At 71.1% G+C, this 57,447-nt stretch carries 49 protein-coding genes (2 of these 49 only partly in view); 25 read left to right on the forward strand and 24 right to left on the reverse strand.

The genetic code is table 11. The annotated features are described in order from the left end of the window. A protein-coding gene (locus tag O7635_RS07955; RefSeq protein ID WP_278079766.1) for a GAF domain-containing sensor histidine kinase crosses the window boundary here: on the reverse strand, positions 1-528 show its start. 588 nt of this gene lie to the left of the window's left edge; only the first 528 of its 1,116 coding nucleotides appear in the window; it begins with the start codon at positions 526-528; its stop codon lies off the left edge, out of view. 124 nt (positions 529-652) lie between these two features. Between O7635_RS07955 and O7635_RS07960 the strand changes: the two genes are divergently transcribed. From O7635_RS07960 to O7635_RS07980, 5 genes are all read left to right on the forward strand, one after another. Continuing rightward, positions 653-1,321, forward strand: coding sequence for an SDR family oxidoreductase (locus O7635_RS07960; RefSeq protein ID WP_278079767.1), 669 nt, complete (start codon positions 653-655; stop codon positions 1,319-1,321). A 5-nt stretch (positions 1,322-1,326) separates the two neighbouring features. Beyond that, the gene (locus O7635_RS07965; protein WP_278079768.1) at positions 1,327-2,334 is read left to right on the forward strand and encodes an S-adenosylmethionine:tRNA ribosyltransferase-isomerase; all 1,008 of its coding nucleotides are present in this window, start codon (positions 1,327-1,329) and stop codon (positions 2,332-2,334) included. A 36-nt stretch (positions 2,335-2,370) separates the two neighbouring features. Next, entirely contained in the window at positions 2,371-3,531 is a 1,161-nt protein-coding gene (locus O7635_RS07970) for a hypothetical protein (RefSeq protein WP_278079769.1), read from the forward strand. A 607-nt stretch (positions 3,532-4,138) separates the two neighbouring features. Beyond that, positions 4,139-4,765 (forward strand): hypothetical protein, encoded by a 627-nt coding sequence (locus O7635_RS07975; protein WP_278079770.1) that lies wholly within the window; start codon positions 4,139-4,141, stop codon positions 4,763-4,765. A gap of 40 nt (positions 4,766-4,805) precedes the next feature. After that, positions 4,806-6,383 carry an FMN-binding glutamate synthase family protein gene (locus tag O7635_RS07980; RefSeq protein ID WP_278079771.1) on the forward strand — a complete coding sequence of 526 codons (1,578 nt, stop codon included), beginning with the start codon at positions 4,806-4,808 and terminating at the stop codon, positions 6,381-6,383. Positions 6,384-6,423: 40 nt separating this feature from the next. On the opposite strand, the gene O7635_RS07985 is transcribed toward O7635_RS07980, so the two are convergent. Beyond that, the gene (locus O7635_RS07985; protein ID WP_278079772.1) at positions 6,424-8,346 is read right to left on the reverse strand and encodes a DVUA0089 family protein; all 1,923 of its coding nucleotides are present in this window, start codon (positions 8,344-8,346) and stop codon (positions 6,424-6,426) included. Positions 8,347-8,858: 512 nt separating this feature from the next. Between O7635_RS07985 and O7635_RS07990 the strand changes: the two genes are divergently transcribed. The 3 genes from O7635_RS07990 to O7635_RS08000 are packed head-to-tail and all read left to right on the forward strand — an operon-like array spanning position 8,859 to position 12,574. Further along, the gene (locus O7635_RS07990) at positions 8,859-10,703 is read left to right on the forward strand and encodes an SCO2524 family protein (RefSeq protein ID WP_278079773.1); all 1,845 of its coding nucleotides are present in this window, start codon (positions 8,859-8,861) and stop codon (positions 10,701-10,703) included. 6 nt (positions 10,704-10,709) lie between these two features. After that, positions 10,710-11,627, forward strand: a complete 918-nt coding sequence (locus O7635_RS07995) for an SCO2523 family variant P-loop protein (RefSeq protein ID WP_278079774.1) — start codon at positions 10,710-10,712, stop codon at positions 11,625-11,627. Next, positions 11,624-12,574, forward strand: coding sequence for an SCO2522 family protein (locus O7635_RS08000; protein WP_278079775.1), 951 nt, complete (start codon positions 11,624-11,626; stop codon positions 12,572-12,574). Before O7635_RS07995 ends, O7635_RS08000 begins: the two co-directional genes overlap by 4 nt. 235 nt (positions 12,575-12,809) lie before the next feature. On the opposite strand, the gene O7635_RS08005 is transcribed toward O7635_RS08000, so the two are convergent. Beyond that, complete coding sequence (locus O7635_RS08005; protein ID WP_278079776.1) at positions 12,810-17,147, reverse strand: HEAT repeat domain-containing protein; 4,338 nt, start codon at positions 17,145-17,147, stop codon at positions 12,810-12,812. A gap of 180 nt (positions 17,148-17,327) precedes the next feature. Between O7635_RS08005 and O7635_RS08010 the strand changes: the two genes are divergently transcribed. Continuing rightward, positions 17,328-18,260 (forward strand): SCO2521 family protein, encoded by a 933-nt coding sequence (locus tag O7635_RS08010; RefSeq protein WP_278079777.1) that lies wholly within the window; start codon positions 17,328-17,330, stop codon positions 18,258-18,260. Here the strand turns inward: O7635_RS08010 and O7635_RS08015 are convergent, their stop codons facing one another. The 3 genes from O7635_RS08015 to O7635_RS08025 are packed head-to-tail and all read right to left on the reverse strand — an operon-like array spanning position 18,261 to position 19,655. Next, complete coding sequence (locus O7635_RS08015) at positions 18,261-18,491, reverse strand: hypothetical protein (RefSeq protein WP_278079778.1); 231 nt, start codon at positions 18,489-18,491, stop codon at positions 18,261-18,263. Between the two features lie 28 nt (positions 18,492-18,519). After that, positions 18,520-18,978, reverse strand: a complete 459-nt coding sequence (mscL, locus tag O7635_RS08020; RefSeq protein WP_278079779.1) for a large conductance mechanosensitive channel protein MscL — start codon at positions 18,976-18,978, stop codon at positions 18,520-18,522. Positions 18,979-18,986: 8 nt separating this feature from the next. Continuing rightward, the gene (locus O7635_RS08025; RefSeq protein WP_278079780.1) at positions 18,987-19,655 is read right to left on the reverse strand and encodes a FadR/GntR family transcriptional regulator; all 669 of its coding nucleotides are present in this window, start codon (positions 19,653-19,655) and stop codon (positions 18,987-18,989) included. A gap of 41 nt (positions 19,656-19,696) precedes the next feature. Between O7635_RS08025 and O7635_RS08030 the strand changes: the two genes are divergently transcribed. After that, positions 19,697-21,010, forward strand: coding sequence for an MFS transporter (locus O7635_RS08030; RefSeq protein ID WP_278079781.1), 1,314 nt, complete (start codon positions 19,697-19,699; stop codon positions 21,008-21,010). Here O7635_RS08030 and O7635_RS08035 read toward each other — a convergent pair. Beyond that, a complete protein-coding gene (locus O7635_RS08035) occupies positions 21,007-21,366 on the reverse strand; it encodes an STAS domain-containing protein (protein ID WP_278079782.1) in 360 nt (119 codons plus the stop codon). The genes O7635_RS08030 and O7635_RS08035 overlap by 4 nt on opposite strands. Positions 21,367-21,540: 174 nt before the next feature. Then, positions 21,541-22,107: an NAD(P)H-dependent oxidoreductase gene (locus O7635_RS08040; RefSeq protein ID WP_278079783.1), complete on the reverse strand. Its 567-nt coding sequence runs from the start codon at positions 22,105-22,107 to the stop codon at positions 21,541-21,543. Between the two features lie 101 nt (positions 22,108-22,208). Between O7635_RS08040 and O7635_RS08045 the strand changes: the two genes are divergently transcribed. From O7635_RS08045 to O7635_RS08065, 5 genes are all read left to right on the forward strand, one after another. Continuing rightward, positions 22,209-22,676, forward strand: a complete 468-nt coding sequence (locus tag O7635_RS08045) for a MarR family transcriptional regulator (RefSeq protein WP_278079784.1) — start codon at positions 22,209-22,211, stop codon at positions 22,674-22,676. A 15-nt stretch (positions 22,677-22,691) separates the two neighbouring features. Continuing rightward, positions 22,692-23,237: a dienelactone hydrolase family protein gene (locus O7635_RS08050; RefSeq protein ID WP_278079785.1), complete on the forward strand. Its 546-nt coding sequence runs from the start codon at positions 22,692-22,694 to the stop codon at positions 23,235-23,237. 28 nt (positions 23,238-23,265) lie between these two features. Next, positions 23,266-23,619, forward strand: coding sequence for a VOC family protein (locus O7635_RS08055; RefSeq protein ID WP_278079786.1), 354 nt, complete (start codon positions 23,266-23,268; stop codon positions 23,617-23,619). Positions 23,620-23,851: 232 nt separating this feature from the next. Further along, entirely contained in the window at positions 23,852-24,421 is a 570-nt protein-coding gene (locus O7635_RS08060; RefSeq protein ID WP_278079787.1) for a DUF4352 domain-containing protein, read from the forward strand. Then, entirely contained in the window at positions 24,409-24,855 is a 447-nt protein-coding gene (locus O7635_RS08065; RefSeq protein WP_278079788.1) for a hypothetical protein, read from the forward strand. Before O7635_RS08060 ends, O7635_RS08065 begins: the two co-directional genes overlap by 13 nt. Here O7635_RS08065 and O7635_RS08070 read toward each other — a convergent pair. The 3 genes from O7635_RS08070 to O7635_RS08080 are packed head-to-tail and all read right to left on the reverse strand — an operon-like array spanning position 24,836 to position 29,018. Continuing rightward, positions 24,836-25,423, reverse strand: a complete 588-nt coding sequence (locus O7635_RS08070) for a hypothetical protein (protein ID WP_278079789.1) — start codon at positions 25,421-25,423, stop codon at positions 24,836-24,838. The genes O7635_RS08065 and O7635_RS08070 overlap by 20 nt on opposite strands. 9 nt (positions 25,424-25,432) lie before the next feature. Next, complete coding sequence (locus tag O7635_RS08075) at positions 25,433-26,962, reverse strand: hypothetical protein (protein WP_278079790.1); 1,530 nt, start codon at positions 26,960-26,962, stop codon at positions 25,433-25,435. Position 26,963: 1 nt separating this feature from the next. After that, positions 26,964-29,018 carry a hypothetical protein gene (locus O7635_RS08080; protein WP_278079791.1) on the reverse strand — a complete coding sequence of 685 codons (2,055 nt, stop codon included), beginning with the start codon at positions 29,016-29,018 and terminating at the stop codon, positions 26,964-26,966. A 208-nt stretch (positions 29,019-29,226) separates the two neighbouring features. On the opposite strand from O7635_RS08080, the gene O7635_RS08085 reads away from it, so the two are divergent. Further along, entirely contained in the window at positions 29,227-32,922 is a 3,696-nt protein-coding gene (locus O7635_RS08085) for a S8 family serine peptidase (protein WP_278079792.1), read from the forward strand. 53 nt (positions 32,923-32,975) lie between these two features. Continuing rightward, positions 32,976-33,989: a helix-turn-helix domain-containing protein gene (locus O7635_RS08090; protein ID WP_278079793.1), complete on the forward strand. Its 1,014-nt coding sequence runs from the start codon at positions 32,976-32,978 to the stop codon at positions 33,987-33,989. A 32-nt stretch (positions 33,990-34,021) separates the two neighbouring features. On the opposite strand, the gene O7635_RS08095 is transcribed toward O7635_RS08090, so the two are convergent. Continuing rightward, entirely contained in the window at positions 34,022-34,765 is a 744-nt protein-coding gene (locus O7635_RS08095; RefSeq protein ID WP_278079794.1) for a class I SAM-dependent methyltransferase, read from the reverse strand. Between the two features lie 31 nt (positions 34,766-34,796). Then, positions 34,797-37,619: a BTAD domain-containing putative transcriptional regulator gene (locus O7635_RS08100; protein WP_278079795.1), complete on the reverse strand. Its 2,823-nt coding sequence runs from the start codon at positions 37,617-37,619 to the stop codon at positions 34,797-34,799. Between the two features lie 166 nt (positions 37,620-37,785). Here O7635_RS08100 and O7635_RS08105 point away from each other — a divergent pair, with 166 nt between their 5' ends. Genes O7635_RS08105 through O7635_RS08115 form a run of 3 tightly spaced genes read left to right on the forward strand, consistent with a single transcriptional unit; the run spans position 37,786 to position 40,273 of the window. Beyond that, the gene (locus tag O7635_RS08105) at positions 37,786-38,610 is read left to right on the forward strand and encodes an alpha/beta hydrolase (protein ID WP_278079796.1); all 825 of its coding nucleotides are present in this window, start codon (positions 37,786-37,788) and stop codon (positions 38,608-38,610) included. Positions 38,611-38,636: 26 nt separating this feature from the next. Beyond that, on the forward strand, positions 38,637-39,470 hold the full coding sequence (locus O7635_RS08110; RefSeq protein ID WP_278079797.1) for an alpha/beta hydrolase: 834 nt from the start codon (positions 38,637-38,639) through the stop codon (positions 39,468-39,470). Further along, positions 39,467-40,273 (forward strand): alpha/beta hydrolase, encoded by an 807-nt coding sequence (locus O7635_RS08115; protein WP_278079798.1) that lies wholly within the window; start codon positions 39,467-39,469, stop codon positions 40,271-40,273. Before O7635_RS08110 ends, O7635_RS08115 begins: the two co-directional genes overlap by 4 nt. Before the next feature lie 55 nt (positions 40,274-40,328). Here the strand turns inward: O7635_RS08115 and O7635_RS08120 are convergent, their stop codons facing one another. Next, positions 40,329-42,542, reverse strand: coding sequence for an exo-alpha-sialidase (locus O7635_RS08120; protein ID WP_278079799.1), 2,214 nt, complete (start codon positions 42,540-42,542; stop codon positions 40,329-40,331). A gap of 138 nt (positions 42,543-42,680) precedes the next feature. On the opposite strand from O7635_RS08120, the gene O7635_RS08125 reads away from it, so the two are divergent. After that, a complete protein-coding gene (locus O7635_RS08125) occupies positions 42,681-42,860 on the forward strand; it encodes a hypothetical protein (RefSeq protein ID WP_278079800.1) in 180 nt (59 codons plus the stop codon). Here O7635_RS08125 and O7635_RS08130 read toward each other — a convergent pair. From O7635_RS08130 to O7635_RS08140, 3 genes are read right to left on the reverse strand one after another with little or no spacing between them, the layout of a single operon-like run. Further along, the gene (locus O7635_RS08130; RefSeq protein WP_278079801.1) at positions 42,857-44,413 is read right to left on the reverse strand and encodes a hypothetical protein; all 1,557 of its coding nucleotides are present in this window, start codon (positions 44,411-44,413) and stop codon (positions 42,857-42,859) included. The genes O7635_RS08125 and O7635_RS08130 overlap by 4 nt on opposite strands. Positions 44,414-44,416: 3 nt before the next feature. Further along, complete coding sequence (locus O7635_RS08135) at positions 44,417-44,716, reverse strand: helix-turn-helix domain-containing protein (RefSeq protein ID WP_278079802.1); 300 nt, start codon at positions 44,714-44,716, stop codon at positions 44,417-44,419. Further along, positions 44,716-45,531, reverse strand: a complete 816-nt coding sequence (locus O7635_RS08140; protein WP_278079803.1) for an SAM-dependent methyltransferase — start codon at positions 45,529-45,531, stop codon at positions 44,716-44,718. Before O7635_RS08140 ends, O7635_RS08135 begins: the two co-directional genes overlap by 1 nt. A 116-nt stretch (positions 45,532-45,647) precedes the next feature. Between O7635_RS08140 and O7635_RS08145 the strand changes: the two genes are divergently transcribed. After that, the gene (locus tag O7635_RS08145) at positions 45,648-46,637 is read left to right on the forward strand and encodes an SEC-C domain-containing protein (RefSeq protein WP_278079804.1); all 990 of its coding nucleotides are present in this window, start codon (positions 45,648-45,650) and stop codon (positions 46,635-46,637) included. A 147-nt stretch (positions 46,638-46,784) separates the two neighbouring features. On the opposite strand, the gene O7635_RS08150 is transcribed toward O7635_RS08145, so the two are convergent. The 7 genes from O7635_RS08150 to O7635_RS08180 all read right to left on the reverse strand — a co-directional run bounded on the left by O7635_RS08150 (position 46,785) and on the right by O7635_RS08180 (position 56,273). Then, positions 46,785-48,935, reverse strand: coding sequence for a diguanylate cyclase (locus O7635_RS08150; RefSeq protein ID WP_278079805.1), 2,151 nt, complete (start codon positions 48,933-48,935; stop codon positions 46,785-46,787). A 60-nt stretch (positions 48,936-48,995) separates the two neighbouring features. Next, positions 48,996-49,445, reverse strand: a complete 450-nt coding sequence (locus O7635_RS08155) for a DUF1203 domain-containing protein (protein WP_278079806.1) — start codon at positions 49,443-49,445, stop codon at positions 48,996-48,998. Positions 49,446-49,571: 126 nt separating this feature from the next. Continuing rightward, entirely contained in the window at positions 49,572-50,435 is an 864-nt protein-coding gene (locus O7635_RS08160; RefSeq protein WP_278079807.1) for an alpha/beta hydrolase, read from the reverse strand. A 3-nt stretch (positions 50,436-50,438) separates the two neighbouring features. Further along, positions 50,439-54,059 carry a methionine synthase gene (gene metH / locus O7635_RS08165; protein WP_278079808.1) on the reverse strand — a complete coding sequence of 1,207 codons (3,621 nt, stop codon included), beginning with the start codon at positions 54,057-54,059 and terminating at the stop codon, positions 50,439-50,441. Between the two features lie 111 nt (positions 54,060-54,170). Next, complete coding sequence (locus O7635_RS08170; protein WP_278079809.1) at positions 54,171-54,992, reverse strand: ABC transporter permease; 822 nt, start codon at positions 54,990-54,992, stop codon at positions 54,171-54,173. Beyond that, positions 54,952-55,773: an ATP-binding cassette domain-containing protein gene (locus O7635_RS08175; RefSeq protein WP_278079810.1), complete on the reverse strand. Its 822-nt coding sequence runs from the start codon at positions 55,771-55,773 to the stop codon at positions 54,952-54,954. Before O7635_RS08175 ends, O7635_RS08170 begins: the two co-directional genes overlap by 41 nt. Beyond that, positions 55,770-56,273 carry a MarR family winged helix-turn-helix transcriptional regulator gene (locus O7635_RS08180; protein ID WP_278079811.1) on the reverse strand — a complete coding sequence of 168 codons (504 nt, stop codon included), beginning with the start codon at positions 56,271-56,273 and terminating at the stop codon, positions 55,770-55,772. The genes O7635_RS08175 and O7635_RS08180 overlap by 4 nt, the downstream gene beginning before the upstream one ends. A 108-nt stretch (positions 56,274-56,381) precedes the next feature. On the opposite strand from O7635_RS08180, the gene O7635_RS08185 reads away from it, so the two are divergent. The 3 genes from O7635_RS08185 to O7635_RS08195 form a co-directional block, all read left to right on the forward strand. Beyond that, positions 56,382-56,750, forward strand: coding sequence for an STAS domain-containing protein (locus tag O7635_RS08185; RefSeq protein WP_278079812.1), 369 nt, complete (start codon positions 56,382-56,384; stop codon positions 56,748-56,750). Positions 56,751-56,819: 69 nt separating this feature from the next. Further along, positions 56,820-57,128 (forward strand): lipopolysaccharide assembly protein LapA domain-containing protein, encoded by a 309-nt coding sequence (locus O7635_RS08190; protein WP_278079813.1) that lies wholly within the window; start codon positions 56,820-56,822, stop codon positions 57,126-57,128. Positions 57,129-57,137: 9 nt separating this feature from the next. Beyond that, a protein-coding gene (locus O7635_RS08195) for an organic hydroperoxide resistance protein (protein ID WP_278079814.1) crosses the window boundary here: on the forward strand, positions 57,138-57,447 show its 5' portion. The gene runs 128 nt beyond the window's last position; 310 of the gene's 438 nt are visible here — the first part of the coding sequence; the start codon lies at positions 57,138-57,140; its stop codon lies beyond the right edge, outside the window.

Here is a 57,447-nt window from a genome sequence, read left to right on the forward strand (position 1 = left end):
TTCCTCGAGGACCGACAGTTCGCGGCTGCGCTCGTACAACCGGGCGTTGACGAGGGCGATCGCCGCGTGCCCGGCGAGGATCCGGAGCAGGTCCTCATCCTCCTGGCCGAACTCGCCGTCGCGCTTGTTGGCCAGGTAGAGCGCGCCCAGGATCTCCTCGCCGTGCACGATCGGCATGCCGAGGAAGTCGCGGAGCTCGGGGTGGTGCTTGGGCCAGTACTCGAACCGCGGGTGGGCGCGGATGTCCGACAGCCGCAGCGGCGCCGGGTCGCGCAACATGACGGCGAGCAGCCCGTGCTGCCGGGGCAGCGGGCCGATCAGCCGCCACTGGGCGTCGCTGATCCCGTCGACCACGAACTCGGCGAACGAGCCGCTGTCGGCATCGGGCACACCGAGCGCGGCGTACCGCGCGTTCAGCAGCCGCCGGGCCGAGGAGACGATCGTCTGCAGCACCTCGTGCACCGATCGGCGCGCGGTGACGGCGAGTACGGCGGCGCTCAGCGCCCGCAGTTCTTCGCGCGCGTCCACCTTCGCACCGTAGCGCGGCCCGGGCGGCCGTGATCCCCGTCCGATGGTCCTAGGACCAAGGTCCCGGGCCGCGCTTGGCCATGGACCGATGGCATCGGCCGGCGTCGTTCCTAGCGTTGAAGGCATGACAACAGCGATCATCACCGGCGCGTCCCGTGGTCTGGGCCGCGCGCTCACCGGCGGGCTCGCCCGGGCCGGCTGGAACGTCATCGTCGACGGCCGCGACGCCGCTGCCCTGGCCGCGGTCGGCTTCGACCCCGGCGTCACCCCGGTGGTCGGCTCGGTCCTCGACCCGGGCCACCGGGCGGCGCTGATCGAGGCGGCCGACCGTTACGGCGGCGCCGACCTGCTGGTCAACAACGCCGGCATCCTCGGGCCGTCACCGCAGCCGGCACTGGCCGACTACCCGATCGAGGCGCTGCGCGAGGTGTACGAGGTCAACGTGCACGCGCCGCTCGCCCTCACCCAGCTCGCCCTCCCGACACTCCGCAAGCGCGGTGGGGCCGTGCTCAACGTGACCTCGGACGCCGCGATCGAGCCGTACGCCGGTTGGGGTGGCTACGGATCGGCCAAGGCGGCGCTCGAGCAGTTGAGCCGGATCCTGTCGGTCGAAGAGCCGGACGTACGCGTGTGGTGGGCCGATCCGGGCGACCTGCGCACGCGGATGCACCAGGAGGCCTTCCCCGGCGAGGACATCAGCGACCGGCCGGAGCCGGAGTCGGTCGTGCCGGCGTTCCTGCGGGTGCTGGCCGCGCGACCCGAGTCGGGCCGGATTCGGGTGGCGCAGTGGTGACCGCGGTGGCGTCGCTCGACTTCGTGCTGCCGGACGAGCTGTCGGCGCACGAGCCGCCCGAGGCCCGGGGTGTGCCCCGCGACGGCGTACGCATGCTCGTGTCGACACCCGCGGCCCAGTCCCACCGGGTCTTCCGCGACCTGCCGTCGGTGTTGCGGCCGGGCGACGTGCTGGTGGTCAACACGTCAGCGACCCTGCCGGCGGCGGTGCCGACCCTCGACGGGCACGTCGTGCACTTCTCGACGGCGCTGGACGACGGGAGCTGGCTGGTCGAGCCCCGCGTCCGGGCCGCGGCCGGGCCGACCACCGGACCGCTGACGTCGGTCGCCGGCCAGCGCTTCCCGCTGCGGGGTGGTGGGACGGTGACGCTGCGAACGCCGTACTCCCGTGGTCGGCTCTGGGTGGCTTCGCTGTCGTTCGAGGATGTGCACGGCTATCTGGCCGCTTTCGGGGAGCCGATCCGCTACAGCTATGTGCCGCGGCCGTGGCCGCTGCCGTCCTACCAGACGGTGTTCGCGACGCAGCCCGGCAGCGCGGAGATGCCGAGCGCGGCGCGGCCGTTCACCGACCGGGTCGTCACCCGGCTCGTCGCCGCCGGGGTGGTGCTGGCGCCGATCGTGCTGCACACGGGTGTGGCGTCGGCCGAGGCGCACGAACGCCCGTACCCCGAGTGGTTCTCGGTCCCTGAGTCGACCGCGCGGGTGCTGGCGGGCGCGCGCCGGGTGATCGCGGTCGGCACCACCGTGGTCCGGGCGCTGGAGACCACCGGCGGCCAGGCGGGTTCGGGTTGGACCGATCTGGTGGTGACGCCGGAGCGGGGCGTGCGGGTCGTGGACGGCTTGCTGACGGGGTTCCACGAACCGCGCGCCTCGCACCTGGACCTGCTGGCCGCGGTGGCCGGGCCGGACCTCGTGGCCCGCTCCTACCAGGAGGCGCTGTCGGCCGGTTACCGCTGGCACGAGTTCGGTGACGTCAACTTGCTGCTGTCGGAGCGTGCCGTGGGAGCGGTATAGTCCCGCCGATCGAGCGCGTGCAGTGGAGGATGGCGCATGTCCCAAGGTCAGCAGCTCTACGACACGCCGGCGTTCGACACGTCGATGCGCGGCTACGAGAAGAAGCAGGTCGACCGGCACGTCGCCGACACCGCCGAGCGGATCGCCAAGCTCGGCGCCGAACGCGACCAGGCGCACAACCACATCCGCAGCCTCACCGCCAACCTCGAGCAGGTGCACGGCGAGCTGACCGAGCTGCGGGACCGGCCGCCCCGCCTCGACCGCGCGTCGTTCCGCCACCTCGGCTCCATGGTCGACGAGATCCTGGCCCTGTCCGAGAAGCAGGGCCAGGCCATCGTCGACGCCGCCGGCCAACACGCCGCCGAGATCAAGGCCGCGGCCGAGAAGGTGCTCGAGGCGGCCCGGGAAAAGGCGGAGCAGCTGCGGGCCGAGGGCCAGGCGGCCCTGGAGGCGGCCGAGCAGGAGTCGGCGCGCCGCCACGAGGCCAGCGTCGCCGCGATCGAACGCGCCGAGGGCGAAGCGCGGGCCCGGATCGAGTCGGCGCACGAGCAGACCCGCCAGGAACTCACCCAGTGGCGCGCGGACGTCGAACGCGAGATCAACGACCACCGCGCGGCGGCCATGGAAGCCGACGAAGCGCGGCAGTCGGAAGCGTCCCAGCAGATGCAGACGCATCAGCAGCAACTGACGCTGGCGCAGCAGGAGATCGAGGCCCGCCAGCAGGCGCTCGCACAGCTGCGCAACGCGCAGGAGCAGGCGCAGCAGCAGCTCGGCCAGCTCCGCCACGACGGGGCGGCGGTCGAGCAGGAACTGGCCCAGCTGGCCCACCGGCTCCAGGCCACCCGACAAGAGCTGAGCGCGGAGCTGTCGCGGCTGGACCACGCCCGCCAGACGGCGGAAGCGGTCGAGCACCAGACGATGGAAGCACGGGCACGGATGCAACGGGAGGCCAAGCGCATGGCCGACCGGGCAGCGGCGGCCGTCATGGCAGCTGCGGCGATCAGCGAGCAGACGGGCGAGTTCAAGATGGTCGCCGTACGCGGGGAGCACGAGCCGCCGATCGGCCCGGCGCGCCCGGACCGCGAGCAGGCGTACCGGGAGCAGGAACAGCCGTTAGCCATCGCCGCCGCGCCGGAGGAGCCCCAGCCCACCGACCACCGCCCGACCGCCCCGCCAGACCACTCACCGGCGGCTTAGTTCACGGCGCCGCGACCGACACTTGCCGCGGACCCGGCGGCGTCGCCGGGTCATCGCCCCGCGCCACGCCATATCCCGGGACCTGGCCCGCATCGCCGCGCGACGTCTTGATTCGGCTCAGCCATGCCCGGCAGACCCGCCCGCAGCCTGATCAAGTGCAGCCCAGCCGGTAATCAGCGCCGCACCGCCATGATCGCGTGCAGCCCACCTGGCCGCTGCACGACGGGTCGTCCAGACCACGCACACACGATCATGTGAACACCCGAGCGTAGACCTGACTCAACACACATGGTCACAGAGAGCACGCTGCGCCGCCGCAAGCAAAGATCGTGCCCAGGCAGAGCCGCAACTGGCGCGGCAACCCCGATCCCGAGGAAACCCCGCGCCGCCACCCTCCCCCGGGCGGAGCGCCCAACCGGACGAATGACCTTGTCCCCGTCCGGAGATCCTGGTGCCCTGAGGCGCCGCGCGGAGCAGCCGCAGCCACCTCACGGCACGCATCGTGTCATCGGACGGCCGAACCCAGTCCCTCTCCGGGTGAACCCTGGGTTCGAATCCCGGGTTTCCTCCCCTTTTGCCGTTGCCGGTTGGCCTGGACCATCGACGGATGGCGCGACGATGGCGGCAGCTCACCGTGTGGTTGCACATCCTGACCTCCGTCGGCTGGATGGCGCAGGCGATGGCGCTCTGCGTGCTCCTCGCCGTCGGTCTCGCCGCTGACGACACCGTCGTGCGGGATGCCGCCACCGCGATGGCGCAGCGCATCGACGGCCGCCTGCTCGCCCCCATGGCCGGCATCTCCGCCTGCACCGGCATCGCCCTGGCCGCCGCCACCCCTTGGGGCTTCTTCCTCCACTGGTGGGTGCTGACAAAGTTCTCGATCAGCATGGTGCAGGTCTACGCCGGCATCTTCGTCCTGTCGCCCGCCCTCACCCGGTCGCTGACCGACGGTCCGACGCTCCCCCTCGTCGTCGGCACCGCGCTCATGGCCGGCGCGATCGCGTTCCAGGCGTGGGTGTCCGTGCGCAAGCCCTGGGGCCGCGTCCGTGACCGCGGCAAGCTGCCGACCGGCCCCGGCTGGATCTTCGCCGCCACCGTGCTCGGCGGCGCCGTCGAGCTGTCGATCTCGCTTGTCCTGGGCCACCCGCTGCCGCTGCTCTCCGTCATCCTCATCGTCCTCGTGCTGGCGACCAGGCGTCGCTGGTCGGGTGGCCCGACAGCCAAGGCCGCCTGACCGCGTTTGATCAAGACGCCGCCGGGCAAAGCCTTGCAGCATGAAGCGCGGCATCCGGGCCGCCGCCGCGGCCGCAGTGTCCGCCCTCGCGGCGGTCGGTGTGCGAGACCTCGTGCAGCGCAACCACGCGCTGTTGCGGAACTTTCCGGTGATCGGCCACGGTCGCTACCTGATCGAGGCGATCGGGCCCGAGCTCCGGCAGTACGTGGTCGCCGGCAACAACGAGGAGCGGCCGTTCACCCGTGACCAGCGGCGGTGGGTCTACGCGTCGGCGAAGAAGGAGAACAACTACTTCGGCTTCGGCACCGACAATGACCTGGAATACACGGCGGGATATCCGATCATCAAGCACCGTACGTTCGGCCGGGCGGTGCCGCGTTCCACACCGGAGGCCGGGTACGAGGCCCGCCTGCCGTGCGCGAAGGTGCTCGGCGGTGCTCGCGACCGTCCGAAGGCGTTCCGGCCCGAGTCCGTCGTCAACATCTCGGCGATGAGCTTCGGCTCGTTGTCCGGTCGGGCCGTCGAGGCGCTCAACCGCGGCGCCCACCTCGCCGGCTGCCTGCACAACACCGGTGAGGGCGGCCTCTCGCCGTACCACCGCAATGGTGGTGATCTGATCTTCCAGATCGGCACCGCTTATTTCGGGTGCCGCGACGACCGGGGGCGGTTCGACCTCGCACGGCTCAAGGACCTGGTGGCGCAGCACCCGGTCAAGGCGCTCGAGGTCAAGCTGAGCCAGGGTGCCAAGCCCAGCCTCGGCGGGCTGCTGCCGGGCGCCAAGGTGTCCGCGGAGATCGCCGCCACCCGCGGCATCACCGAGGGCGTCGACTGCGTCAGCCCGTCGCGGCACGCCGAGTTCTCCGACACCGACAGCCTGCTGGACTGGGTCGAGCTGCTCGCCGCCGAGACCGGACTGCCCGTTGGCATCAAGTCGGCCGTCGGTGACCTGGGGTTCTGGGACGAGCTGACCCAGCTGATGGTCGACACGGGGCGCGGGGTCGACTTCGTGAGCGTCGACGGTGGTGAGGGCGGCACCGGCGCCGCGCCGATGATCTTCACCGATACCGTCTCGTTGCCGTTCCAGGTGGGGTTCGCGCGGGTCTACCGCATGTTCGCCGAGCGTGAGCTGCACGAGCGGGTCGTCTTCATCGGCGGCGGCAAGCTCGGGCTGCCCGACAACGCGATCGTGGCGTTCGCACTGGGCTGCGACATGGTCAACGTGGCTCGCGAGGCGATGCTGGCGATCGGCTGCATCCAGGCCCAGAAGTGCCACACCGACACGTGTCCGACCGGGGTCGCCACGCAGAACCGCTGGCTGACGCGGGGGCTCGACCCGACCCTTAAGTCCGTACGCGCGGCCAACTACATCAAGACGCTGCGGCGTGACCTGCTCAAGGTGGCCGAGGCCTGCGGGGTCGAGCATCCCGGCCTCATCGACGCGACCGCCGTGGAGATCCTCGACGGGCGCACCGCCGCCACCGGTCTTGACCAGGTGTACGACTACCGCCCCGGCTGGGGCCTGCCGTCCAAGGCCGACCAGGCGGCGATCGTCGACCTGATGCGCGCCACGGAGCCGCAGGGTTCCAGCGCGCCGCCGTCACCGTCGGCGCAAGGCTGAGCGTGGGCGGAGGGAGCCGGAGCCCCCTCCGCCCATCAGATCAGCGGGTCAGGACCGTCGCGAGCCGGCCCTTGGTGTCCTCGATGCCGGTGAATCCCTCGCTCGGGTTGAACTCGTCCTCACCGAAGTCGACGTCGGGGTCGTCGGCGGTGCCGCCGACGCCGTCCGGGCCGACACCGTAGAGCAGCGGGAAGTTGCCGCCCTGGTCCATCAGGTTGAGGGTGTCGTTGAACTGGTCGACGTGCCAGTTGCCGAAGAAGTGACCGGCCTCGTGGGAGACCACGTTGCCGACCGCCTGCGAGATGAAGGCGATCTTGTCGCTCGCCGGCGTGATGTAGAAGTTGAGCGACGCGTCATCGTCGGCCGGGCCGCTCAGCACGTCCAGCAGGATCAGCGCCGACTCCTGCGTGTCGAAGTTGCCCGGGTCGATCGACTGGGCGATGCCGATCGTGTTGACGCCGGACTCGGCGATCGTGCCGCCGACGATCAGCCGGCTGACGTTGACCTGCCCGAACGGGTCGGCGTGGTCGCGGCTGTTGAGGATCTTCAGCCGGAACTTGTCGTTGAGCCCGCTCGCGATCAGGTCCTGCTTGAGGTTCTCGGTCACCTCGGCCACGATCCGGTCGATCAGCGCGTTCTCGTCGGCCGTGGTCAGACCCCAGCGCCCGAGGAAGGCACGGAACGGGCTGAGCGTCACGACGCCCGGACCACCGAAGATCGCCGTGTTGAGCCGCTGGCCGTTGAAGTCGATGAAGATCGTCTGGGTGACCTTGTCGCCTTCGAGGTTGGGCCGGTACGCCTCGACGGTGATGTCGTAGGCGCCGCTGCCGTTGCTGACCGCGACGTAGTGCAGCCCGTCCTCGTCGGCCACGTGCTCGCTGACCGCGTTGCCACCGCCCGGCAGCGGGCTGCTCGGCGGGTAGATGAAGGTCAGGTCCTGGCTCGAACCGTGCACCTCGCGGCCGGCGGTGTCGTAGAGGGTGATCGTCGCGGCCCCACCGGTGACCGAGGTGCCGAGCACGTCGCCCTTGCGCAGTTGCACTGCGTAGAAGTCGAGGTCGGCTCGGGCCACGTCGACCAGCAGGTTGTAGGCGCCCTCGCTGGCCGCGCCGTCACCGCTGGCGGGGTCGAACGGGTCCGCCGGCAGCACGTTGTAGCCGGTCACCGCGAGGTAGTAGTCGCCGGCCTCGGTGAACGTGTAGGTCAGCAGGCTGTCGAACCCACCCGAGTCGTCGTTGAACGCGACCTCTTCGCCATCGGCGTCGTAGAGCGCGAGCATCGAGTCGAGCAGCCCGACCGGGGTGTCGATGTCGGCCCGCAGCGTCTCACCGACCTGCGTGATGGTCAGCTTGTAGAAGTCGAAGTCGCCGGTGTCACCGGCGGCCGAGCCGTGCGGTCCGTCACCGATCGTGCCGCTGGTCGTGATGCCGTTGCGACTGGCCTGGATGCCGGTGTCGCGGGCCAGCGGGATGGCGCCGTCGTCCTCTGTGTTGGGAGTCAGCGTCGTGCGGGAGACGGTCTCGTTGTCGAGCGAGCCGAGAATGCGGGCCCGCGGGTTCTGCTTGGCCCTGGTGCCGAAGCCGGGCACGGGCTGGGCGATGGCCGTCGAGTCGTTGCTGCCCTGCGTGCCGTCGGGCTCGTCCTCGTCGACCAGGATCGGCGACGCGGCGGCCGCCTGGCGCAGCGCCCGCTTCTGCTCGCGGACCGCGCTCTGCTTTTCGGCCGCCTGTTTCCACGCGGCGTAGTCGATCGTCGTCGGATCCGGCACGAGGCCCAGATAAGGATTGACGCCCGTGGGCGCTTTGCCGGCCGGTGCCTTCGCGGCGACCTGACCACCCAACGCCAGCGTGGCGCGGTCGGCGCCGCTCGGCCCGGGATCGTACTTCGATTCGGCGCCTGCGGCCGCCGGCAGCATCGCTGCTACCAGCGCCGTTCCGGCCACCAGCGCGATGGTTCGACGCATGAGCCCTCCCCCTTGCGGCCGGGCCCCTGTGCCCGGCCCATCGATGGCTATCGCGACGCTATCCATCGACCAAGGTCGTGAACAGACGGAGATCGTCGCCATTCACATAGACGTAACGCGATAGCCATCGAAACCGGGACATTTACTCTGATCAAAAAAGACCACTGTCCGGCATCCGTCGAGGGGGTTGCCAAACCGTACGTTCGGCTACCACGATCCGACCACTCGGTCGGTCCACCCACTATGGATCTTGGAAGCATCACTGGCCACATGAGATGATCATGAAAGCCGGTGTACGCGGGCGATCGCGCGTCACCGCCCCGATCCATCGGCGTTTACGCAGGTGGAGACCGCCACTGTGGAACGGAGCCCACGGGCCTTTCGGCGGCCTTGACCCGTGGTCCATCATTGAGTGAAGCGGACGAATGAGGTGCACTCGTCATGCGTCCACAGTGTTCCCTCGAGTTGCTAGCTGGCGTCAGTGGAGTCAGGCGGATGGTGGTGCGCGACAGATGAGGATGCAGCCTCGTCAACAGCTGCTGGAGATCTGGAACGCGACAGTGCGTTCGTCCTGGTCCGACCGGGAGAAGAAGTGGAAGTTCGGTGGGCGTGACGCGCCCAACTCCATCGGCGACGCGGAGCAGCTGCTCTGCATCCTGATGCCGGCCACCAAGGTCGAGTCGTTCAAGCTCGACCGTCCGGACGAGACTTCCGAAGACATGATCCGGGCGCTCCGCCCGCTCGGCAACGCGACCGAGATCCCCAAGACGCTGATCACGATCCTCCGCGAATACTTCGACCGCTACAGCGACCCCGACGGCACTCCGATCTTCGCCGGCTCCTCCTACTTCAGTTCGTCGGGCCCGGCCCAGCCGTCCAAGGAGCAGCTCCGGCTCGACATCGTCGACTCGTTCGCCATGTCGGTCACGCTGTCGCTGTCGGTTCTCGGTTTCCTCAAGGTGCTCCGGTCCGTGGCGAGCCGCGAGGAGAACCGCAAGGAGATCGACTCGCTCGAAGAGCAGGCCAGCACCCGGCTGAGCGCGGCCATGACCGGCCTGCTGCGCAGCTTCACGGTCAACGTCTTCGACATCGACTCGAGCTTCGGCCAGGCGATGATCGGCATGATCAACCAGGAGAACCTGCCACAGCGCCAGGTGGTCAGCGCGCTGCGCCGCGACCTCCGGGAAACCATCGCGAGCTTCCGCGAGGTCCTGATCGGTTCCGGCCAGGTCGGCGACATCGACAGCCCCGACCGCCTGTTCGAGGTCGGCTGGTCCTGGGGCATCGTCAGCGGGGCCCCGCCCATCGAGACGACCGAGCCGGTCGGGCAGCAACAGAAGGGCTACGCCCAGGACGCGCCCTACCTCTACTTCACGGTCATCGCCGTCGACGCCATCGAAGACCTCTTCTCCGAGCGGACCCGCGTTCTCGGTCTGCTCAACGAGGAACAGCAGCGACTCTCGCGTGCGCTCCAGCTGCGCTGGGAGCTGACCCGGTCCTACTGGTCGACGATCGCGACGTTCGGCACCGGCCCGCGCTGGCCGGTCGAGGACATCCCCTGGCGCACCACTGACGAGGACGCGTCCGACTACTACACGCTGCTGGTCACCTCGCTCGCCGTCAAAGGCCTGGTGCAGGAGCGCGGCACCGACATCGAGCTGGGCCGCATCGGCGACGTGGTCTCCGAGCTGGCCAACCGTGCGCGGATCACCCGCCGGCCGTTCGACACCGACCCCGCGCTCAACCTGCACGCGCCGGGCGTACTCGTGCCGCTGGTCGGCAGCGAAGACGCCGGCGAGGCCCGGCTGCTGTGGACGGTCTCCGAGTTCTCGGCGCTGCTCTTCCAGCGCACCACTGTGATCGCCGGCCTGATCAACGACGCCGAGGGCCGCAGCCGCATGCTGGAGCTGGCCGACCGCACGTGGGACCACCTCAACAAGCGCCGCCTCGACAAGGGCTCCGGGCGCAACCTGTGGGACCAGCCGACGGCCGTCTTCGGCCAGCTGACCACCCGCTACGACAAGCCGTCCTGGTACTACACCCAGCGCGTCGTGCAGGGTCTGGTCACCACGGCCAACATGCTCAACCGCCCGCCGCTACGCAGTCCGCGGCTCGGCAACTACGCGTTCGACCTGCTGACCGAGGCCGAGCACCTCTACGACATGGAACTCCTCTCGGGCGCCGGCGACGCCGGCCCCCGCATGCGCGAGACGCTCAAGGTCGCGCAGATCCACCTGTCCCGGGCCCGCGAGATCCTGCCGGAGCGCCCCGGCACCGCGGCCGTCCTGGCTGCCCAGGTGCTGATTTCCCTGGACGAGTTGGCCGCCGCGCGGCGCGACGTGACCGAGGCAGGCTGAGCACAAATGTTGATCTTCGCGACCTCCGACAAGGGCGGCACCGGTCGCTCCGTCACCAGCAGCAACATCCTCTATCGGAGCGCGCTGCAGGGCAGCGACGTCTGCTACCTCGACTTCGACTTCGGCTCGCCCACGTCCGGGGCGATCTTCAACATCCCGGCCGCCCTGCACGGCACCACGCAGGGTGGTCTGCACTCCTACCTGCACGGCATCGTGGCCGACCCGCAGCGGCTGGAGATCTGGCAGGAGTCCGACCGGTCCAGCCTGCGCAGCCGCCCGCCGGGCGCCGGCCGGCTGGTCCTGCTGCCCGGTGACAGTGGCGGCGGCGAGTTCCCGATCACCAAGGAGATGATCGACCGGTGCGCGCGGCTCTTCCTGCACCTGGAGGAAGAGTTCGACCTGCTGCTGGTCGACCTGAGCGCCGGCCGGTCCTACGCGACCGAGATGGTGCTCGCGGCGACCGCGTCCGAGGCGTTGCGCAACATCCGCACGCGGTGGCTGGTCTTCCACCGGTGGACCCGGCAGCATGTGCTGGCGGCGGCCGGCCTCGTCTACGGCGAGCGCGGGATCCTGCACACCGGCGTCAGCCACGGCCATGACCGCGACGAGTTGGCCAACGCCCTGCGTTTCGTCCGCACCGCGGTGGTCAACCCCGACTCACCCGAGCTCGAGGGGCTGCGGCCCGCGCAGGTCGCGTGGCTGCGCGATGTGGACCGTGATCTGTCCGAACTGGCCAGCAGCCGCAAGGTCGGCCGGACCCTGCTGCTCGGCTCCATCCCGCTCGACCCGGTCCTGCAATGGCGTGAACAGCTAATTTCGGATAACGACGTGTGGTCGCGGCGCATCGCGAACCGTGAGACGCTGGAACAGTTCGACTCGTTGGCCAAAAAGATCGTCGACGATGCGGCCTGGGAGACGCTGTGACCGGAGTGGCATTCGAAGAGGCGGTCGCGCAACGGAGCGTCGAACGCGTTCCGTTGTCGCACCTTTCCATCGAGCTGGGTCACCTCTACATGGAAGAGTTCGCCGGCGGCATGGAGTCACTGCGCCGGCACTTCCGCCGTGTCGCGCCCTGGGCTCAGGCCGCGGCGCGCACGGCAGCGGCCAAGCCGGGCGGCAACCGCCCGCGGATCAGCACCTGCTTCCTGGTCGACGACTACTTCTCGCGGTTCAGCACGCCGCGTGAGGTGATCCCGATGCTGGTCGCGGCCGCCGAGGAAAACGGCCTCGTGATCGACTACCTGGCCCGCGAGTCCGGCTGTGCGGTCGCCGACGAGGTGCCCCTGGCCAAGCTGGTCGAGCAGGCGCTGGTCACCGACCCGGTGCCGGGCAGCAACGGCATCCGCCCGCCGACCACCGAGACCGGCTGGCTCTGCAACGGCCAACGCTCGCCCAACACGGTGGCGATCCCGGCGATGGCCGACAAGATCTGGCTGCCGCCGATGCAGAACGCCGCCAACCGCCACTCGATCTTCGTCGACGTCGAGCTGTGGGACATGGAAAACGGCATGCGCCGCTGGTCGTGCCCGTTCCTGGCCGCCGTCTGGCAGCTCATCCGGCTCGGCCTGCTCCGCCACAACGGCGAGGTCGTCACCACGCCCTGGCAGGTCGAGGAGCTCCCCGACGACTGGGACAAGCTGCCCGCGGTCGTCCAGCTCAACCCGCGCGCGGCGGCGTTCAGCGCCTACCGCACGTTCTCGGTGCTGGGGTCGCGGTTCCTCCAGGTCGAGCTCGCGGTGCGCACCATCCTCAACCAGGTCTCCATCGACCCGATCGTCCTCGACCAGGTCTTCACCCGCATGCGCGGCGAACAGATGGAACTGCCCAAGGAACTGGTCGACCGCATCGACTACGTCTTCATCGGCGAGTGAAACCGCAAGTGAGACCACGGCGCTAGTCGCCGATGTCGGGCTGGCTTTCGGAAACTGGGCCGGGCAGCCGGCCCCGCGCCTGAGCTGCGAAACCGCGGCAGTTGCGGTCGCCGCAGCATCGACGCCTTCATCGGCGGGTGAAACCGCTGGTGCGACTAGCAAGGCGTCGGTCGTCGGGTCGCCACACGGCGGCGTGCCGGCGACTGCGCTTTCGTCGGCGAGTTGCGGCGGCATGTCAGTCACCGATGTCGGGTAGGTGTTCGGGGTCGGCGCCGGGTAGCCAGCTCAGCGCCTGACCCGCGAGGCGGCGGAAGTTGCGGTCGTCGTCGTCGCTGGCCAGGCTGACCAGCAGCCGGCGGATCTCGGGGTCGGTGCCGAAGCGCTCGCAGAGGGCCCGCACCGACGCCTCGCGGATCGACCAGTCGCTGTCGCGCACCATGTCGACCAGCACCTGGCGCACCTCTTCGTGCGCGTAGAGGCGCTCGCCCAGCACGCGCAGCGCCTCGCGGCGGACGCGGAGGTCGCCGTCGTGCCGGACGGCGGCGATCAGCAGCTCGCGGATCGCCGGGTCGCCGCCGAACGACTCGCCCAGCGCCCGCAGGGCCGCAGCCCGGACCATCTCGTCGTCGCCGGTGGCTCGCAGCGCCAGCAGGTCGCGGTGCTCGTCGTCGATGCCGGCCGCGGCCAGGGCCACCGCCGCCTCGGTGACGACCAGCGCGTCGGGGTCGCGGCGCACCCGGTCGAGCAGGATGTCGCGCACCTCCGGCTCGGCCGCGTAGGGCTGGAGGGCCCGCGCGGCCGCCTCGCGGACGCGGGGATTGGCGTCGTTCTGCACGCGTGCGGTGATCACCGTGCGGGTGCCGTCGTCGGCGACCTTGGCGGCGGCCGCGAAGACCTGGCCGTCGGGATCGTCGCGGGTGCGTTCGAGGAGCAGCGCGACCACCTCGGGGTGGGTCGCGGCGTGCCGGGCGAGCGCGCGCACGGCGGCGCCGCGTACCTCGGAGTGCGCGTCCTGCCGGGCCCGCTCGAGCAGCTGCCGGCGGACGGCGGCGTCACCACCGCAGCGCTCGGCCAGCGCCTCGACGGCCGCGCGGCGCACGGTGCCGTCCGGGTCCTCGCCGACCAGCCGCGACAGCACCGCGCAGACCGACGCGTCGAGCCCGATCTTCTTGACCAACGACTCGGTCGCGGCCAGCCGGACCGCCGCGTCCGTGTCGGTGTGCGCGATCCGGGCGAGCGCCGTCGCGCCCGGCGCGAACCCGGGCAACGCCGCCGTCAACCCGCGGATCGCCATCAGCCGCACCTCGGCGGAGTGGTCCCGGCGGGCGCAGTCGACCAGCGCGGCGTGCACCTCGGCGTCGGTCCGGAAGTGCTCGCGGAGGATCTGCACGGCCGCCCGGCGGGCGATCTCGTCGGGGTCCCGGCCGGCCCGCTCGATCAGCAGGCCCTTGACGGTGTCGGCCGCGTCGAAGCGCTCGACCAGCGTCTTGGCGGCGGCGCTGAGCACGCCCGCGTCGCGGTCGTCGTGGAGCAGCGCGGTCAGCAGGCTCTTCACCGGCTGCCCGGAGCCGAGCCGGTCGGCCAGCACCCGCACCGCCGAGCGGCGGACGACGCCGTCGGGCTCGGCCCGGATCCGCTCGATCAGCAGCTCGCGCAGGTGCTCGTAGCCCAGGCCCCAGTCGTTGAGCGCGCGGGCGGCGACGGCCACCACCTCGGCGTCGCGGTCGGTGCGGACCCGGTCGACCAGCGCGCCGCGCACGGAGTCGTCGTAGGGCAGGCGCTCCATCATCTGCACGGCGGTGCGACGCACACCCGCGTTGCCGTCGCGGCGGGTGCGGTCAAGTAGTAGGCGGCGCACGGCGGACTCGTCGCGGAACCGCTCGCCGAGGGCCCGCACGGCGGCCAGCCGGACCGCGGCGTAGCCGTCGACGGTGGCGCGTTCGAGCAGGACGTCGCGGACCCGGGCGTCGGTGCCGAACCGCTCGCCGAGCGCCTCGACGGCGGCCAGCCGCACCCCGGCGTAGGCGTCGTCACGGGCGCGGCGGATCAGCTCCTCGCCGGCCCGGGACAGGGCGAGCTGGTAGGCCGTCCGGTTGGCGGCGGTGCCGGCCACCTGCGCGAGCTCGGCCAGGCCGGCGACGGCGGCGTACGAGGCCCAGCGGTCGTCGATCGCGCTCAGCACGGTGCTGAACAGGTCTTCGACGTGCTCCGACGGTGGCGCGAGGATGGCCGCGAGCTGGGCCGCGTAGGCCGACACCGAGCTCCAGATCAGCCGGACGCCGCGCCGCCTGTACCAGGTGAGGTAGATCCGCCCGCCCGGCCAGCCGGACCCGATCGTGCGGGCCGCCGGCAGGATCTCGGTCTCGATCAGCGCCATCGTGTCGCGGTCGTCGATCGAGACACAGTGCTCGATCAGCAGGATGATCCGGCGCAACAGATCCTGCGCGGGCCCGGCGACCGCGGTGTGCGGGTTGCGCACCTCGGCCAGACACTGCACGGCCAGCGCCAGGTTCCACGGCGGCTGGGCGAACGCGCCGGCGGGCCACGGGTGGTTGACCTGGGTGGCCAGCAGCGCGATCAGCTGCGCGGTGTGCCGCTCGTGCAGGGAGCCGGCCACCAGCCGGAGCACCTCGCGCCACGACGGGTCGGCCCAGTGCTCGACGAACAGCTCCTTGAGCTGGTCGAACTCCCACTGCTGATCGTGCTTGAACTTGCCGACCACCGCCTCGGCGCAGAAGAACTCGAGGAACGTGCGGTGCACGAAGCCGTAGAGGTGCGGGCCGTAGCGGCTGAGGATGAAGTTCCGCTCGCGGAACTGGTTGATCATCGCGCGGGCGATCTCGCGGGCCTCGGCCGGGTTCTGCTGGTAGCGCTCGGTCAGGTAGTCCTCGAAGACCTCGCTCAGGTCTTCGGCGCTGACGTAGTTGGCGGACAACCCGCGGACGCCGCTCTGCACCTTGTAGGCCAGCCGGCGCAGCAGCTCCTTCTTGTCCTCCGCGTCGATGAAGCCGGGGCTCTCGTATTGGTCCTGCAGGTGGCGGTTGATGTCCCAGTGCTCGACCAGCACGGTGGCGGCGTGGTCGAACAGCTTCCACCGCTCGCGGGGCAGCGCCTGGTGCTTGCCGATGATCGCCAGGATGGTCAGCAGCATCGGGTTGCCGGCCAGCTCCCGGATCGACGGCGAGTGCCGCATCGCCTCGAGCAGGCGGGCGCGCCGGGCCGCCGAGTCGGCGGGGCGGTCGTGCATCGCCAGGTCGTACCAGCTGGCCAGGAACTCGGTGATCTGGTTGTTGTCGAGGTCCTGCAACGTGAAGTGGGCGAAACCGAGCTCGCTGAGGGCGCGGCGGGCGTAGCCGATGATCCGCGAGGTGACGATCACCCGGACGTGCGGGAACTCGCCGGCGAACGCGGCGATCTGGTTGGCCACCGCCTCCCGGCGCCGCTTGTCGAAGATCTCGTCGAGCCCGTCGAAGATCACCACAGCCGGGCCGCCGCCGGTCAGGTAGCGCAGCAGCGCCGCCCGCTCCAGGCCCAGCCCGTCGAGGCCCGCGCGATGGTCGAGGTATTCGATGAAGTTGCTGCACTTGCCCTCGGCGTAGAGCGCGACGTAGGACCGCAGCTCGATGAAGAGCGGCAGGTGCCCGTCGAGCGGCCCCAGCCGGTCGTCGACCGGCGCACCGGAGTTGGCCAGCGCCAACGTGATGTAGCGGGCGGCTGTCGACTTGCCCGATCCCGGGTCGCCGAGCACCACGATCGCCTGGTTGTCGGGCGCGGCGACGACGTCGAACAGGCGGCGCAGCGGCTTGGCCCGGTAGGCCTTGTGGAGCAGCGCGAGCTCGTCGGGGTCGACCTCGTCGGGCACGTCCTCGGTCTCGAGATGCCCCTCGTATTGCATGCGCTGCCACCACTCGCGAGGCAGCTCGACGGGCGGTGGATCTTCGCGGACGGACTGCTCGATGAACACCGAGCTGAGCCGCATCTGTAGGTATTCGTCACGCTGCGGAGGCGTCAGCGCGTCGAGGTCGAGGCCACCATATTGCTGGTGGAGGCGGTCGTAGTAGCGCTTGAGGGTCTCACTGCTCAGTGACTGCAGGTGACCGGTCGGGCGGCCGATGTCGGCCAGGCAGTTGGCGACCGCGGCGGTGACCAACGCGGCGAGGTCGCCCGGGCCGCTGAACGTGCTGCACATGTGGCGCACCACGAGCTCGCTGCGCAACGCCTCGATCCGCTCGGCGTCGACACCACGATCGATGTGTACGCGCGGCCACGGCGCTTCCTCGTCGAGCAGGAAGATCAGGCAGGGCTTGCCCATCGCCTCGGCCTGCCGATATTCGAGCTCGGTGATCGACCGGTCGTAGCCGGGCGGCACGAAGCCGTAGCGCCAGGCGAAGATGCCGACGTAGAGATCGCACTCCGCGACGTCTTCGAGGCAGCGCTCGACCGGTCGGCGATCTTCGGCCACATAGGACTCCATGGCCACGTCTTCGACCCGCAACCGCCGGAGTGCCAGCTTGACCGCGGAACGGCACTCTTCGAGATCACGGAACGTTGCAGAGACGTAGACCTTGGTCAACGCGGCTCCTCGATTACGCGAGCGACACGCGTCGTTACCGTACCAATATTCGGCAAGCCACGGGTTCCCCGGGCATCGGGCTTGATCAAAATATCGTCTGGGTGGCATTCCGCGCGGCGGCCTTGCCCAGCGGGCGGACCATGCGATGTGATTGCGCCGCAATCTTCTTCGGAGGCGGACATGCTCACGTTCGGCGAGGTCCACACCGGACTCCTGCAGAACTCGACCTCGCTGCCCTGGGACGCCACCGCCGAGGTGCTCAACCTGTTGGTCGGCGAGCAGGTCCGGCGGTCCGAGCGCCCGATGGCGTACGCCGTCTCACCCAATCTGTTGACCAGTGTGGACTGCCGCCTGCCGGCGCTCTCGGGCAAGGTCATCCGCGGCGTCGGCACAGTGATCACCCGGGCGTCGATCACCGGTGGCCACGTGGCGCAGGGCTCGGGTCACACGGTCGTGGTCAAGAGCACCGCGAACAGGCGACTCTCCTGGTCGCACTACCTCACTCGGCCGGGCACGATCGAGGCCATCGGCAAGGCCGACGTGGCCGACATGGCCCGCGGGTTCGCCGGCACCAGCCAGGCCCTGGGCACTCTCAATCTCGGCGCCATCAGCGGGCGGACGCTCGACGCGGTGCAGCGCTCCACCCGGCTCGACCGCAACCCGCCGTTCCGCACGCAGCGCACCCACATGCGCTGGGTGGTGACCCCGACCGACGAGCCCGGCGCCGAGGCGACCGGCACGTTCCGGGTCGTCAGCCCGACGCTGCGGGTGCTGGAGCTGATCGTGCCGCGCGAGCACGTCGCGTCGATCGTCGACCTCTGCGAAGACCTCGCGCTGCACGACTGGCTGCTCACCACGCTGCTGGCGCTGATGGAGTCGAGCCTCACCGGGCCGGGCACCCGGGCGCAGCGGATCGCTCGGCTGCGCCCGGCCATCGACACCCTGCTGCACCTGTGGATGCCCGCCGCCCGGGTCGACGAGGCGGTGCTGCCGGTCTGGCGTGACCTCGAACGCCGGCCCGGCTTCACCCGGCAATGGGACGCCTCGGTCAGCCGGATCCGCGATCAGATGACGCTCGGCACCCTCGCCCTGCTCGAGTCGGCGACCGCCTGATCACTGCGGTGGTCGGGCCGAGAGCTCCCGCCACTCGAAGGGCCCGACGAGGAGGTCGCGCACGCGGTCGTACGCTTCCTCCTCGCTGCCGAACTCGTAGAAGTGGGAGACGCCGTCGGCGCCGCCCGCCCGCTGCTCGACATGCCATGCATCACCGTCGATCCGCAGGTAGACGTCGCGCCGCGCGGCGCGTCCCCACTTCCCGTTCCACCAGTGCTTTCGCTGCTCCATGGTGGGAGAGTATCGAACATACGTTCGACTATCGCTGGGTCGGGGGGTTTTCTCGCTCGCCGAGCACCTGGTCCAGGGCGCCACGGTGCTGGCCGGGCACGCGACCGCCGGCGACCAGGGCGTCGCGGATCTCGGTGAGGAGCTTGACCTCTTCGCTCGGGGCAGCGGGCGGGGGCTCCTCACCGCGGCGCCGGCGCTCGGCCAGCTTGTTCATGGGGAAGATCACGAGGAAGTAGAGGGCGGCGGCGGTCAGAAGGAACGTGATGAGCACGTTGATGAACGCGCCCCACTCGATGTAGTTGTTTGTGCTGATCTCGGACCGCCCGCCGACCCGGTTGTTCCCAGCGCCGATGAGCTTGAGGAACGGCTCGAGGAACGACTTGGTGAACTGGGTGACCACGCCGGTAAACGCCGCGCCGATCACCACGCCGACCGCGAGGTCGACCACGTTTCCGCGCATGATGAAGTCTTTGAAGCCCTTAAGCATGGCTCACCCTATTCCCGGGTTGGTGCCTCCAGGAACTTGCCCGCTTCATGTGCCGCGAGGTCGGGGTCGCCGGCCCGGATGGCCGCCACCAGTCGACCATGGTCGATGTGGGTCCCGGCCCGCATCGCCGGCTCGACCGCCACGGCCACCGATGCCTTGATGGCCGCGCCGATCGACGCGTACAGCTCCGCCAGCATCGGGTTGTGTGCCGCGGCCACCACCGCGACGTGCAGGTCGGCGTCGACGTCGACGAACACCTCGGGGTCGCCGGTCTCCCACGCCGCGTCCCGCGCAAGGAGCGCCGCGTCGAGCCGGTCCAGATCCTCGGGCGTACGCCGGAGCGCCGCCAACCGGGCCGCCTCGACCTCGAGGGCCCGCCGCACCTCGACGGTGTGCCCGATGCCAGCGGCGCCGAACTTGCGGGCGACCACGCCGGTGAGCTCGTCGGTCGACCGCACATAGGTGCCGGAGCCCTGCACGCACTCGAGCACGCCGGAGTGGGTCAGCGCCCGGACCGCCTCGCGCACCGTGTTGCGCCCGACGCCGAGCATCTCCACCAGCCGCGGCTCGGTGGGGATCCGGCTCCCGACCGGCCACTCGCCGGCCTCGATCTGCTCGCTGAGCCGCGAGATCACCTGCTGCACCAGCGTCGAGCGCGCGAGTGTCATGCGTAACATCACCCCACCATAAATCGTCCCATGATTCTAGGCTGTCCTTCGTGACCGCTACCAACACCGCGCCCACCCGCGTCCAGCCCCGCCAGATCCTGCTGGTGCTGATCGGCATCGTGATCGTCGCGGTCAACCTCCGCGCGGTGGTCACCTCCCTCGGCGCCCTGCTCGACGAGGTGCGCGACGGCCTGCACCTCTCCGGTGCGCTCGCCGGCGTCGTCACCACGATCCCCACCCTCGCGTTCGCGGTCTTCGGCGCGACCACGCCGTGGCTCGTCCGCCGGGTGGCGCCGGCCCGGCTGCTGGTCGGCGCGATGGCGGTGCTCGCGATCGGCCAGGTGCTGCGGGTGCTCACCGACGCGCCGGCGGCGTTCATCGCATTCAGCGCGCTGGCGCTGGCCGGCATCGCGGTCGCCAACGTGCTGCTGCCGATGATGGTCAAGCAGCACTTCCCGGACCGGCCCGGCCTGGTCACCGGCGCCTACACCGTCTCCATGTCGGCCGGCGCGGCCGCGGCGTCGGCGACGGCGGTGCCGGTCGCGCACGCGTTCGGCTCGTGGCGGGCCGGTCTCGGCGTGTGGGCACTGCTCGCCGCGGTGGCCGTCCTGCCGTGGCTGCCGGCGGCGCTGCGCCGCGGCCAGCAGGTGGTCCGCCGGCCCGGTCACCACCGCGGCGCCCGGATCAACCCCGCGCGCACCCGGATCGGCTGGGCGATGGCGGTGTTCTTCGGCATGCAGTCGATCGCCGGCTACGCCACGATGGGCTGGCTGCCGCAACTGTTCCGGGACGCGGGCTTCAGCCCTCAGACGGCCGGCCTGCTGCTGGCCGGCGTGACGCTGTTCGCGCTGCCCTTCGCGCTGCTGATGCCGGCGCTGGCGGGTCGGGTGCGGCGGCTCGCGCCGCTCCTGCTGACGCTGACCGCGCTCGCCGCCGTCTCGTACGTCGGGCTGGCGATCGCCCCGCACGGCGGCGCGGTGCTCTGGGTCACGCTGATGGGCATCGGCCAGACGGTCTTCCCGGTGAGCCTGGTGGCGATCGGTTTGCGGGCCCGCACGCCCGAGGGCACGGTGGCGCTGTCCGCCTTCGCGCAGAGTGTCGGCTATCTGTTCGCCGCGCTGGGTCCGCTGCTCGTCGGGATTCTCTACGAGGCGACCGGCGGCTGGATCGCGCCGATCGGCGTGCTGGGCGGGGCCCTGGTCGTGCAGGCGGCGGCCAGCCTCGTGATCAGCCGACCGAGCTACGTCGAGGACGAGGCGCACGCACCCGGCGCGCACGAGCCGGTGGAGGCCGTCAAGCCCACGCCGGCGGAGGTGCTGGCCGAGACCGGCCCGCTCGCGGAACCACTCCGCGAGGCCGCCTAACCGGCGGCGGGCTCTGCGGCGTCGGCGGCGACGGCCTCGTCGACCGTCGCGTAGGTGTGCAGCACCTCGACCAGGCCGCTGACCTCGAGGATGCGGCGCACGCCCCGCTGGGGAGCGGCCAGCCGCACGACACCGCCGGCGTCGTCGGTGCTGTTCTTCGCGCGCACGAAGACGGACAGCCCGGTCGAGTCGCAGAACGAGACCTCGGTGAGGTCGAAGACCAGCCGGGACCGGCCGCGGTCGAGTAGGTCGGTGATCTGGTCCTGCAGCTGCGGCGCGGTGGCCATGTCCAGCTCGCCACCCACCGCCACCACGACGATGTCGCCGCGCTGTTCCGTGTCCACCGTCAGGGACATGCTCGACCTCCTGTGTCCGGGGGAACGGTACTCCACCGGACGGTGGGAGAGCACGGAACCGGTCGGTTCTGCGCCCGGACGGTGACCTCGCTGGGCGTACGAAGCGGCCCGAGGGCCTGCCGTGGCTGTGCTGTCCGGTGGCAGGCCCTCGGGCCGTGCTGCGCGGGGTGCCGGTCAGGCAGCCGTGCCGCGCAGCGGAGCGAGCGCCCGGCTCCACTCGACGACCTGGTCCAGGGTCGTGTGGAGCGCGTCGGCCTGGTGCTCGCCCGGCTTGAAGGTGCTGAAGTTCTCGAAGTCGTGGAACAGCGAGAGCATGACCTGCGAACGGACGTCCGCCAGCTTGAGCTCACCGGCGACGAGACGCAGGTTCTCGACGGCGCGGGCGCCACCGACCGAGCCGTAGCTGACGAAGCCGACCGCCTTGTTGTTCCATTCGGCGAACAGGAAGTCGATCGCGTTCTTCAGGGCGCCCGAGGTGGCGTGGTTGTACTCCGGCGTCACCATCACGAAGCCGTCGAACGAGGCGATCTTCTCGGCCCAGGCCAGCGTGTGGGGCTGGCTGTACTGGCCCATGCTCGGCAGGCCGATCTCGTCGAGGTGCGGCAGCTTGTAGTCCAGCAGGTCGACGAGCTCGAACTCGGCGTCGGTCCGCTTGGACGCGTGCTCGTACACCCACTTGGCGACGGCCTCGCCGTTGCGGCCGGGGCGGGTGCTGCCGAGGATGATTCCGATTCTGGTCACGATGGTGTCGTTCCTTGCTCGGGGGGAGGACTCCGGTTAAGTCCTTGCTTCGTCAAGCAAACATACGAGCAGTTCCTTGCGCCAGCAAGTATCATGGTCGTATGCGTCCCGTCACAGCCGAGCCGATGGAGCCCTTGAGCGCCTCCGAAGAGGCACTGGTGCGCGCGCTGGGGCGGGTGATCATCGTGCTGCCCAAGCTGCTCGACCACGACCTGCGCGAACGCGCAGGGATCTCGCTGACGGACTACAGCATCCTGATGCACCTGTCCGAGGCGCCCGACCGGCAGCTGCGGATGAGCGAGCTCGCCGGCCGCAGCGACCTGTCACTGAGCGGCATGACCCGCGCGGTGGCGCGACTCGAAGGCGACGGTCTGGTCAAGCGGACGCGATGCGGAGAGGACGGACGCGGCTGGTACGCGATTCTGACGCCGGCCGGCCTGCGCCGGCTGGAGGAGGCCTACCCCACCCACCTGTGGTCGACCCGACGCCGGATCAGCGAGCACTTCGCCGGTCTCGACGAAGCGGAGATCACGCGCGCGCTCGACAAGGTGGGCTGCGCCGGCGACTGACGCATCGGTGGCACGATGATCGCAGCGTCGCCCACCGGCCGCGGCATCGTGATCTTCCCGGACGTACGCGGACTGCACGTCTTCTATCAGGATCTGGCGTCCAGCTTCGCCGCGGCCGGCCTGTCCGCGCTGGCCTTCGACTACTTCGGACGGACGGCGGGTCGCGGCGAGTCGTTCGCTTACAAGGAGCACGTCGACCAGCTCGACTTCGCGACCGTACGAGCGGACGCGTCGGCGGCCGCGGCCCGGCTGCGCTCGGCCGGCGTGACGTCGCTGTTCACGGTCGGCTTCTGCTTCGGCGGCGCGATGTCGTTCCGCCAGGCCGCGGCGGGCGACGACCTGCGCGGCTCGATCGGGTTCTACGCCATCCCGTCCGCGTCGCCGGTGGCCGAGGTGGAACAGTTCGCCGACCGCGTGCGGTCGCACGGTGTCGAGGTCCGGATGACGGTCTACCCGGACGCCGGCCACAGCTTCTTCGACCGCAACTTCGGCCAGCACCAGGCCGACGTCGAAGACGCGTGGCGCCAAATGCTGACCTTCATCGACGAACACGCCGCGTGACGACAAATCAGGACTAGGCTGTAAAGATATGGCGCTACAGACCCGTATGGTCACGTTCGACTGTGCCGACCCGGCGAGGCTGGCCAGCTTCTGGGCGGCCGCGACGGGCTTGCGCGAGTCGTGGCGCAAGGAAAACGACTTCCTCATCCTCGGCGAGACGCCCGGCCTGTGCCTGGGCTTCCAGCGGGTCCCGGAACCCAAAACGGTCAAGAACCGAGTCCACCTGGACTGGAGCAGCGACGGCGACCCGGCCGCGGAAATCGACCGCCTCCTCGACCTGGGCGCCACGGTCATCGACCGCCAACACATGCCGCAAGGCTTCGGCTGGACAGTCCTGGCCGACCCGGACGGCAACGAGTTCTGCGTCGCCACGCCGGCCTAGATCTGCCAGCACCGAAGTCGTTGTCGGTTATTTGACACGCCGGTCACGGTAATCGCCATCGGCCTTCCTGGGTCCGTACCGCGATTCGGACAGATAACTATGCACACCGACCGTTGCCTCCCGCCGAACGGTTGGGCCAACCATGCCCAGCCATCCACTTCCCATCCGTATCGACACGGTCCAAGGTGAGTCCTCTCGCAATTAAGTCGCACTTAAATGTGGAGGAATCGAAATGCATAAGCGCCCCATCCTGACCACTGTCGGTCTCGTTCTCGGTGCGGTGATTGCCATCGGCTGCGGCAGTGGTGGCGACAGCGGTGACGACGTGACGGTCAGCTCCGGGGCGGGTGATACCAGCACCTCGACCCCAGCCGCGGAGGAAGGCAAGCCAGAGCGGCCGGTGATGGCGAAGATGGGCGACACGATCACCGTCGACTCGTCGTTGTTCGGGCAGGGCGACCAGGTTGTGGCGTTCACCGTCGCCAAGGGGAAGCAGCTCAAGCCGGCCAATGAGTTCGACGACCCGAAGGGCGTCTATTACGGCGTCACGCTGACTGTTCTGGTCAAGGCCGGTAGCCATTTCGCCAACCCTGGCGACATCTCGCTGGTTGCGGCCGACGGCGAGGTATTCGAAACCACCTTCACGATGCACGACGGGCTGTTCGACTCGGCAGACCTCGGCAAGGGCCAGAAGAAGGCCGGACTCGTGGTATTCGACGTGCCCAAGGCCAAGCTCAAGGGTGCCCAGATCCAGGTCAAGTCGTTCTGGGACGAGACGGCCTATGGCGTTTGGACGATTTAGCGATCGGTATTTGTCGCTCGCATCCGCAGGTGGGCGAAAAGGCGCTCCACCTGCGGATGCAGGCATCCGGTTCGCTGGTGATCTCGGCGATGCGGGCGCTCTACGACGCCGAGTGGATCCGAGCGACTGATCCGGCCGGCGCCGCCGACGCGTGGCGGCAGGCCGAGCAGGCGTGCACCGTGGTCCCCCTGCGCTGGAGCGCGGCCTACGCCGGCTGGCGGCTGACCGAGGCGCTGCTTGCCGAAAGAGGGGCGCGGGACCAGGCCGCGGCCGCTCTGCGGCGATGCCACACGTTCGCCACCACACTGCCGGCCGAACCGCTCCTCGCCGTCAGCACCCACATCTCGCACATGCTGGCCAAGACCGGTACCGCCAACCGTGTCGAGCTGGCCCAATTGGCCCGCCGCCGCGGCGTCAGTCAGGGAGCGGGGTGACCACGATCGAGCGGTAGCTGAAGAAGATGGGGACCGGCGACCCGCCTTCGACGCGGTATTTGGCGGTGAACGTCGTGCGGCCCGGGCTCAGGCCTTCCAGCACCGTCGTCGACGCGACCGGCTGGGTCACCGTGTAGGGGGCTTCGATGCCGGTCAGCGACAGTGACGACCGCGCCGCGCGGTCGAGGCTCGGCGCGATCTCGTTGGCGCCGACGGCCTCGAACGACATCGCGCCCGCCTGCGACAGCACGTCGTTCTCCGAGGAGCCGTAGGCGATCGTGGCGCCGACGGTGACGGCGCACCGCCCCGACCGGCCGACCGAAACGGTCACCGCCGGCCCCAACGTCGCCAGGTCGACGAACATCTCCTGGACGGCTCCCGCCGGGTCCACTTCGGTCACGCTGTCGGCCACCGGGTTGAGCGGGTCGGGTCGCGTGAAGGCCACCACGCCGTAGGCAGCCGCGCCGCCGCCGATCAGTCCACAAAGGCCCGAGAGGAGCAACTGCCGGCGTGACATCCGCACGGCCCTCGACCCGGCGGGCGGCGGCTCCGTCGACAGGTCGATCATCTTCAAAGCTTACGCGGAGACGCCCGCGTGTGTGAGCCAGCGTTCGCGCGGGGAGAGCCGCAGCCGGACCCGGCCTGGGCCCACGAGCCGGGTGTCGGACAGCTGCTCCAGCGTGCGTTCCTGGACCCGCTCGGCGACCTCGTCGAGCACGGCCTGGGCGTCGGCCACGTCGCGCGGCGCCTGCGCCAGCAACACCACCAGCTTGGCCCGGCCGCGGACCAGATCGCCGCGCCCGACCCGGGCTTGCGCGTACGCCACCTCGGTGTGCTCGGCGTAGGGCGCCAGGTTCTGCTCGACCATCGACAGCAGGAGCGGTGACCCGACCGTGCGGTTGGGCAGGTCCCAGCGCAACCACAGCGGGTAGGGCACGCGGCCCGTGACCGACGCGCCGGTCCGCCGGCTCGACTGGGGGAACGAGCAACGCATCGGCGGGCTCAGCGCCACCTTGAAGCCGGCGAACGCGTCGTGGTCGCTGTGGTCGGCGCCGTCCGCGTCGTAGGTGCGGCAGCGTTCCGCGATCAGTTTGACCGCGTCGTCCCAGTGCCCGGACCAGGCCGGTGCCGCCACGTCCGCGCCGTCGCCGAGCGGGAGGACGAGGTTGATGAAGCCGATCTTGCGTACGCTCGACACGGCCGCTGCCAGCACGCCGACGCCGTTGGCCCGGATCCGGGCGATCACGTCGGCCGCCATGCCCAGCCGGGCCGGCCCCATGACGCTGGCGATCATCGCGTGCTTGGGCAGGTGCATCGGCGTCTCTGGGAACATCCGGGCCCGCACCTGCCGGTAGCGCTCGCGGTCGAAGCCACGGATCGTGAACCACTCACCGGGTACGCGGTTGAAGCGGCGGTCGTTGAGTTTCAGGCCCAGTCCGTATTCCTCGGCCAGCGCGACCAGCCCCTGCTCGAAGTCGAGCCGGGCGGTCGGTTCGTGCGGGTCGACCAGCGCCGACAGGCGCACGCACGGGCCCAACGCGTCTCTCAGCCGCTCCAGCGAACCGTCGCCGCGGGCCGAAACCTGCTGGTCGATGAACGGCGCGACCGGTGAGTGCAGGTGCACGATCGGCCCGCGGCCGCGGTCGACGGCGAGCTGGCACGTCTGCGCGAGCACCACTCCGGTGACCAGGCAGTCGCGATAGGACGGTGCCCAGTGCGTGCTGTTGAGGGTCAGCAGCGCCTCGATCCGGCGGTTGGGCTCGTTGAGGAAGCCGGGGTTGGGGACGGAGAAACCGTCGTACGCGAAGGTGTCGGGGCGTTCGGTCGCATGTGGAGCGCCGAGCTCGAACGGCTCGCTGAAAACCGTGGCGGCGGTCGGCCAGGCGCAGACGGACATGGCGAGGCCGGCGACCGAGAACAGCCAGAAGTCGCTCGGCCATTGCGCCAGGTCGTGCAGCGGTGGGTCAAACGCCGGGACCGGCTTGGTCAGCCCGGCGGTCGCGAGCCCGGCCGGCCCGTGGATGACCCGCAGGCGTACGGCCGACGTGTCGGCGCCCGCCGCCTCGGCCGCGATCCGCGCCAGCTCCGACGACCTCGACGTGCGCATCTCACACCTCCCCCCGTGCGTCGAAGACGGCGTCCGGCGCGTAGGTCCGGCGCTGCCGCCGCTCGGTGGCCCGCAGCCAGCGCGGCAGGCGGGCCGATCGGGGCACGGGGCTGCGCCGGCGCGCCCGCCGAGACACGAACTCGAGCAGGCAGCACAGCAGGATCAGCCCGAGCACCGCCATGCCGAGCTGGAACGCCCGCGTGATCGCGTGGTCGGTGTGCACGGCCCCGGCGGCGATGGCCAGGCCGGTGGTCACCACCACCGACGCGATCGCGAGCGAGCGCTGGAACTGGCGCAGCTGACCGAGCACGGAATGGGTGCTCGGCAGGTCGAGCCGAGCGATCAGCAGGCCGGGCACCAGCAGCAGCACCGCCACCACGGCGTCAGCCTGCTCCGGGATGGAGCCGGATCGGATCTCGCCCGAGTAGAGCCACTGTGGACCGCCGGTGAGCAGCGTGCCGATGCCGAGCACCACCAGCGCCAGGCCGGCCACCACGCGGGTGATCGCTTCGATGAGGGCCGGCGCCTCATCGGCGAGCGACAGGTAGGCGACCGCGCGTACGGGCTCGGTGGAATGCGGGCTGAGGTCGATGTTGGGGCGGCGCCAGTGCGCGTGCGCGCCGTGCTCGCGCGGGTCGTTGTCGGTGGTGATGTCGTGGCCGAGCTGGAAGCGCCGGATGCCGTCGGCCAGCGCGGGCAAGGCGGGGCCGGCGAGCGGACTGCGGGCGAGATGCCGCAGACCGTCGGCGGAGTAGTGGGCGGCGAACGCGGCCAGCACGGGAACCGAGCAGTCGCCGCGCCCCAGTGCAGCGACGACCTCGTCGCTGTCCATCGCCGGCGGATCGACCCGCGGCGCGACTGCGCCCAGCGACCGGTGCCGCTCCGCGATGTAGCGGCGGTAGCTGGTCAGGTCGGTCAACCGCCGCCGGCCGACCTCGGCGAGCCGCGACGCGATGCCCTGCAGCTCGAGCTCGAGCAGCTTGCGATGCGGGGCCTGACCGGCGCTCGCCTCGGCGAGCATCTCGACGTCCTGGGTCAGCGTCTGCACGAAGTCGTCGTCGACGTCGCTGGACATCACGAACCGGCGGACACTCACCTCCTCGTTGACCTCGACGGTGAGGTGGTAGGCGCCGACCGCACGCGGGATCGCCGTCTCGTATTCGACGACGAACTCGCGGTTGACGGGCAGGACGCTCTGCACGAAGCGTTGCCAGGGTGCGCTGGGCCGGCGCCCCGGCAGCAGCGGCGCGTCCCAGACGAGGTAGCGCCGGGGCGTGGCGGCGTCGAGCAGGACGATCAGCATGTATTGGCTGCAGGCGAGGCTGAGCAGGTGGGCGAACGGCAGCCGGGTGCCGCTGCGGCCGTCGGCGGGCCAGAGCTCGTCGAGCCCGGCCAGCGCGAGATCGCGTACGGCCCGGGCGTCGACCTCGCGGTCACCCGGCGCCCGCGGCGGCAGCAGCGCGTAGTCGAGGGGCGTGCGGATACCGCGCTCGGGCAGGGAGCCGGCGCTGACCAGCTCGGCGATGGCCGCCTCCACGAGCCACCGCGAGCGCTGGTGCGTGTGCCGCAGCCGGTGCACGACGGTGTCCCTGATCGTCACGTCCCGGTGCGCGTCGATCAACATCGACAACAGCCGGACGAACGCGGCCGCGGTGACCCGGTTGGAGTCGCGGTGGGTGAACCGGGGCACGACCGCGCCGGTCGAGTCCTTGACCACGACGGGCGCGAGGTCGCTGCGGCTGTAGCGGGAAACCGGAATCCAGAGCGAGGTGCCGTGCCCGGCCTCGGTCGGCGCCACGATCCGGCGCCGCTGGGCACCGGCGATCGCCTGCAGGTCGACGTCGACGCTGACGGAGCGGGTCATGTGGCCACGGTCGATCAACGTCAGATGCTCGGCGACGCGCGGGACGTGGTCGAGCCGGAGCGAGAGGTCCATCAGGGCGAGACCGAGGGCGGCCTCGCGCTGGGTGTAGGTCGGCGGCGCGGAGGGCACGGGCAGGGTCTCGATCAGGGCCCGAAGGTCACGGAACGGATCGCCGGCAACCGCATCCGGCACACTGCCGCGCCTCGCCGCAACCCGCATGGCCGACCCCGCCTTCGCCGCGCCTGCCGCCAACCTATGCGACCGACCTAACGACAGCCACCGATAAAGCGGCACCGTGTCCGGAAGCGGACACGCGACGGAGGTGGCGGGGTTCCGCCATGGCGGAAGCTCGTCCTCGGCAGGCCTTCTTCTCGGCCCGCCGACCGTTTAGACCTCTGGCATGCCAATCCCCTCATCGCCGTCCGGACGTGGGTGCCGCAGGCTGGTCGCGGCCGCCACCACCGTGGCGCTCGTCGCCGCGGCGGTCGCTGTCCCGCAGGCTCCGGCGCTCGGCGGCCCCACGCGGCCCGCGCCGCCCGCGCCCGTGTCGTCCGTGACCCACAAGGTCACGTTGGTCACCGGCGACGTCGTCACCGTCGGCACCGCGGCCGACGGTCGGCAGATCGCCGATGTCGACCGGCCCGACGACGCCGTCGGTGGCGTACGCCTGCAGGAGGTCGGTGGCGATCTCTACGTCATTCCCGACGAGGCCGTCGCGTTGCTCGGGGCCAACCGGCTCGACCGGCGGCTGTTCAACGTCACCGATCTCATCGAGATGGGTTACGACGACGCCAAGGCCGGTGGGGTGCCGCTGATCGTCACCTATGCCGCCGCGAAGACCCGGGCGAAGCCCGCGCCGCCCAAGGGCAGCCGGCTGGTTCGCGAGCTCGCCAGCATCCGTGGCGCCGCGCTCGACGCCGACAAGCGGCAGGCGCGTGCGTTCTGGTCCGCCGTGGCGCCGACGACCGGGGCCGCGACGCTCCAAGCCGGCGTGACCAAGCTCTGGCTCGACGGTCGCGTGACGGCCAGCCTCAAGGAAAGCGTCCCGCTGGTCGGTGCGCCCGACGCATGGGCGGCGGGCTACGACGGTGCGGGTGTCACGGTCGCGGTGCTCGACACCGGGGTCGACGCCGATCATCCCGACCTGAGCGGCCGGATCGACCGTACCGCCAGCTTCGTGCCCGGCCAGTCGATCGATGACGTCAACGGGCACGGCACCCACGTGGCCAGCACGATCGCCGGCAGTGGCGCGGCTTCGGGCGGCGAGCTCAAGGGTGTGGCGCCGGGCGCCGACCTCATCGTCGGCAAGGTGCTCGGTGACGAGGGATCCGGGCAGGACTCCTGGATCATCGCCGGGATGCAGTGGGCCGCCGAGTCGGGCGCCGACGTCGTCAACATGAGCCTCGGCGACACGTTCCCCACCGACGGCAGCGACCCGATGTCGCAGACGGTCGACGCGCTCTCCGCCGAGTACGGCACCCTGTTCGTGGTCGCCGCCGGAAACGCCGGCCCCGAGACCATCTCCACGCCGGGCGCCGCGGCGTCCGCGCTGACCGTCGCCGCGACGGACAAGCAGGACAACCTCGCGGACTTCTCGAGTACGGGCCCGCTCGCGTACTCCGGTGGCTTGAAGCCCGACATCTCGGCGCCGGGTGTCGACATCACCGCGGCCCGCTCGCAGGACATGACCGACGGCGGGGAAGGGCTTTACCGCAGCATCAGCGGTACGTCGATGGCCACCCCGCACGTGGCCGGCGCGGCGGCGATCGTGGCGCAGCAGCACCCCGACTGGGCCGGCACGCAGATCAAGCAGCACCTGATGAGCACCGCCAAGGGCCTCGCCGACGACTATTCGCCGTACCAGGTGGGCACCGGTCGCCTCGACGTGGCCGGCGCCGTGCGGCGGACGGTGAGCGGCACGGCGTCGCTGTTCTTCGGCAACTACGACTGGCCGCACGAGCCGACCGACAGCCCGGTCACCAAGGACCTGGTGTATCGCAACGACGGCGCCACCGACGTGACGCTGGACCTGACCGCACCCGGTGGTGCCTTCAGCCTCTCGGCGTCGACGGTGACCGTGCCGGCCGGCGGGCAGGCGACCGTGCGCGTCACCGGCGATCCGCGGGCGGTCGGCTACGGCCGGTTCGTCGGCTACGTCGTCGGCGTGGACGCGGCCACCGGCCAGGCCGTCACCCGGTCGTCGGTGGCACTGATCAAAGAGGACGAACGCTACGACCTGACGGTCAGCCTCGTGGGCCGCGACGGGAAACCGGTGGCCGGGTGGGTCGTCGTGACGAAGACCGGCGACCCGTGGCCGTCGACCGTGTTCGTCGACGGCACGACGACCCTGCGGATGCCGGCCGGCACCTACGCCGTCTCCACCTCGCTCGACGTGGCCGGCGAAAAGGCGGACCGGTCCGGCCTCGCCGTGCTGGTGGACCCGGAGACCGTGCTCGAGAAGTCGGCGACCGTGGTGCTGGACGCGCGCAAGGCCCGCCTGCTGCGGACGAAGGCGCCGCAGCGCACCGAGGACCGGCAGCGCAAAGTGGACTTCAGCATCGTCGACGGCACGGGCCTCGAATACCGGAGCGCCTATGCGATCCCGCCGATGTACGACGACCTCTATGTGTCGCCCACCGAGGAGCTGACGGACGGTCGGTTCATGCTCACCACCCGCTGGCGCAAGGGCGAGCCGACGCTCGGCCTGAGCGTGCTCGGTGGCCTCCTGCCGTTCGACACGCTCGTCCAGCCGGGCAGCTCCGTCCAGGAAGGACAGACCGACCGGACGCGCCTGGTCTACGCGGGCAACGGCGCCGCCGCCGACTACGCCCGGGTCGACGCGAAGGGCAAGGTCGCGGTGGTACGGCGCAGCGACGCGGTCACCGCCGAAGAGCGCACCTCCGCCGCGGTCGCGGCCGGCGCGAAGGCGTTGGTCGTCGTCAACAACGGCGTCGGCGGGCTGATGGAGTACGTGGGCGAAGCTCCCATCCCGGTCGCCACCGTGCACCGCGACACCGGCGTGCTCCTCGCGGCGCTGGCGAAGGCCAACGCGTCCGTCCTCTTGGAACAGTCGGCCTACAGCGACTTCGTGTACGACCTGACCCGCGACTACCCGGGCCGTGTGCCGGACCGTCCGCTGGTCTACGAGCCCCGCAACGACCAGCTGGCCAGGATCGACGCCCGTTACCACGGCGTGGTGGACGGCGAGGGGTCCGGCTACCGCTACGACCTGACGCTCACCCCGTCGCTGGGCTCGCACGAGCGCGAGTGGCACCCGGGCACGCGTACCGAATGGGTGTCTCCGCAGCAGGTCTGGGTCGAGTCGCACGCGCAGAACATCGGCGGCGACCTGCCGTGGGAGGTCGTGTCGGGGGTCAACACCTTCCCGAAGGGCGCGACGACCCGACTCGACTGGTTCGCGCCAGCGGTCGGACCCGGCTTCAGTGACTCGTTCGGCGTGATCAACTCGCGGTGGGAGAACTACCTGACCTGGAACGTGCAGCCGTGGAGCTCGTCCAGCGACACGATGCGGCTGGGCGGTTACCTGCCGTGGGGCGCCACGCCCACCCACCTGCAGGTGTTCCAAGGCGACACGCTGATCCACGACAACCCCTACAGCGCTGACATGCAATGGGTCGAGGTTCCGGCCGGCGACCTGCCCTACCGGGCGGTCCTGGACGCGGAGCGGCCGGCGTCGCCGTTCCGGCTGTCGACGCGCACGCACACAGAATGGACCTTCCGGTCCAACACCGTCGACTCCGACAACTTCGAGCCGTTCTCGGTCATGCATCTCGACTACCGGCTGGCGACGGACCTGCGTGGCGACATCCGGGCCAACCGGAGCCAGGAGATCGCGCTGCGTCCCCGCTCGTCGGACTTCGGCACGCTGCCGGGCAACGTGACCCAAGTGCGGCTGGAGATCTCGAGCGACGACGGCGCCACTTGGCGCACGGTCACCCTCACGCGGGGCGACGACGGTTGGTGGAAGGGGACGTTCCGGGCGCCGGCCGGCTTCGTGTCGGTGCGCGCCGGCGCCGAGATGAGCAGCGGCTACAGCATCAAACAGGAGATCGTCCGGGCGTACGGCGTGCGGTAGTTCAGCTCCTCGCCGGTCTTTCCCCGGCGCACCTGGTGACGCATACTCTGCCGATGCTGGGTGCGCTGGGGTTGGACGCCGACGAGGAGGGCGTCTACCGCGCGCTGCTCAGCCGGCCCAGCGCGACGCTCACGCAGCTCGTCGAGGTGCTCGAGCCGTCGCCGGCGGCCACGGTGGCGGAGGCGCTGGCGCGACTCGCGGATCGGGGCCTGGTCAACCGGGCCGGCGTCGACGGCTACTGCGCGGCCCCGCCGGCGGTGGCACTCGGCGCGCTGATTACCGAGCGGCGGGACGCGCTGCGGGTCGCCGAGCAGGCGCTCGTCACGCTGGCGGAAGAATATCGGGCCGCGGTCGCGGGCCAGACGATCGGCGAGCTGATCGAGGTGGTCACCGGCACGGACGCCATCCGGCACCGCTTCACACAGTTGCAGCAGGCGGCGCGCACGGAGCTACGGGTGTTCATCACGGCGCCGTTCGTGGCCGTGCCGCTTGGCGAGAACGCGGCGGAATCGGCAGCGGTGGACCGCGGCGTCCGCTTCCGCGGCGTACTGGAACGCTCGGTCCTCCAGGAACCGGGCGGCGTCGAGGAAACGGTCGACTCCCTCAACCACGGCGTCGAGCTCCGGGTGGTCGACGAGCTGCCGATGAAACTCGCGATCGCCGACACGGACCTGGCCCTGGTCCCGCTGACGATGACACCGGGCGGCACCCCGGGCGCGGTGCTGCTGCAGCAGAGCGGCCTGCTGGCGGCGGTGGAGGCGTTGTTCGAGGCGGTCTGGAACCGGGCGCATCCGCTGGAACTGCCGAAGTCGTCGGCGTCAGCCGCGCCCATCGTCGAGGTCGAGACGGACCAACTGACCGACCTGGACCGGCGGATCGTGTCACTGCTGATCGCGGGCCTCTCCGACCAGGCGGTGGCGGCGCAGTTGGACCTGTCGCTCCGCTCCTTCCAACGCCGCCTACGCCACCTGACCGACCTGGCCGGCGTCCGCAGCCGCATGCAGTTGGGTTGGTACGCGTCGCAGCAGGGCTGGGTCCGCCAGGCCGACGTCATCCGCTCCTCCTGACGGCGGCGATCTCAGATCGCGGGGCGGCGGGATCAGCCGCGGCGCAGCACCAAGGTCGCGAACCCCAGGACGGTGCGGTATCCGCCGAGCCAGCCGGCACGATGCTCGCGGGCGACGGTGAGCACCTCAGCAGCGTCAGGATGGCCAGGGTTGTCGAGGGCCCAGTCGGTTAGCGAACCGGCCCAAGACCATTCGTAGTCGTCCCACTCGGTGGTGTCGCTGATATGGGCGTACACCGGACACCAACCGGCCTTCTCGGCGACATCGACCAAACCGGCGAGATCGGTGAAGTCATCCTCGGACGCGTCCAGCGCAGCCAGAGCCGCCTGAGTGGGTGGGTTCTGCCAGAAGCCGTCACCGACGAGCAGCACGCCGTCCGGACGCACATGTCGTCCAGCCACCTCCAGCGTGCCGGCGAATCCCCCGAACGCGTGCGTCGACCCGACGCAGAGCACCAGGTCGTAGTCCCCATCCGGCACGTAGGACCGGGCGTCGCGTTCATGCAGAGCCAACCGGTCAGCGAGGCCGCGCTCGATCGCGGCGGCCTGCGCGCGCTCGAGGGCGTACGGGCTGAGATCGACCCCGTCAGCGTGCCCATCCGGGTAGTGGGTGAGGGCCTGCAAGGCCCACGCACCCTCCCCACAGCCGAGGTCGAGCACCCGAGCCCCCGGTTGCCGGCCCGTCCGCCGCAGGAGCCGGTTGACGTTGACCTCCGAAACCGGCGCGGCGATCGGATGGTGCGTGTGCGCGATGCTGCTCAGCCGTTGACGATCCACCCGCCAAGTCAACCAGCCCGGACGCTCGGCGCTACCGCCCGATGTCCGTCAGCTTGGCGGCCACCGCGTCGGTGTCAGGGTGGCCGATGTCCGTCATGATGGCGAGCGCTTCTCGCCAGGTGGTTGCGGCCAGGTCCGGTTCTCCGGCCACGGCGTGGTTGTCGCCGAGGCGGTGGAGCGTGTTCGCCTCGTACACGCGGTCGCCGGTGATCTGTCGTACCCGGATGGCCGCTCGGTAGGAGTCTGCTGCTTCCTGGTAGCGGCCGAGGTGGTGCAGGGCATGGCCGAGCGTGTCGCGGGTGGCCGCCTCGCCCTGGAGGTTGCCGTATTCGACGATCAGCGGAAGGGCCTGCTCGGCGCTCTCCAGGGCCTGCTGATGCTCGCCGCGCAGGATCTGCACCCAGGCGATCGAGTTCAGCACGTGACCTTGGCTGAGCCGGTCCGCACCGGCGACGCACTGCTCGAACGCCGTCGAGAGAGCGGCCAAGGCCTGGTCATAGCGCTCTTCCTTGTACGAGATCCCGGCCAGTCGGCGGTACGCCTCGGCGAGGCCGGTGTGGTGGTGCAGGCTCGCGAAGTGCCCGATCGCCTCCTGCAACCGTGCGCGGGCGTCGTCGTAGCGGCCGAACTCGGTGTAGGCCAGGCCGAGCTGACTGTTGACGTGTGCCTTGCCGAGCGTCTCGTCGGTGTCCTCGAGCGCGGCCAGCGCCGCTTCCTGGGTCATGACCCAGTCGGCCCAATGCCCGCGCCAGTGCAGGTGCGGCCCCATCGCCCAGGCCAGTCGCCAGGTGTGGCCGGGAAAGAGGGTCGCCGCGGAGCGGGTGACGGCGGCGAGCAGCGCCGGCCGCTCCCGCGTGAACCAGGCCAGCGCGTGCTCCCGGTCCCGCTCGCCGCCCACGATGGCCCCCGGGACGGGCGGCTCGACGTCGATGCCCGGCCGCGGGTTCACCTGTCTGCTGTTGGCCATCGCGGTGTGCAGGTAGTGGTCGAAGAGCCGGCGCAGGGCGGCCCGGCGGTCATCGTCGGTGTCGGTGTCGGCGGCCAGTTCGGAGGCGTAGGCGGTCAGCAGGTCGTGCATGGCGTACCGGCCGGGTCCGGTCTGGTTCACGAGGCTGGTGCGGACGAGTTCCGCGAGCAGTGACCGAACCTGACGCTCCGACACCGCGGCGAGACTGGCCGCGGCCGGCACGGTGACGTCGCCGGTCCGGGCGTGGCCGAGCAGTCGGAACAGGCGGGCGCCGGCCACCGTCAGGGCGTGGTAGGACCAGGAGAAGACCGTCCGGACGTCGACGGCGATGTCGGTGTGGGCGAACGTGTCCAAGGCGTCGTCGTCGGCCGTGAGATCGCGCAGCACGTCGCCGAGCGACAGCGAGGGGCGCAACGCCGCGCGGGCCGCCAGCACTGCGAGCGCCAGCGGGAGGCACCCTGACCGCCGGATGATCTCTGCTGTCGCATCGGGTTCGGCATCCACCTGGTGCCGGCCGAGTCGCTGCACCAGCAGCTCGTACGAATCGGCCTCGGACAGCACGTCGAGTGACATCGGATGGGCGTCGTGGGTGGCGACCAGGCCGGCGAGGTCGTCGCGGCTGGTGACGATCACCAGACAGCCCGGGCTGCCTGGCAGCAGCGGGCGCACCTGCTCCGCGTCGCGGGCATTGTCGAGCAGGATGAGGACCCGCCGCTCGGCCAGCAGGCTTCGGTAGAGCGCCGCCTGGCCGTCGACCGTGCGCGGCACCCGTTCCGGCGCCACGCCGAAGGCGTCCAGGAAATGCCGCAGCGCCTCGTCGGGCCGCATCACCGACCCGCCGGGGTCGAAGCCCCGCAGGTTCACGTAAAGCTGGCCGTCGGGGTAGCGGTCGGCGACACGGTGGGCCCAGTGGACCGCGGTCGTGGTCTTGCCGACGCCGGCCATCCCGCTGATGGCACTGACGATCTGGGCCCGTGCGCCGCTGGGTGTCAGATCCAGGACCCGGCGGAGTGCGTCGCGTCGCCCGGTGAAGGTCGCCAGGTCCGTTGGAAGCTGAGCGGGCCGCACGATCGCGTTCGTGGGCGGGATCCGCCTGACGTCGGTAGTGGACGTCGGCGCGGTGGCGGCCGCCCGCACGAGGGTGGTGTGGGCGGCGCGCAGTTCGGCGCCGGGATCGATGCCCAGCTCGTCGGCCAGGAGAGCGCGCGCACGTTCGTACACGCTGAGGGCTTCCGCCTGCCTGCCGGTCGCGGCGAGCAGCAGCATGAGGCGAGCCTGCAACGACTCGTCGAGTGGATCGCGGTCAGCGGCCATCCGCACAGCGGTGACGACCGCCTCTGAACGCCCTGCCCGCAGTGCGCAGTCGGCGGCCTCCCGGGCGACGTCGGCGCACGCCCGGTCGACGCCGACAAAGACCGGATCGGCGCGCACCGACGCGGGGAGGTTCGCGGCGCAACGGCCCTGCACGAGGTCGAGCGCCTCGGCGAACCGCCGCACCGCCCCGACGTCGTCACCGCCCACGAGGTCGTCGCGGGCGGTCTGGGCAAGCCCCCGGAACCGGAGCAGGTCGAGGCTGTGCTCGTCACCGGAGAACTGGTAACCGCCCGCGGATCGCACGAGCCACCTGCCCTGGCGGCGAGGCGCCAGGCCGGGCTCCAGCAGCCGTCGCAGGGTGCCGACGTGGCCGTGCAGGGCGTTCACGGCGGTCGACGGCGGTTCCTGACCCCAGAGCAGGTCGACGATGGCGTCGAGCCCGACGGGCCGGCCCGCCTGGACGAGCAGAACCGCCAACAGGCTCCGCACCTGCGGCGGCCCGAGCTGGATCTCCACGCCGTCCCGCCAGGCCCGGACCGGTCCCAGCACGGTGAATCGGACGTCGGGCTCCATCGGTCGCGTCGTCCTCACTTTTTCTTCAGTCGTTCGCGGTGTCGCGCTGCATACGGTCCTCCCGCAACGAACGGCCGGGCGACGTTCGCGGCGATCTTGGCACGCGGATCGGACGGTCGACCATCGCCCGACCTGGTCGATCACTCAACCCTGGAGAGGAACCACCATGCCTGAAACGACTCGTCGCGCGGTCCTGGCCGGATCCGCGGCGCTCCTCGCCGGGACGGCGCTGAGCGCGGTGGCGGCCACGCCGGCCGTTGCCAGCAGCCGTCGTGGACCGAAGCCCACCATCGTGCTGGTGCACGGCGCGTTCGCCGACGCCTCCGGCTGGGCCGAGGTGACCCGCCGGCTGCAGCGGGCCGGATATCCGACCGTCGCTCCGGCGAACCCGTTGCGCGGCGTGCCCTCGGACACCGCCTATCTCGCCGAGTTCCTGCGCACCATCACCGGGCCGATCGTCCTGGTCGGACACTCGTACGGCGGCATCATCATCACCAATGCGGCGACCGGCAACCCGGCCGTCAAGGCACTGGTCTACATCGCGGCGTTCGCGCCCGACGAGGGCGAAACGCTCGAGGCGCTACAGACGAAGTTCCCAGGCTCGAAGCTCGGCCTCGAGGCGCTCGACCTGCGCCCCTACACCCGGCCGGACGGCTCGCCGAGTGCCGACGGCTACGTCAAGGCCGACCTGTTCCGGCAGATCTTCGCCGGCGACCTGCCGGAGTCGGTCACCGCCGTCATGGCCGCCACACAGCGCCCCGGAGACGTGCACACCCTCCAGGACCGGTCTGGCCCACCGGCGTGGCGGGACGTGCCGAGCTGGTACCTGGTGGCCCGCGACGACAACCTCATCCCGGCCGCCGCTCAGCGATTCATGGCCCAGCGCGCGCACTCCCGCACGGTCGAGGTCAGGGCCTCGCACGTCGCCATGATGTCCGAGCCCGCCGTGGCCGCCGACCTCATCACCCGCGCCGCGGCGACCGTCCGCTGAGCGCGCCCGACCGAACGGAGAACGTCATGGGGTACGTCACCGCCGCCGACGGCGCGCAGATCTTCTACAAGGACTGGGGCGCCGGAACGCCGGTGCTCTTCAGCCACGGCTGGCCACTCAACGCCGACAGCTGGGAAGCACAGATGCTCTTCCTGGCCGAGCGCAGCTACCGCTGCATCGCACACGACCGGCGCGGCCACGGCCGGTCGACGCAGACCTGGCAGGGCAACGAGATGGACACCTACGCCGACGACCTCGCCACGCTCATCGAGACGCTGGATCTGCGCGAGCTGACGCTCGTCGGGTTCTCGACCGGAGGCGGCGAGGTCACGCGCTACGTCGGCCGGCACGGGACCGCCCGCATCGCCCGCATCGCGCTCGTGTCCGCGGTGCCTCCGCTCATGGTCCAGGCCCCGGACAACCCCGGCGGCGTGCCGGTGGAGGTCTTCGACGCGATCCGGAGCGGCTCGCTCGTCGACCGGTCGCAGCTCTACCGCGATCTCGCCAACGGGCCGTTCTTCGGGCACAACCGGCCGGGTGCGGACGTCTCGCAGGGCATCCGCGACGCCTTCTGGCTGCAGAGCATGCAGGCGGGGCACCGCAACGCCTTCGAGTGCGTCGCGGCGTTCTCGGCCACCGACTTCCGCGCCGACCTGGACGCGATCGACGTGCCGACCCTGGTGATCCACGGTGACGACGACCAGGTGGTGCCGTTCGAGGTCGGTGGCAAGGCGTCCGCCGCACGGATCAAGGGCGCGACCCTCAAGGTGTACGCGGGCGCGCCGCACGGCATCACTGACACACACAAGGAGCAGCTCGGCACCGACCTGCTCGAGTTTCTCACCGAGTCTGGAGCATGACCGTGACACACAAGCCCGACACCATTGTGCTCGTCCACGGCTTCTGGGTGACGCCACGCAGCTGGGAGCACTGGATCGCCCACTACGAGCAGAAGGGGTTCCGGGTGATCGCGCCTGGCTACCCTGGCTTCGAGGTCGAGGTGGAGGCGCTCAACGCCAACCCCGACATCATCACGGCCGTCACGGTCCCGGGCATTATCGAGAAGCTCGAAAGCGTCATCAAGGGCCTGGACCGTCAGCCGATCATCATGGGGCACTCGGCCGGTGGCGCGTTCACGCAGATCCTGCTCGACCACGGTTACGGCGCGGCCGGCGTCACGCTCAACTCGGCACCCACCGAGGGGGTTCGGGTGGTGCCGCTGTCGCAGGTGAAGTCGACCTTCCCGGTGCTGAAGTCGCCGGCCAACCGGCACCGGTCGGTCGGCCTGACCCTGGACCAGTGGAAGTACGCGTTCACCAACACCTTCACAGATGAGGACGCCAAGGCCCGCTACGAGCGCTACCACATCCCGGCCAACGGCGGAATCCTGTGGGGCGGGGTGCTGGCGAACTTCCAGCCCGGCCATCAGGACACCTGGGTCGACTACCGCAACGACAACCGGGCGCCGCTGCTGTTCATCTCCGGCAGCGAAGACCACATCATGCCACCGGCCGTGCAGCGCTCCAACGTCAAGCACTACCAGTCCGACACCATCACCGAGCACGTGGAGTACGAGGGATACGCCCACCTGCTGCCCGCCCAACAGGGGTGGGAGAAGATCGCCGACTTCGCGCTCGACTGGGCACTGCGCCACGCCCGCTGAACCCGACGGCCGGCGGCCTCGGCGAGCCGACAAGCTCGACCGCTGGGCCGCCGGCTCAGAGCGTGACGTCGTCGATGTAGTAGATGCCGCCGTACTCGCCGGGGTCGCCCGTGGTGAACGTGAGCGCGTCGAACGTGTCGGCGGCGCCGGCGCGGACCGTCGTCGTGAAGCGTTGCCCGTTGACCGTCAGCGTCGCCGAGCCGCCGGTCGCCTCGACCGAGATCGGCACGTAGGTCTTGGCCGGCACGAGCGCGCTCAGGGTGCCGACGGTCGTCCAGGCGCGGCCGTCGAAGGCCTGCACCGACTGCGGCGCCGTCGAGGTCGCGCCGGCAACGATCGCGAAGGTCCAACCGGCGGCGCCGCCACCGCCGACGCCGATCGTGAAGCGGGTACGCGGGTCGGAGTAGCCCCACCGCAGGCTCGCGGACACGTCGGCGGTCGCCGCGAAGGGCCGGGTGATGTGCGCGTCGGCGTCCGTCCACTTGTCCCAGAGCCGCAGCGCGGTGGCGCTGTGGTAGCCGCCGAACTCCGCGTACGCCGGGTTCGGCGCGACGTCGGTCACCCAGGCGTGCTCGGCGTCGGTCCAGCCGCGCGGCACCGCGAACGGGTTGTCGTTCTCGAAGGTGTCGACGCCCGCCGCGTAGACCTCGAGCTCGGTCACCGTGGTGGTCACGCCGGCCGGGCCGGTCACCTTGACGTACTGGGCCTCCTGCGCGGGGAACGAGGTGTAGCGCATGGCCCAGTCGCGGCGGTCGACCGCGGTGACGACCGGGGCCGACCAGGTGACGCCGTCGGCGGAGAGGGCGACGGTGGCCGACTGCGGCTGGCCGTTGCCGAGCATCAGGCCGAGCTTGTCGAGGCGGTAGCTGCGATCCAGCTTCAGCACGAGCTCCGTCGCGTCCCGCCGGCCGGCGGTCAGCACGGCCGCGGCGTTGGGCGCCGAGCTGCCGTCGAACGCGCCCTGCGGCCGCCGTTCCGGGAAGGCCCTGGCGCGCTTGGCGAACGTGCCGGCGAGGGTGGCGGTCCCGTCGAGCAGCTTGCTCATGACGTCGATGCGGCCGGCGCCGGGCGTCACGGCCGACACGTACTGGGCGCTGATGCCCATCTGCTCGTCGTAGGCCCCGCAACCCCAGGCGGCGCACTGGTCGTGGAAGAGCACGGAACGGCTGGCGCCGACCGGTTCCATGCTCGTGTTGCCGCTGGTCCCGTCGTACCGCCCGTTGTTGCCGGTCGACGGGTAGTTGGCGAACACGGTCCGCTGGGTGTTCCACGTGCGGCCGGTGCCGTCGTAACTGACCAGCACGCGTACGTCCGGCCGGCCCGTCGACAGCAGCAGCGTGCCGTTGGGCTGCAGCACCAGGTCGGGGTAGATGCCGGTGACCTGGGCGCCGTCCGGGCCGAGCAGCGGCACCGGGTCGGCCCAGGTGCGGCCGTCGTCGGTCGAGAAGGTCTGCACGAGCCGGGCGGGATTGTCGGTGGTACGCAGGGCCGCCGTCAGCCGGCCGTCCGAGGTGCGGCTCCAGCCGACCTCGTTGGTGCCCGGCGTCGCGCCGCCCGGCATGACCGACCGCAGCGACCACGTGCGGCCGAGGTCGGTCGACTGGAGCACGATCGAGATCTGCCGGCTCGTCCCGGCCAGCACCGTGTAGGCCGGCGCCAGCAGCGTCCCGTCCGCGAGCACGAGCGGCCCGCGGTGCACCCGCAGCCCGTTGGAGACGGGACCGAGCGGCTTGTCCGGCGGCATGGTCAGCGGCGCCTTGATGGTCGACCACTTGGCGCCGTCCTTGGAGGTGCGGACGATCAGGTTGACGTGGCTGTGCTGGGCGTCGGCCCACTCGGGGATGAAGTCGATGCCGAGCAGCGAACCGTCCGGCAGCCGCACCATGTTGAGCGCGGTCGTCGGGTAGTCGCGCTGGGTGGTGAGGAACGACAGCCCGGAGTCGTCGGAGCGCGACATGTTGACGACGCTGGCGGCGGTGCCCACGTCGGGGTTGGCCTGGGACGAGACGAAGACCTGCTTGACCGTACGCCCGCCCGCGTCGACGGTGTCCTTGCCGAATGAGGCCGGCACCGCCGCGACCGCGCCGGGTCCCCAGTTGAGCACGTTCCAGTGGGAGCCTTCGCCGGCGCTGAACTGGTCGGGCGACGCACCGTCGCCGGCGGCGAACGAATCGCCCTGCAACGGGAGCGATCCGCCGGTCCGCACCACCTGCATGCCGCCCCACGCCGTGGCCGCCGCCAGCGCACCGGCCGCGAACCCGATCGCCACGCCGCGCACCGTCCTTGCCGCCTGACCCATCGAAACCTCCACACATGGAACGACGTTCCAGGCGCACGCTAAGTGGCACACCATTCCATGTCAATCGATCGCTTCCCGCCGGCCCCGCGGGGATGCCATCATGCCGGGATGGACGAGCCTCGAAACGACCTGAAGAGCGGCCCCCGCCGCGACGCCCCGATCAGCCGGCGCGCCTTCTTCGGCCGCACGTTCGCCATCGCCGGCGGCACCGCGGCCGTACTCAGCCTCACCGCCTGCCCGGGCGGCGACGGTGACGACGACGATGGTGACGACGAGGACGACGACTAACCCGGAGCCAGCCCCGGAAACCGGGCGCGGCAGGCGGACGTCACGACGTCATACGGCGCACCGTGGGCCGACAGGGCGGCGACCAGCGTGTCGACGGCCGCGGCCAGCGGGTCCTCGTGGGCGGCCGCGGTGACGACCGGGAACGCCATCGCCTGCCGTGAAGCGTTCGGCGTACCCGTCGGGGTCGTCACCACTGTTTGCGGGACCCGCGGGTCGGACCACAACCGCTCCCACGCACGCTCGGGCTGATCGAACGGCGGTGGCAGCGGGCCGTCGCCGTCGAGGGCGTCGAGCCCCGCCGCGATCCAGTCGATGCCGGCCAGGCCCGCGATCGCGCACGCCTGACGAGCGGCCCAGCGGGCGACCACCCGCTGCTCCACCGGCGGCGCGTCGGCCAACGCGTCGAGCAGCTCACGGTCCAGGTTGGACAACGCCCAGGCGTTGGCGGGCAGGCGGCGCACCCGCTCACTGGGCACCTTCCCGCCCCACGTCCGCGCCAAGCTGCGTTCCTTGCTCTGCCGCAGAGCCTCGGCCTTGGCCGCGCTCTCCGCCTCCCGCGCCGCGAACTCCGCCAGCCACGGCAGTGGCGCCGTCCACCCGGCGATGGCCCGGTCGAGCAGGTAGTCCCAGACCAGGCCGAGCAGGACCGCGTGCGACGCCGGCACGTCGCGATGGACGACGGTCAGGCCGTGGAGGCCCGCCTCGATCGCGACCTGGCTCGGACGCGGATCCGGCACCTGACCCGAGCCCGCGATCCAGCGCCATTCGGCGGCGAAGGCAGTGCCGCCGGCCGGTCGCGCCGGGGTCAACCGCACCGCGAGATCGCCGACGGGCAACACCAGGACGTCGGCTGAGACCAGGAAGCCGAACCGGTGGGCGGCCTCCCGCACCACGTCGGCAGCGATGCCGGCCGGCACGTCCCGGTTCCGGCGCACGGTCACCACGGACTCGTCGACCTGCGCGCCCCGCGGGGCGGCGAAGCGGCGCAGGGCCTCCTCGCGCGGGTCCGGGGCGGCCAGGGCAGCCAGGGACGACAGCGCCCAGGTGGCGGCGCGACCCGGCGGCCGGTCCGGCCACTCGAACCCCGCGACCTGGTCCGCCCGGGTCGTCACGTGGCCCAGATCCTCGTCGACCGGCCACACCACGATCTCGTGCTGCTCGGGCCGCCCGGGCGGGGCGGGGACATCCTCGTAATGACGGTCACGCGCCCGCGCGCGTACCCGGAGCAGACCCGGTCGACCGACGGGGATGTCCGCGAACTCGTCGGGACAGTCACCCATGAGCCCTCGCACGGTGATCCGGCCGTCCGGACACCACAGTGTCGCCTCCGAGACCGCGTCCCACTCGTCGGCGTCCGGCCCCGGCGGTTCGGTCAGGACCTGGACGGCCACCTCGACCTCGCCGGTGTGCGGGCCCGTCAGCACGGTGAGCTCATTGCGCCCGGTGCGGTGCACCAGCCGGTCCCCCACCGTGTAGAGGGCCAGGTTGCCGATGCGCGCCTCCCAACCCGCGGCAACCTGGAGCTGGTGGTGGGAGACGAAGACGCGGGCCAAACGTCAGCGCCTGGGTGGGGCGAGCGACGCCAAGATGGGCAGGGCGATCGCCGCAGCGATGAGACCCAGGACGACCGCGAAACCGGTCCGTGCGCCGAGCACCTGGAACAGCGACCCGGTCAGGACGCCCAGGCCCACGGCCACCAGGACCCGCGTCCCGGGGACCTGGAGGCCGGTGGGCGGCAGGTGGAGGTCCACGATCGACTCCACCCTGGCCGGATCGACGCCGAAGCGGGCGGCGATCACGCTGACCGGTTGGCCGGCCGCGTACGCGGCCAGGATGTCGTCCTCGGGGACGGGCATCAGGGCTTGCGGCCCACGCCGCCGTAGTGGGGGACCTCCTCGGCCGACTCGCCGGCGTCCGGGTGCCACTGCGAGCAGCTGACCACGCCCGGCTCGACCATCTCGAGGTCGCCGAAGAGGCGGGCCACCTGGTCGGCACTGCGCAGCACCATCTTGGCCGCCGGACCCTCGTTCCACAGGCGCAGCGCCTCGGTCATGACCGGGCCGTTGACCTCGGTGGTCGGGTGGGAGATCGTCACGAAGCTGCCGGACGGGAGCGCGGCGACCAGCCGGCGCACCAGGTCGGCGGCCTCGTCGTCGTCGGGCACGAAGTTGAGGATGCCGAGCAGCATCACCGCGATCGGCTGGTCGAAGTCGAGGGTCCGCTTCGCGCCCTCGATGATCGCCTCGGGGTCGCGCAGGTCGGCGTCGAGGTAGTCGGTGCTGCCCTCCGGGTGGCTGGTCAGCAGCGCGCGGGCGTGCACCAGCACCATCGGGTCGTTGTCGACATAGACGATGCGGCTGTTGGGCGCCACCGACTGGGCGACCTCGTGCGTGTTGTTGGCGGTCGGGATGCCGGTGCCGACGTCGAGGAACTGCCGGATCTTCTCGGTGCCGGCCAGGTGACGCACGGCCCGGCCGAGGAACGCCCGGTCGGCCCGCGCCGACCCGACCATCTCGGGGACCATCGCCAGGATCTGGTCGGCCACCGCCCGGTCGACCTCGAAGTTGTCCTTGCCGCCGAGCCAGTAGTTCCAGAGGCGCGCCGAGTGCGGGATGCCGGTGTCGAGCTGGGCCACCGACTCACTGTCCGAACCGGACACCTTGACCTCCATCGTGGGCAGTTCAGGCTGTTGCGCGAGAGACTATCGGGTCTGGTGAGACCAGAGCTAGGCGCGGGGAGACACGCATAACAGTTGATCAGCCGCCGGACCGACGTACGGTGAAAGTTGTGCAGACAAGAAACGTGCTGACCAGTGCCGACCTCGAAGACCTGCGTCGTTCGGCGCTCGGCATGGCCGACCCGCTCGGCGTGGCCGCGGACCTGGCCGAAGCGGTCGACGAGGGCCGGCTGGCCGAGCAGGCGGACGCCGGTTTCGCGCTGACGCTGGCAGCCGAGATCGCCGAGGTGCGGTCCAGGCTCGACGCCGCGCTGCAGTACGCCGAGCGGGCCGTCGCGGCGTACCCGGAAGAGGATGCTCCCGGGTTCGGCTTCGCCAGCGCCCTGCGGGCCCGCATCCTGTTCCGTCTCGGCGGCCGCGACGACGAGGCGATGGCCGCCGTGACGGCGCTGCGCCCCCTGCTCACCGAGCAGCCGGACGCGCCGGCCTACGTGAGCGCCGCGCTGGACGCCGGTGGCCGCACCGCGACCGCCGAGGAGTGGCTGAGCGAGGCGGCCGACACGTTGCTCGGCGACCGCGCCGACAGCGCGGAGGTCGGCTCGACCGAGGCGCCCGGCGTCGCGTTCTTCCTCCTGCAGCAGCGCCACCGCGTGCGCCGCGATCTGAACCTGCCGCACGACCGCCAGGACGATCTCGCCGACCGCCTCGAGGCGCGGCTGACCCAGCGTGGCGACGACCGGTCACCGTCGGAGGCGGACCTGCTGTTCTTCCCGAAGGCGGAGTTCGACCGGCTGGATCCGGCGCTGGCCGAGACGTTCGGCGCGGACTGGGACGAGCACCGCGCGCGCCTGGAGCGGCACCTCGTGCGGCAGGCGGGCCCGGGCCTGAGCGTGCTGCGCGCGTCGGCCGAGGGCCTGACCGGCTACGCGCGCGGCCGCGAGGGCGACCCGACCGACCACGACATCCAGGCGCGGTACGCCCAGGAGCTGTCCGCCCAGCCTGGCGCCCACATCCCGTGGCCGCCGGAGCGCAACGCGGCCTGCTGGTGCGGCTCGGGCCTCAAGTACAAGAAGGACTGCCTGCCCCGCTCACGAAGCTAGGGTCTATTTGGTAAGTGGGGTCGGAGCGAGGCGAGGCCCAGGCGTCGGCTGGGGCCGCACCGGGCGCGGCCGGATACCGGTGTTGTATGTGGCCGTGACCGGCGTGGTTCCAGGCGGCGCCTGGGCCTCGCCGCAGCCCGGCTCCATTTACCAAACAGACCCTGAGGGCTCCCGCGGCGAGAGGTCGCCGATCAGGCCTTCGGTTTCCAGCGCGAGGAAGACATCGGCCACCGCCGGGTCGAACTGGGTGCCGCGGCCGCTCTCGATCTCCGCGCGGGCGTCCGGCACCGACAGCGCCGGGGCGTACGGGCGGTCGGCGAGCATCGCGGCCCAGGCGTCGGTGACCGTGACGATCCTGGCCTCTATCGGGATCTGTTCGCCGGCCAGGCGGCGCGGGTAACCGGTGCCGTCGAAGCGCTCGTGGTGCGCGCCCACGACGGCCGCCAGGTCCGGGCGGTGGCCGAGCTCGTCGAGCAGCCGCGCGCTCTCCCCCGGATGGCGGCGCAGCTGCTCCCACTCCACCGGCGTCAGCGGCGTCGCCTTGCGCAGCACGGAGTCGGCGACGGTCACCTTGCCGATGTCGTGCAGGCGGCCGGCCGCCGCGACCCGGCGCAGGGCCGTCATGTCCAGGCCGAGCCGTTCCGCCACGAGCAGCGACCAGCGGGACACCGCCGTGCTGTGCTCGTGCGGGCTCAGCTGCGCGTCGATCCGGTCGGCCAGCCAGACCAGACCGATCGGCAGGTCCGGGTCGGACTCCACCGGGTCGCTGAGCATGCCGGCCGCGACGACCCGGTTGCGGCCCGTGGCCTTGGCCCGGTAGAGCGCCGTGTCGGCGTCGTGCACCAGACCGTCGGGCTCGGTCGCCGGACGGGCGTCCCGCGTGCCGGCGGTGGCAACGCCGAGTGACGACGTCAGGGTCACGGTGCGGCCTTGGCCGACACCCACCGCGCCCCGGGCGATCGCCTGCCGGATCTGCTCGGCGATCTCGACCGAGACCTCTTCGTTGACGCCGGGCAGCAGGCAGCCGAACTCCTCACCGCCGTACCGGGCCACCACGTCGCTGGCCCGCACCGCGCCCCGGATGCGTTCGGCGATCTGGGCCAGCACGACGTCGCCGGCCGGGTGGCCGTAGCCGTCGTTGACCTTCTTGAACTCGTCGAGGTCTATCAGGATCAGGCTGAGCGGCGTGCCGGCCCGTTCCGCGCGCTCGGCCTCGATCCGCAGCATCTCCTGGAAGAAGCGTCGGTTGTAGACACCCGTCAGACCGTCGGTGATGGCCAGCCGTTCCTGTTCGCGCAGGGCCGTCCGCAGCTGACCCGCCAGACGGGTGCGGTCGCGGATGGTGAGCAGCTGTCTGGCCAGCAGGCCGGCGAAGAGCGCCAGGAGCACCGCCAGGGTGCCGCCGGTGATCGGGCCTCCGTCGAGCCGGTCGGCGAGGATCAGGCCGGCGACGGCGACGGCCGCGACGACCAGCGGCACGGCGGTCAGGTCGCGGGCACGGTCGCGCTTGCGGGTCTCCGGTTCGGGACGGCGGATCGCCGCGACCGCGGCCAGGCTGAACAGCACCGCCTCGATCTGCCAGCCCATGTTGATCCAGTTGCCGTCGACGTTCTGCGTGGCGATCGAGTACGCGTACACCGCGTCGGTGACACCGGCCACCGCGAACGCCGCACCGACCAGCGCTCCCCAGGCGGGCAGCCGATGCCGCCCGGCCAGGCCCACCGCCGCCAGCGTGGTGACGATGGCAACGCCGAACAACGGGTACGCGAACGCGACGAAATCCGCGAGCCGCGGCGCCTGTGGCAGCGACGGCGAGATCGCCACCTGCCAGCCGATCGTGCCGAGCCCGAGCGCCAGCAGCCCGGCGTCGAGCAGGCCGCGAATGTGCCGCAGGTGCCCGGTGCTGCCGATGCCGACCAGGATCGCCGGGATCGCCACCACGTACGACAGCAGGTAGAACAGGTCGGCGCTGGAGACCGCCGGTGGCCCACGCTGGGCGACGTAGGTGTAGTAGACCCAGATGATCTCGCCGGCCAGCCACAGCGCGTTGGAGACCGCGAGCAGGACCCAGGCGCTGCGGGTGCGACCGGTGGTGACCACCGCCGCGACCGCCGACGCGCCGACCGCCACCACGATCGGCAGCAGGTACGGCAGGTCGACGAGCGCGGTCGACGGGTGCACCTGGGCGATGACCAGCAGGAGCACGAAGAGGACCAGCCAGGCGGCGCCGACGCCCGCAGCCCACCGCAGCACCCGGTCACGCCGGATGGCAGAGGTGAGCGAAGCGGCTTCCGACATCTTGCCCAGTTAACGCCTCACAGGGAGTGCGACCAAGGGATGCGGAGCGTGACCCCCAACTCAGCGGGTCACGGCGAACATGTAGCAGCCGTAAGACACGTTGCGACTGTGAATCCGGTCCACCGAAGGGTCGGCGAGCATGGCGGCGAGCTCCGCCTCGGGGTCGGCGCCGTCGTGCACCCGGGTGGCGGGGTGGATCCAGCCCCGCGCGTCGTAGGCCCGCAGCACCTGCCGGCGCCCGCGGAAGTCGGCCGGATAGCCCGGTTCCGGACCGGTCGGGCAGGACGCGGCGTGTGCGAAGACCGGACCGATCTCGCTGTACGGGCTGGCGGGCAGATCGGGCGCGTACCCGAACAGGATCAGCTCCTCCCCGGGCCGGGCGTCCCGCAGGCAGCAGCGCAGCGGCTCGCCGCCCTCCGCCACGACGGACTCGACGGGATGGCCGGAGACGTCGCGGCCGGTCCGGCGGACGTCGGTGAGGGTCTCGAGGGAAATCGCGTGGAAGTGCATGACACCAGTCTTCGGGCCGGCGAGGCGGAAGGCTGGCGGGATCCGGACGCGAGGCTCGCCAGCCGTGCGACACGCCGACAAAGGCACGGCTGGCGAGCGTTGATCACGTTACGCCGTCTATGCCGGTCATTGCCCGCCCGTGTGGGCGATGATGGCCGGCACCACGATCGGCCAGGCCTGGCGGGGCGGATGCTCGTGGCCGGCGCCGGGCACCGGGACGAGCCGGGCGCCGGGGATCTCGCGGGCCAGCGCCTCGCCGTGCGGCAACGGGAACATCGGGTCCTCGGTGCCGTGCAGCACCAGGGTCGGGGCGGCGATGTCGGCCATCGTCTTGTCGGACGCGGGCCCGTTGTCGAGGATCCAGTGGTTGGTCTGGCTGGCCGCGAAGTCGGTGGTGCGGTCGTAGGAGCGCTCCACCAGCACCCGGGCCTCGGCCGGGCTCAGCGTCGCCGAGCCGCCGAACGTGGCGAGGTCGCTCACCACCCGGTCGATCGCGGCCGCGCGGTCGGTCCAGTCCGTGGCCGGTTGCTCGGCGCCGAACAGCGCCTGGATCCGCTCGGCCGGCGGCGGCAGCGGGGCGGCGCCGTCCGGGCGCGCCAGCGCGGGGCTGGTCGCGATCAGCGTGATCGACGCCACCCGGTCGGGGTGCATGACGGCGGTCTCCTGCGAGATCCCGCCGCCGCCCGAGACGCCGACGAAGTGCGCCCGGTCGACACCGAGGCCGTCGAGCACCCCGAGCGCGTCGGTGGTCAGCTCCACACCGGTGTAGCCCGGCTGGCCGGTGGGATAGCTCGTCGACCGGCCGGTGTCGCGGTGGTCGTAGCGGATCACGAACCGGCCGGCCTCGGCGAGCGCGGCGCAGAACTCCGGCTCCCAGAAGTCCATGGAGCTGGCGGCGCCGGCGATCAACAGGATCGCCGGGTCACCCGGGTTGCCGAGCGTGTCGACGCAGAGCGTGGCGTCGCCCACCGGCACCATCCGCTCGGCCACCGGTCAGCCCTCCTTCGGCTCGTAACCCAGGTTGGGGCGGAGCAGCCGCTCGGCGTCGGCGACCGGGATGCCCTGCCGCTGCGCGTACTCCCGGACCTGGTCCTCGCCGATCCGGCCCACCGCGAAGTAGCGGGCGGCGGGGCTCGCGAACAGCATCGCGCTGACGCTGGCGGCCGGGGTCATCGCGAAGTTCTCGGTCAGCCGCATCCCGGCCCGGCCCGCGTCGAGCAGGTCGAACAGCGGGCGCTTCTGGCTGTGGTCGGGGCTGGCCGGGTAGCCGAACGCCGGCCGGATGCCCCGGAACCGCTCGTGGTGCAGGTCGTCGAGGTCGGGGTCGGCGTCGGGCTCGTACCACTCGCGCCGGGCCTTCAGGTGCACCCATTCAGCGAACGCCTCGGCCAGCCGGTCGGCCACCGCCTTGACCATGATCGCGTGGTAGTCGTCCTGCTGTGCCTCGTATTCGGCGGCCAGCTCCTCGGCGCCGTGGATGGAGACGGCGAACGCGCCGACGTGGTCGCCGGCCGGCGCCACGTAGTCGGCCAGGCAACGCGCGGGCTTGGAGTCCTGCCGCTGCTGCCGCAGCATCGGGAAGCGCGGGCCCTCGTCGAGCACGACGTCGTCGCCCTCGCTGTGTGCGGGCCAGAAGCCGTAGACGCCGCGGGCCTGCAACAGCTCGCCGGCCTCGATCCGGTCGAGCAGGGCCTGCGCCTCGTCGTAGAGCTCGCGGGCGACCGGCTCGTCGAGGATCGCCGGGTAGCTGCCCTTCAGCTCCCACGCGATGAAGAAGAACCGCCAGTCGATCATGTCGCGCAGGGTGCGGATGTCGGGCGTCACCTCGCGTACGCCGGTGAACGCCGGCACCGGCAGCTCGTCGAACGCGACGACCTCGCGGTTGGCCCGGGCGGTGGCGAGCGGCACCAGCGGGCGCTTCTCGCGCTCGGCGTGCTGGTCGCGCAGGCGCTGCTGCTCGGCGCGGTTGGCGGTGTCGAACTCCTCGACCCGGTCCTGGTCGAGCAGCCCCGTCAGCACGCCCGCGACCCGGGAGGCGTCCTGCACGTGCACGGTGGTGCCGGTGTAAGCCGGCGCGATCCGGACCGCGGTGTGCTGGCGCGAGGTGGTGGCCCCGCCGACCAGCAGCGGCAGCTTGAGGCCGCGCCGCTCCATCTCGGCGGCCACCGAGACCATCTCGTCGAGCGACGGCGTGATCAGGCCCGACAGGCCGACCACGTCGGCGCCGACCGCCTCGGCCGTGTCGAGGATCGTCGCGGCCGGCACCATGACGCCGAGGTCGATGACGTCGTAGTTGTTGCAGCCGAGCACCACGCCGACGATGTTCTTGCCGATGTCGTGCACGTCGCCCTTGACGGTGGCCATGACGACGGTGCCGCGGCCCTTGCCGGCGGAGTCGTCACCGTCCCCCGCCTCGGCGACCGCCACCTTTTCGGCCTGGAGATAGGGCTCGAGGTAGGCCACGGCCCGCTTCATCGCCCGAGCGCTCTTGACCACCTGCGGCAGGAACATCTTTCCGGCGCCGAACAGGTCGCCGACCACCTTCATGCCGCCCATCAGCGGGCCCTCGATCACGTCGAGCGAGCGGGCCGCCTGGCGCCGGGCCTCCTCGGTGTCGACCTCGATGAAGTCGACGATGCCGTGCACGAGCGCGTGGGCCAGCCGGTCTTCGACCGAGGCCTCGCGCCACGACAGGTCGACCACGCGCTTGGTGCCGGAGCCGGTCACGGTCGCGGCGAACGACACCAGGCGGTCGGTGGCGTCCGGGCGCCGGTTGAAGATGACGTCCTCGACGAGCTCCAGCAGGTCGGCCGGGATGTCCTGGTAGACCGCGAGCTGGCCGGCGTTGACGATGCCCATGTCGAGCCCGGCCTTGACGGCGTGGAACAGGAACGCGGAGTGCATCGCCTCGCGGACCACGTCGTTGCCGCGGAACGAGAACGACAGGTTGGAGATGCCGCCGCTGGTGTGCACACCGGGGCAGCGCTCCTTGATCAGGGGCAGCGCCTCGATGAAGTTCTTGGCGTAGTCGTTGTGCTCCTCGATGCCCGTCGCCACGGCGAGCACGTTGGGGTCGAAGACGATGTCCTCGGCCGGGAAGCCGACCTCCTGGGTGAGCAGGTCGTACGCCCGGGCGCAGATCTCGACCTTGCGCGCGACCGTGTCGGCCTGGCCCTGCTCGTCGAAGGCCATCACGACGACGCCGGCGCCGTAGTCGCGGATCCGGCGGGCGTGCGCGAGGAACTCGGCCTCGCCCTCCTTGAGGCTGATCGAGTTGACGACGCCCTTGCCCTGGACGCACTTGAGGCCGGCCTCCAGCACCTCCCAGCGCGAGCTGTCGACCATGATCGGGATGCGGGCGACCTCGGGCTCGGTGGCGATCAGGTTGAGGAAGGTGGTCATCGCCTTGGCGCCGTCGAGCAGGTCGGCGTCCATGTTGACGTCGAGCAGGTTGGCGCCGCCGCGCACCTGGTCGAGCGCGACCTCGACGGCGCCCTGGTGGTCGCCGGCCTCGATCAGCCGGCGGAACTTGGCCGACCCGGTCACGTTGGTGCGCTCGCCGATGACCACGAAGCCGGTGTCGGGCCCGATCTCGAACGGCTCCAGGCCGCTGAACCGGCTGCGCTTCGCGGGGGTCGCGATCGCACGCCGATCGACGCCCCGGACGGCCGCGGCGATCTGCGCGATGTGCGCCGGCGTGGTGCCGCAGCAACCGCCGACGAGGTTGACCAGGCCGGCGCCGGCGAACTCACCGAGCGCGCCGGCGGTCACCTCGGGCGTCTCGTCGTAGCCGCCGAACGCGTTGGGCAGGCCGGCGTTGGGGTGGATGCTGACGTAGGTGTCGGCGACCCGCGCCAGCTCGGCCACGTAGGGGCGCAGCTGGTGCGCGCCGAGCGAGCAGTTGACGCCGACGACCAGCGGCCGCGCGTGCGCCACCGCGTTCCAGAACGCCTCGACCGTCTGGCCGGACAGCGTCCGCGCACTCTGGTCGACGAACAGCGAGATCCACAGTGGAACGTCCGGCGCCACCTCGCGGGCCGCGACGACGGCCGCCTTGGCGTTGAGCGTGTCGAAGATCGTCTCGATCAGGAACAGGTCGACGCCGCCCTCGGCGAGGGCCGCGAGCTGCTCGGCGTAGGCGGCCTTGACCTGGTCGAAGACCACGGCCCGGTAGGCGGGGTCGTCGACCTTCGGCGACAGCGAGAGCGTCACGTTGAGCGGGCCGACCGAACCCGCGACGAACTTGCCGCCGGCCTCGTCGGCCGCCTGTCGGGCCAGCCGGGCACCGGCCAGGTTCATCTCCCGCACGTACGCCTCGAGACCGTAGTCGGCCTGGCCGATGCTGGTCGCCGTGAACGTGTTGGTGGTGGTGATGTCGGCGCCCGCCGCCAGATAGCGACGGTGCACGTCGAGGATCAGGTCCGGCCGGGTCAGGTTGAGCACGTCGGGGTCGCCCGTGACGTCGTGGGTGTGCTCGGTGAACCGGTCGCCGCGGTAGTCGGCCGGCGTCAGGTTCTCGCCCTGCAGCATCGTGCCCCAGGCGCCGTCGAGCACCATGATCCGGCTGTCGAGGGCTTCCCTGAGGGCCTCCGTCCGGCTCCGCACATCGATCATCGCCGCGTTCCCTCCGGTCGCTGACCGCCCCCTGACCGATCACTGGAGCGACCGTCGAGAATACCCGGGTCGGATGTCATCAGACCTCTGGCAGCCCAGAGTGTGAGCGGACTATCGCGCCAAACGCGCGAGAAGTCCGGAAGCGGCCGCGATGCCCACGGCGGTCGCGACGACCAGCACGCCGAAGTCGAGCGGCAGCCGGGCCGGCGTGCCGATCAGCAGTCCCCGCAGGGCCTCGACCATGTAGCTCAACGGGTTGACGTGGTTGACCAACTGGAGCCAGCCCGGCATCAGCGACACCGGATAGAGCGCGTTGGACGCGAAGAACAGCGGCATCATGATCGCCTGGCCGATGCCCATCATCCGGTCCCGGGACAGCACCAGACCCGCGATCGTCACCGACAGGCAGCAGAAGAACGCGGCCCCGAGCAGCACGACCACGATCACGCCGAGCAGTTTGAGCGGGTTGATGGTGAACCGGACCCCGAGCGCCTCGGCGATCGCGTAGACGACGACCGCCTGGGCCAACCCGCGTACGCCCGCCGCGAACGCCTTGCCCGTGACCAGCGCCGCCCGCGGCGTCGGGGTGACCATGAGCTTGGCCAGCACCCCGGCGTCGCGTTCCCAGATGATCTGGATGCCGTAGAAGATCGAGACGAACAGCACCGACTGGGCCAACACGCCCGGCGCGAGGAAGTCGAGGTAGGGCACCCCGCCGGTCGGGATCACGTGCAGCTTGGTGAACGTGACGCCGAAGATGACCAGCCAGAGCGCCGGCTGCACGGCCCGGGTGATCAGCTCGCTGCGGTCGTGGGAGAGCTTCTGGATCTCGACGATGCACAGAGCGAAAACCCGCGACAGGATCAGCCGCGGGCTCATCCGCCGGTCGACGTCAACCGAGCCGGCCAGCGGTGCGGCGAGTGGCACGGACATCGCGGAGTCCCTTCTGTTCCTCTTCGAGCGGGCCACCCGAGTACGCGCGGAAGACGTCCTCGAGGGTTCCGTCGGGGTTGCCGAGCTCATCGATCAGCTCGCGCGGGGTGCCGAGCCGGCCCAGGCGACCCCGGTGCATGAGGCCGACCCGGTCGCAGGACTGCTCGGCCTCCTCCATGTAGTGGGTCGTCAGCAGCACCGTCATGCCCGTCTCGGCGCGCACGGCGGCGATCCGTTCCCAGACGGTGCCGCGGGCGATCGGGTCCAGGCCGATCGTCGGCTCGTCGAGGATCAGCAGCTGCGGCGAGCTAACCAGGGCCTGGGCCAGCTCGAGCCGCCGGATCATGCCGCCCGAGTAGGTCTTGGCCAGCCGCCCCGCGGCCTCGGTGAGGCCCATCATCTCGAGCGACTCGCTGACCTTGGCCTTGCGCTGCCGCCGCGGCACGTCGAACAGGCGGGCGAACAGGGAGACGTTCTCGACGCCGGAGAGCGACCCGTCCGCGGAGAGCTGTTGCGGCACATAGCCAATCAGCCGCCGCACCGCCATCCGCCGCTTCGCGACGTCGAGCCCGAAAACCTCGATCACCTTCTCGGGTACGGGCAGCAGGGCGGTGATGGCCCGGATGGTCGTCGTCTTCCCGGCGCCGTTGGGCCCCAGCAGGCCGAAGATCTCCCCGCGTCGCACGGTCAGGTCAACGCCGTCGACCGCCTTCGTGTCGCCGAACTGATAGTGCAGGCCGCGTACGGCCACCGCCGGCTCGGTCATCTCGGCCTCGCTCATCTCCGCCTCCCGTCGTCGGTGGCGCCGGCCCGGCCGGGTTCGGCGATGTCGGCCCGCACCCCGTCGAGGAGGCGGCGGAGGGCGGGCAGCGCGGCGGCGATCGCGGCCCGGTCGGCCGGGCTGGCCCGGTCGAGCGCCTCGCCGATCAGCGCGGCCCGGGCCGCCCGCCAGGCCGCCATCCGGTCGCGGGCCTTGTCGGTCAGCGTGAGCCGAGCGGCCCGACGGTCGCTCGGGTCCGGCTCGCGGTGCAGCAGGCCGCCGTCGACGAGCTGGTTGACCAGCGTGCTGACCGAGTTGCCGGCCAGCCCCAGGGTCGCGGCCGCCGCCGCGATCCCGATGCCGGGCTGGTTGGCGACCACGAAGAGCAGCTCGCGCTGGGCCTCGGGCAGCGGCACGGTGGCGACCGCCTCGGCGGTGCGGCGCCGCGAGAGACGCCGTAACGCGGTGGTGATGGACATCAACTCGCCGACCACCTCCGCGCTGCGCATGACGTCGGTCATACCGTCAAATTACCTCGGTGACAGAGCTATTCGTGCGGTGATCCGGCACACGCACACGCTGTCCGTTGTATGCCCTAGAGCGAAGTTACGGTTTGACGGAAGACGAGAATGGGGGTTCTCGTGCGCATCTCAGTAGCCGAGGCGCCGACCGGCGGCGTGACGGTCGTCAAGCTCGCCGGCGAGCTCGGCGTCGACACGGCGGCCCAGCTCGCGTCCGCGATCGAGGAGCTGCTAGACCGCCCGGTCAACCGCATCGTCATCGACCTGACCTTGCTCGGGTTCTGCGACTCGATCGGCCTGTCCACCTTCGTCGACGCGCATCGCCGCTGCGCCGCCACGGGTGGCTACCTCGCGCTCGCCGCGCCCTCGCCGTTCATGCACAAGCTCCTCGGCGTCGTCGGCCTGACCCGCAGCGTGCCGACCTACGCGACGGTGGCGTCCGCCTGCGCCAACGGCGAGGACGGCCGCCTCCGTTGACGGTTTTTGTGCGGATTTTTCGGTTTCCCAGGGCTACGTTGGAGATAGCTATGGGATGAGGTGGGTCGCATGAGCGGGTCCGTTTCCACCAAGGGCCAGTTGCCCGAGGAGATGCGCCGCACGAAGATCGGCGTTTCCTGGGTCCTCCTGGTGATCGGAGTGATCCTCCTCGCCTTCCTCCTGGTCTTCGTGCTGCAAAATCTCGACACCGTGCGGATCCACTTCCTGACCGTGGACTTCACGATGCCGCTCGGCGTGGCCCTGCTGCTCGCCGCCATCGGCGGAGCGCTGATCGCGTCGATCCCGTTCGCCGCCCGCATCTTCCAGCTCCGCCGGGCGACCCGCCGCGACCGCCACTGGTACGGGGCGCCGCGCTAGCTTGGCTGTATGACGAAGGTTCTTTACACGGCCGAGGCCCGCGTGACCGGCGGCCGGCAGCACGGTCACGGCCGCAGCTCCGACGGCGCGCTCGAGGTCGACCTGCGCGCGCCGGTCGAGCTGGGTGGCGAGGGTGGTGGCACCAACCCCGAGCAGCTGTTCGCGGTCGGCTTCGCCGCCTGCTTCGAGTCAGCCCTGGCCGGGGTGGCCCGCCGGGCCCACGTGGAGGCCGGCGACGCGACCGTCGACAGCCGGGTGAGCCTGTCGCCGACCGGCACCGGCGGCTACCAGCTCGCGGTCGGGCTCGACGTGACCCTCC

It is taken from the genome of Asanoa sp. WMMD1127, assembly GCF_029626225.1.
Taxonomy (GTDB): Bacteria; Actinomycetota; Actinomycetes; order Mycobacteriales; family Micromonosporaceae; genus Asanoa.

Coding starts and splice junctions, on each gene's coding strand:
- O7635_RS08190 (WP_278079813.1), top strand. CDS start 56,820: ATGAGCGGGTCCGTTTCCACCAAGGGCCAGTTGCCCGAGGAGATGCGC.
- O7635_RS07990 (WP_278079773.1), top strand. CDS start 8,859: ATGAGGATGCAGCCTCGTCAACAGCTGCTGGAGATCTGGAACGCGACA.
- O7635_RS08100 (WP_278079795.1), bottom strand. CDS start 37,619: ATGGAGCCCGACGTCCGATTCACCGTGCTGGGACCGGTCCGGGCCTGG.
- O7635_RS08115 (WP_278079798.1), top strand. CDS start 39,467: ATGACCGTGACACACAAGCCCGACACCATTGTGCTCGTCCACGGCTTC.
- O7635_RS08150 (WP_278079805.1), bottom strand. CDS start 48,935: ATGTCGGAAGCCGCTTCGCTCACCTCTGCCATCCGGCGTGACCGGGTG.
- O7635_RS07985 (WP_278079772.1), bottom strand. CDS start 8,346: ATGCGTCGAACCATCGCGCTGGTGGCCGGAACGGCGCTGGTAGCAGCG.
- O7635_RS07995 (WP_278079774.1), top strand. CDS start 10,710: ATGTTGATCTTCGCGACCTCCGACAAGGGCGGCACCGGTCGCTCCGTC.
- O7635_RS08070 (WP_278079789.1), bottom strand. CDS start 25,423: ATGATCGACCTGTCGACGGAGCCGCCGCCCGCCGGGTCGAGGGCCGTG.
- O7635_RS08090 (WP_278079793.1), top strand. CDS start 32,976: ATGCTGGGTGCGCTGGGGTTGGACGCCGACGAGGAGGGCGTCTACCGC.
- O7635_RS08050 (WP_278079785.1), top strand. CDS start 22,692: ATGATCGCAGCGTCGCCCACCGGCCGCGGCATCGTGATCTTCCCGGAC.
- O7635_RS08015 (WP_278079778.1), bottom strand. CDS start 18,491: ATGGAGCAGCGAAAGCACTGGTGGAACGGGAAGTGGGGACGCGCCGCG.
- O7635_RS08125 (WP_278079800.1), top strand. CDS start 42,681: ATGGACGAGCCTCGAAACGACCTGAAGAGCGGCCCCCGCCGCGACGCC.
- O7635_RS08075 (WP_278079790.1), bottom strand. CDS start 26,962: ATGCGCACGTCGAGGTCGTCGGAGCTGGCGCGGATCGCGGCCGAGGCG.
- O7635_RS08010 (WP_278079777.1), top strand. CDS start 17,328: ATGCTCACGTTCGGCGAGGTCCACACCGGACTCCTGCAGAACTCGACC.
- mscL (WP_278079779.1), bottom strand. CDS start 18,978: ATGCTTAAGGGCTTCAAAGACTTCATCATGCGCGGAAACGTGGTCGAC.
- O7635_RS08155 (WP_278079806.1), bottom strand. CDS start 49,445: ATGCACTTCCACGCGATTTCCCTCGAGACCCTCACCGACGTCCGCCGG.
- O7635_RS08045 (WP_278079784.1), top strand. CDS start 22,209: ATGCGTCCCGTCACAGCCGAGCCGATGGAGCCCTTGAGCGCCTCCGAA.
- O7635_RS08175 (WP_278079810.1), bottom strand. CDS start 55,773: ATGAGCGAGGCCGAGATGACCGAGCCGGCGGTGGCCGTACGCGGCCTG.
- O7635_RS08035 (WP_278079782.1), bottom strand. CDS start 21,366: ATGTCCCTGACGGTGGACACGGAACAGCGCGGCGACATCGTCGTGGTG.
- O7635_RS08170 (WP_278079809.1), bottom strand. CDS start 54,992: ATGTCCGTGCCACTCGCCGCACCGCTGGCCGGCTCGGTTGACGTCGAC.
- O7635_RS08110 (WP_278079797.1), top strand. CDS start 38,637: ATGGGGTACGTCACCGCCGCCGACGGCGCGCAGATCTTCTACAAGGAC.
- O7635_RS08055 (WP_278079786.1), top strand. CDS start 23,266: ATGGCGCTACAGACCCGTATGGTCACGTTCGACTGTGCCGACCCGGCG.
- O7635_RS08060 (WP_278079787.1), top strand. CDS start 23,852: ATGCATAAGCGCCCCATCCTGACCACTGTCGGTCTCGTTCTCGGTGCG.
- O7635_RS08025 (WP_278079780.1), bottom strand. CDS start 19,655: ATGTTACGCATGACACTCGCGCGCTCGACGCTGGTGCAGCAGGTGATC.
- O7635_RS08105 (WP_278079796.1), top strand. CDS start 37,786: ATGCCTGAAACGACTCGTCGCGCGGTCCTGGCCGGATCCGCGGCGCTC.
- O7635_RS08185 (WP_278079812.1), top strand. CDS start 56,382: ATGGGGGTTCTCGTGCGCATCTCAGTAGCCGAGGCGCCGACCGGCGGC.
- metH (WP_278079808.1), bottom strand. CDS start 54,059: ATGATCGATGTGCGGAGCCGGACGGAGGCCCTCAGGGAAGCCCTCGAC.
- O7635_RS08140 (WP_278079803.1), bottom strand. CDS start 45,531: ATGGAGGTCAAGGTGTCCGGTTCGGACAGTGAGTCGGTGGCCCAGCTC.
- O7635_RS07975 (WP_278079770.1), top strand. CDS start 4,139: ATGGCGCGACGATGGCGGCAGCTCACCGTGTGGTTGCACATCCTGACC.
- O7635_RS08085 (WP_278079792.1), top strand. CDS start 29,227: ATGCCAATCCCCTCATCGCCGTCCGGACGTGGGTGCCGCAGGCTGGTC.
- O7635_RS07960 (WP_278079767.1), top strand. CDS start 653: ATGACAACAGCGATCATCACCGGCGCGTCCCGTGGTCTGGGCCGCGCG.
- O7635_RS07980 (WP_278079771.1), top strand. CDS start 4,806: ATGAAGCGCGGCATCCGGGCCGCCGCCGCGGCCGCAGTGTCCGCCCTC.
- O7635_RS08135 (WP_278079802.1), bottom strand. CDS start 44,716: ATGCCCGTCCCCGAGGACGACATCCTGGCCGCGTACGCGGCCGGCCAA.
- O7635_RS07970 (WP_278079769.1), top strand. CDS start 2,371: ATGTCCCAAGGTCAGCAGCTCTACGACACGCCGGCGTTCGACACGTCG.
- O7635_RS08180 (WP_278079811.1), bottom strand. CDS start 56,273: ATGACCGACGTCATGCGCAGCGCGGAGGTGGTCGGCGAGTTGATGTCC.